Genomic DNA, 55,659 nt, shown 5'->3' with positions numbered 1-55,659 from the left:
CCGATCGAATTGGAAGCGGACGACGCCGGACGAGGGATCATGCACTTGCTTCCATGATCCGAGATTGTTGTAGGAATTGTGGAGTCGCGTCATGACGGATCGTGGAGTGATCTAGTGAGGAGACTCCAGCAGGAGATACTCGCCGTCATCGCTGGTTCCTTGATCGACTTCGGTCCAGCCTATGTCGCGATAGAAGGCAAGGGCAGGGAGGTTGGCGGTGAGGCATTTGAGGCGGAAGGGGCCGGGGATGCGTTGTTGGAGATCGGTGAGGAGGATCAGGCCGATGCCTTGGCGGAGGTGATCGGGACAGACGAAGAGATGATGGATGAAGTTCTCGGCTTCCCAGAGGGAGATGAAGCCGAGGAGGGTGCCGTCTTCGTATTCGGCGAGGTGGATGAGTTCGCCTTCGGTATCGCGAGTGAAGTCATCGAGTTGGAAGTCTTCGGGATTGCGCCAGGTGAATGCGGCGCGGCGCGAGCGGAGGTAGAGGTCGGCGAGCGCGGCTTGGTCGGCGGGGAGCGCGGCGCGAAGGTTCAAGAGCGGGGGACGTGGGTATTCGCCGTGAAATCCGTATCGTGACTCAAAGCCGATCTTCGACCGAATAAGGGCGGTGGCGTTGATGTTTTGAGCTTCTTGCCCGGCGTTGAGGCGATGGAGGGAGCAGAAGAGTTTCTGGTCTTCGATGCGACGGATGGAAACCAAGCCCGGTTCTCCCATGTCGCTGTCGGTGGTGGCTTCGTAGATGAGATGGGCGGGAAGGTGCATGTTCTCGTCGAAAGGCTCGGCGAGGGACAAGTCAACGATGGCTTCTTCGAGCCAGTGGCCTTCGGGCTCATCGAATTGATAGAGGATGGTTCCGAAGTGGTAGATGCCGACGCCTTTGATGCAGACGCGCTTTCCGGCGTGGCGCGACATTTCCGGTGGGGTCATCGGATGTGCTCCGAAGCGTTCCTGAAGGTCGTCAAGCACGGCGGCGCTGGCGAGGAGCGCATACTCACCGGCGAAGAATGCGGGATGGTCGTCGGGCATGGAGTGTGATGGGCGATGTTGCCAATCTGATTCACACGGTGTCACCGCCGCGCCTACGATTCTTTGACGACTTGGCCGAAGCCGATGTCATAGCCGTCGAGGTCCTGGATGCCGAATTCGCGGCAGCCGTAGGGTTGGTCGCAGGGGCCGTAGTCGATCTTGGCGCCGTTTTTGACGAACTCGGCGTGGAGGGCATTGGCGTCATCGACCCAGAAGTAGGCGTTCCACATGTTGTGGGCGACGGTCCAGTGGGGGATGATGTGGGCGGGGTCCTCGGCTTGATTCAGCATGAGGTAAATGCCATCGCGATGGAGGATGACGAAGCTGGCGGGCTCGCCCCAGAAGCGTTCGTAGTGGAAGCCCATGGTGTCGCGATAGTGATTCGCGGCGGCGACGACGTCGCGGACTAACAGGACGGGGGCGCTGGAGGTGAGCTTCGCAGGCATCGAAGTTTGCTAGTGTTCAGTTTCCAGTTTTCAGCAAAGACAGAAGACCAATCGACACGTTAAGAGCGCCAGCGCTTGGTGAGGTCGGAGTAGGCGTCGATGCGGCGGTCGCGGAAGAAGGGCCAGATGCGGCGGAAGTCTTCGACGGCGGTGAAGTCGAGGTCGTGGTAAAGGATTTCCTCCTGGGCGGTGGAGGCTTTGGCAACGAGTTCGCCGTAGGGATTGGCGACGAAGGAGCGGCCCCAGAATTCGGTGTCGGCTTCGGTGCCGGTGCGGTTGACGGCGGCGAGGTAGCAGCCATTGGCGACGGCGTGGCCGCGCTGGACGGTTTCCCAGGCGCAGTGCTGGGCCTCGCCGAGGGTGGGCTTTTCCGCGGGGAGCCAGCCGATGGCGGTGGGGTAGACGAGGAGCTGGGCACCGCCGAGGGCCATGAGGCGGGCGGCTTCGGGATACCACTGGTCCCAGCAGATGAGGACGCCGATCTTGCCGAACCTGGTGTCCCAGACGGGCCAGCCGGTGTCGCCGGGGGTGAAGTAGAATTTTTCCTCGAAGGCGGGGTCCTGGGGGATGTGGCTCTTGCGGTAGAGGCCCATCAGGGAGCCATCGGCATCGTGGATGGAGGCGGTATTGTGGTAGAGGCCGGGGCCGCGGTGCTCGAAGAGGGAGGAGATGAGGACGACGCCGCAGTCGCGGGCGATTTCGCCGAGGCGATCGGTGACGGGGCCGGGGAGTGGATCGGCGAGGTCGAAGAGGGCGGGGTCCTCGACGATGCAGAAGTAGGGGGTGAGGAAGAGCTCCTGGGTGACGACGATGTTCGCACCTTCCCGGGCGGCCTTGCGGATGAGGGCTTCGTGGTGATCGAAGGCTTCGGCTTTGGTGGAGAAGCCGCGGGACTGGAGCAGCGCGATGCGAGGCATGGCGGAAGGGAAAAGCAGGGGACGGCGGGGGGCAAGCGAGGAAGCGGTGGCGGCGTTTTCCCTGAGGGTGTAAGTTGAGATGAGTCGGACTCACGAAAGGGGACACCATGGTAGCCGAGCAAATCGAACGGCGCGGGGTGAAGGATCCGCGGGTGCTGGAGGTGATGCGGATGGTGCCGCGTCACGAATTCGTGCCGGAGGAGGAGAGGCACGAGGCCTATGACGATCGTCCGCTGCCGATCGGGCACGGGCAGACGATTTCGCAGCCGTACATCGTGGCGCTGATGACGGAGGCGCTGGGGCTGAAGGGGACGGAGAAGGTGCTCGAGGTGGGCACGGGGTCCGGCTACCAGGCGGCGGTGCTTTCCGGGCTGGCGAAGGAAGTGTTCACGATCGAGATCGTGGAGCCGCTCGGAGAACGGGCGGCGGAGGTGCTGAAGAGGCTGGGTTACACGAATGTCACCGCGCGGATGGGCGATGGGTATCGGGGATGGCGGGAAGAGGCGCCCTTCGATGCGATCATCGTGACGTGCGCGCCGGATGCGGTGCCGGAGCCGCTGGTGCATCAGCTCGCGGAGGGCGGGCGGATGATCATTCCGGTGGGGCCGGAGGGGAAGGCGCAGCAGCTGGTGCTGCTGAAGAGGCGGCATGGGAAGCTGCACCAGCAGGAGATCCTGCCGGTGCGATTCGTGCCGATGACGGGGGAGGTGAGGGAGCGGTGAGGCTCAGGCGGTGGGGTTCCGCTGTCGCTACGCGACAGGGATTGAGTGCGCTTTTCTTCCGTGGACTGAAAGTCCACGGCTACCGTCCGTGACCGCTACGCGGTCGATAGAGAGCGGCGGGCCAGCTGCCCGCGCTTCCAGCGAATCAGGCTTCGCCCTTGCGGCCGAAGAGCTTCTTGAAGAAAGCGCCGATGCCGACGACTGCGAAGATGATGAGCTTCTTGCCGGCCACCAGGATGGTTCCGAGCTTCGCGAGGAGGCCGGCTTTGGCGGCGATCTTCGCGGCGACGGCACCGCCGAGGACGAGTCCGGCGAGGGTGTAGTCGGATTTTTTGTCGGTCTTGGGATTGAAGTCGGCGTAAGTGTGGCCGTCGTTGAACTTGACCATCGAAACGATGGCCGGGGTGGCGGCTTCGATGTCGTTGACGCGGTTCATACCGGCGATGCCATTGAGCGAAAGAACGCCGCGGCGGCCGAGGACGCGCACATCGTAGTTCAGCGAGTCTTCGTCAGAGTCCGAAGTCTTAAAGCGCTTGGCCCAGTAGAGCACCTTGCTGTTTTTGTCGTAGCGCGGGGTCACGGCCCATCCGACGAGCTCCATGGAGCCATAGCCCGCGGCTACGCGAGCCTCGCTGGACTTCTTGCTGCCCTCCTTCAGTTGGGAAAGCAGGTCATCGTAGTTGATTTTGTCGGCATCCTCGTCGGAGACATAACCGTCTTCCTTAAAGGTAAGCACAATCGCCCACGAGTCATCCGAAGCGACTTCTTCACCCGCTGGAACGACCAGGCCGAGGATCCTGGTCGCGGAATCGGGAGGATTTCCCCACAGGTCCACGACGACCTTTTTCGCATCCGCGGGATTGAGGTAGCGGTAACCTTTCGGCAGGTCCAGATGTGCGGCACCGCCCGGAAGCTCGGCAGAGCCTTCCTGGTAGTGGAGGTCTTTAGTCAACTTCTGGACGTGTGCCTGATAGGCAGCCTCCTCTTGCTCGGGAGACGGATTATCCGCCTCCACCTTGGGAGTTTCCTGTGCGAAGATGAAGCTGGTGGAGAAGAGAAGTGGGACAAGGGCGGCAAATCGCATGCGGCACCCTGTTGTCTATTCACATGTCTTCACAAGCTCATTTGCCGCTGAGGCGGGAAATCGCGTCGGCCACCACGTCGGGTGTTTGCTTGGCTTCTATGGGGAGCCGTGACGAGTGGATTGTCTGGCCGCTGGAGTTCACCGAATTGACGGTTCCGGTGCGGAAGTCGATCACCACCTTTGGCCCGGGAAGGGAGGCGGCGTCGGCGGCGAAGGCGAAGGCTTCGAAGTTACCGGAAGATTTGATCGCGGCGGTGACGTCGGCATTCTCGCCGATGAAGGCGATGCGGACGGTGTCGCTGACGGAGGCCATCGTTTCACCGCGGAAGATTTCCGGCGTTGAGGGATCGGGAGCCGAAAGCATGGGAATCGCGACCCCGATGACGACGGCTGCTGCGGCGGCCAAGCCGAAGCTCGGCGAAGACAGCCAGTTGCGGAAGCGTTCGGTCAGTGGAATTCTGACCGGGGCGGACTCGGCCATCCGCGGGGCGAAGCGGGCGGCAAGATCGGCGGCGAGGCCGGAGGGCATGGCCGGGGCCAAGTCCTGCGGATGCAGCACCAGGCTGCGAGTGAGAAGGTCGCGGGCCGGAAGGAGGCGTTCTGGAAGAAGGTTGGGGTCCATGGCGTCTGGGGTTTCAATCGCAGGTTGATGGCCCGATTTTCAAAATATTAAATTTTCCCTGATTTTTTCCAGGGCTTCCTCCACGAGCTCGCCGATCACGCGGCGGCGGGTGGAGGCGGAGGCACCGGCCTTGATGCCAAGCTTGGCGCAGAAGGCGTCATTGGTGACGAGGTCCTGGACCGTGGAGGTCTGGGCGACGTAGAGGTGGTAGACGAGCTGCCACTCCAGCGAGCTGAGGGCCTCACGGCACTCGGCGTAGATTTTATCGAAGCTGAGCGTGGAGTCCGAGGCATCCTCGAACTGCATCGGGCGGTCGGTGTCGCCGGTGAGGGCGTCGAAGCTCTCGCCGGCATTCGGCTGGTTTTTGAGGGCGCTCTTGCGGCGGAACCAGTCGATGGCGCGGTATTGGACGATGCGGGAGTGAAGGGGAATGATCTCCTCGAAGACCGTGGGATCGAGGATAGGGGCGCGGCGGCTTTCCTCGCGCTCGCGGATGAGTTCCACGAGAGTATCGCTGAAGACGTCCTCGGCATCGGCTCCCTGAATGCCCTTGCGGCTGAGGGTGGCGAGGGCAAGCGGGCGGAGGATTTCCGGCAGGCGATTCCACTCGGGATCGCTGAAGCCGCGATCGGGGTGAGCGCGCTGGAGCCGATCCAGATCGAGATTCTGGGTGTAGCGGCGATCCTCCGGATCGTGGTGAAGCTGGGGATCCGCTTGTTTCCGGCGGATTCCGGCGACGATATCGCGGGTGGCCTCGGCGGTTTCCTGAATGACCCGGGCGGTGAATTCGGCCTCGGGCGGGAGTTCCTCGTAGTCGAGGCAGATATTGCGGAGGACCTGCTCGGCGATCTTGGAGGCCTGATCCTCTGGGACGAGGACGCCTTCCACCGGCCGGCGGGCGCGGTGCCAGCAGGCTTCCCAGCACTTTTCCAAGTGCCGTTGGGGGTGAACGGGGGACATCGGGGTGAAGCTGACAGTAGGAAAATCTAAAAAAGAAGGCTTTGCAAGCGTCTAAGTAGGGTTTAATTTCAAAATCATACGAGCGGTCGTCAGTCCCACCGAACGCATCGACATGAAACTCTCCCTATTCCCCCTTGCCGGGCTTGTACCGGCCCTCCTCATCGTATCTGCCCACGGCCAAGCGGTCGGGGTACCTGTTTTGTCCACGCCCGGTTCGGCGACGTGGCTAAGCGAGATCACGTCCACCGGCACCCGTCTGGTCTTCACGATCACCGGTGATACGGTGCTCGACTGGGGTCAGTTCAACCTCGGCTCGGGGAATGAACTGATCTTCGACTTCATCGGCGGCACCAGCGTGACGAACATGCTCAATGGCACGTCGACGAACAAGATTGCCGGCACCGTGACTTCCAACGGCGACGTCGGGTTCTTTTCTCCGAATGCAGATCTCAAGGTGACCGGCACGGTGACGGCGAACAACGTGACGCTGGCGACGATGAATGTGGACCCGCAGGCTTTCAACAGCGGTGGCACCTTCACGATGACCGCGGGCTCGGGCTCGACGCTGACCGTGAGCGGAACCGTCTCGGCGACGAATGGCAGCGTGGTGCTGGCCGGGCCGACTGTAAGGATTCCGGCTAGCGGACTGATCCAGGCGGCCGATGCGGTTCGCATCGGTGGTGGACGTGCGGTGACCGTGGAGACGAGCGGGTCTGGGCGCCATCTCAAGGTGGCCAGTGGCGAGGGCTTCGTGCTGCACATGGGAACGAGCAGTGCTCCCCGGATCGAGATTGCCGCTGGCAACGAGATCAATGTGGGTGGGCTGCTCAATACCGGCTCGTCTAACAACCGGATCTTTCTCGAAGTAGGAAAGGGCGGCCAGATCCTCCGTGAGGGAAGCGGCCTGATGGTGGGACGCACCAAGATCGACGGGAAGTATCTCAAGGATGGCTATGCCATCGATCCCGATACCGACGACATGCGTTCCGCAGTGAATACCTCGACGGTGAAGATGCCGGCGCTCAAGCGTCCGGACGGTTCGTCGGTGAGCACGGCACGCACGCTGGTGAACGATGCGCCGATGTCTGCAAGCGCGGACAGCGGGCGTGATCGCAAGCGCGCCAATGCGCAGGTGGCGAGCAACGACAACAAGGCGAAGCCGATTCTCAAGGCGACCTCGCTCTTCGGGATGCGCGGTGTGACCGTGGCCAGCAGCGAGAAGAAGAAGGAGAAGCGCTGAGGAGTCTTGGCGGATGATTCGCCGCGAGACCCGGGTGGGAGCGGCTTCGATTGAATGTTTGGAGTTGGCGTTAGGAAGCGGGCCGCCATAAGCCGGACCGCTCGGAGAGCGTTCCCTGCCGTAGTGGAGAGCGTTTCCTGCCTGTGTTAGATCTCCACGGTTTCGCCGAGGACGGCGACGTCGACCGCACCATCGTGCTGCGTGGTGAGTGCTTCGCGCAGTGAATTGGCGCGCTCGGGTTCGCCGTGGACGAGCCAGACGCGTTTCTTGGGGCCGGTCATGCGGTGGAACCAATCGAGCAGCTCCGAGTGATCGGCGTGGCCGGAGAAGGAGTCGATGGTTTCGATGGCGGCGCGGACCTTTACCGGCTTGCCGAAGATGTTCACTTGCGGACGGCCATCGCGGATGGCGCGGCCGAGGGTATTGTCGGCGCAGTAGCCGACGAAGAGGACGGTATTCCGCGGGTCATCGAGGCCGTTCTTGAGATGGTGGCGGATGCGGCCCGCCTCGCACATGCCGGAGGCGGAGATGATGATGCAGGGAGCGGTATTGGCGTCGTTGAGCTTCTTCGAGTCGTTCACCGAGCGGAGCAGGTGCAGGCCTTCGAAGATGAAGGGGTCGCGCTGTTCGAAGAGGAAGCGATAGACGGTTTCGTTGAAGCACTCGGGATGGATGCGGAAGATCTCGGTGGCATTCACGGCGAGCGGGCTGTCCACATAGACGGGGACTTGCCTGACTTTTCCGGAGTGGAAGAGCTGGTTGAGGATGTAGAGGAGCTGCTGGGTGCGTTCGACGGCGAAGGCCGGGATCATGACCTTGCCGCCTCTTTTCAAGGCGGCTTCGAGGATCTTGCCGAACTCATCGGTTGCCCCGGTGGGGAGTTCGTGTTCGCGGCCGCCGTAGGTGCTTTCCATCAGGACGAAGTCGACATCGCGAACGACGACCGGGTCACGGAGGATTTCATTGCCGCCGCGGCCGATGTCGCCGGAGAAGAGGAAGCGCTTCTTCTTTCCGCCGTCTTCCTTGTCGATGATCTCTAACAAGACTTGGGCGGCGCCGAGAATGTGGCCGGCGTCGTAGAAGGTTACGGTGACGCCTTCAGCGACGGGCATCGGGCGTTCGTAGCCGAGGGTTACGAACTGGCGCAGGCAGCGCTCGGCGTCCTCCTGCATGTAGAGCGGCTTCACGGGTGGCAGACCGTCCTTGGCGCGGTCCTTGTTCAGCCACTCGGTGTCCTGCTCTTGGATGTGGGCGCTGTCCGCGAGCATGACTTGGCAGAGGTCGCGGGTGGCGAAGGTGGTGTAGATGTTTCCGCTGAAGCCCTGCTTGCAGAGATTGGGGAGATTGCCGCTGTGGTCGATGTGGGCGTGGGAGAGGATGACGACGTCGATCTCCTTTGGATCGAAGTGGGGGAACTTGCAGTTCACGTCGTAGCTTTCCTCGCGATGGCCTTGGTAGAGGCCGCAATCGAGGAGGATGCGGGTGCCGTTGACTTCCAGCAGATGCTGCGAACCGGTGGTGGTGCCGGCGGCACCGCAGAACTTCAATTTCATGGGCTTGTTAGCAAACAAGCACGGGGAGCGGGGGAGGGAAACGGGAAATTGGTGCCAGAATGTAGCGGACGGCGAGAATGGGTTCCATCCTCTCCCAATGTGCCGGGCCTTCAGCCCTTCGGAGTCTCTGCAATTCAAAACCCAGCCCAATGGGCTGGGCTGAGGGATTGCGCCCCGTTGGGGCTGAAGAGAGGCTAGTCGTTGGGGGCGTCCTATTCGTTGGGGGCGTCCCTATGCATGTCGCTCGAGGTCGTTCGCCCGCCGATAGCTTCCTTGACTGGTGAACCGCACGCGGCGCGTGCGGACCACGTCGGCTTTGTCACACTAGCTTTGCTTTCACTGACTCGATCTCTTCGGTCAGGGCTTCCCAGCGGGAGATGGAGGCTTCGAGCTTCGTGGTGACTTGCTCGATGGTGTTGCTGACGAGGCGGAACTTGGCGGGGGAGGCGACGACTTCCGGCTTGGAGAGGTCCGCGGTGGCGTTGGCCTGTGCGGTTTCGAGGTCGGAGATGCGCTTTTCCAAGACGACGAGTTCTTCTTCGAGCGGCTTGAGCACCTGGTTGCGGAGCTGGCGTTGCTCGGCTTCGATGCGCTTCTGGTCCTTGCGGGAAAGCGTGGCGGGAGCCTGGCCGGCGGCGGGCTGTTTCGTTTCCGTCGTAGCGGCGCGAGTGGAGAGGCTCGGGCCGGACTTTTCGTCGGCGGTCTTCTCCAAGTAGTAGGTGATGTTGCCTTGGAAGAGGCGCGGGTCCTCGCCGGGGCGGAACTCGAGGGTCTTGTGAACCACGGGGTCCATGAAGGCGCGATTGTGGGAGACGATCATCACGGTGCCGGCATAGTCGGCGAGCGCGCGCTGGAGCACCTCCTGCGATTGCATGTCGAGGTGGTTCGTCGGTTCGTCGAGGATGAGGAAGTTGGCCGGAGCCACGAGCATGCGGGTAAGTGCGACGCGCGAGCGTTCACCACCGGAGAGCACGCCGACTTTCTTGAAGACATCGTCCCCGCGGAAGAGGAAGCAGCCTAACAGATTCCGGCAATATGGAGCGGACTCACGCGATGCGGCTTCCTCGACGGTTTCGAGGACCGTTTTGTTGGGATCGAGTTCGTCGGCGTGGTTTTGCGAGAAGAACGAAGTCGCCACGCGCATGCCGAAGGCGTGCTCGCCGCTGTCCGGTTGTTCCTGGCCGGTGATGATGCGGCAGAAGGTGGACTTGCCCGCGCCGTTTGGTCCGACGATGGCGATGCGTTCGCCGCGGTTCACTTCGAAGTCGAAGTTCTTGAAGACCTGCAGCGAGCCATAGGCCTTCGAAACCTTCTCAAGCTTCGCGGTGAGATTGCCGCTGTTTGGTGGCGGCGGGAACTTGAAGTTCATCACCGCGTCCTCGGCTTCCGGTGCGGGGATGCGCTCGATTTTTTCCAGCATCTTGATGCGGGACTGGACCAGTGTCGCCTTATTGGCGGAGGCGCGGAAGCGATCAATGAAGCGCTGGACCTCGGCGATTTCCCGCTGCTGTGCGGTGTATCGCTTGAGCTGGATCTCCTTACGAAGTACCGACTCGGTCTGATAGTAGGAGTAGTTGCCGGCATACTCCTCGCAACGGCCGTGGTGGAAGGCCAGCGTGCGGGTGCACAGCCCATCGAGCAGCGCCAAATCGTGGGAAATCAGGATGATCGCGCCAGGGTAGGCGTAGAGATACTGCTCGACCCAGCGCTGGGTGCCGATGTCGAGGTGGTTCGTCGGTTCGTCCAGCAGCAGGACTTCGGGCTCCTGGAGGAAGAGCTTGGCCATGGCGATACGCATCTGCCAGCCGCCGGAGAAGTGGCCGCAGTCGCGCTCGAAGTCGGACTTCGAGAAGCCCAGGCCTTGGAGAACGGACTCCACCTTGGGTTTCATGCGGGCGGGATCGACGGAATCCAGTCGCAGCTCCAACTCGCCGATTTCCTCGAGGAGTTCGCCGTAGGGAGACGAACGCGGGTCGAGCTTTTCCAACTCCGCGGAAAGGCGATCGATCTTCTCCTGCATGGCGATCGCCTCACCGAAGGCGCTCATGGTCTCATCCCAGAGCGAGATGCCCTTCACGTGGATGCCTTCCTGCGGGAGGTAGCCGACGCGGGTGCCGCGGGGGACGACGACCTTGCCGCCGGAGACTTCCACGATGCCGGCGATGGCTTTCATGAGCGTGGATTTGCCGGCGCCGTTGTGGCCGGCGAAGGCGATGCGCTCCCGTGGCAGGATCGAGAAGGTAAGATCCGAGAATAGGACGCGGGCGCCATATTCGACGCGGAGATTGTGGACGGAAAGCATGCGGCGGCGCGGAGACTTGCGGGACAGGGCGGCGGGGTCAAGGGAAGGGGTGTGAAGCTGTTCGACCGACCCGGGGCGAGATTTGGGATAGAAAACGGAATAAAAGTTCGTTAATTGGGGGCGTGCGACGATTTCTCCTGCTTCTGGCGCTGGTGCAAAGCGCACCAGCGGACGCGGACTATTGGGATTTGCCGCCGATCCGGTATTCGGACGCGAAGTCGGAGAATTCGCTGGCGAAGCTGGCGGCGGACTTGGAATCCGGGGCACGGCAGATGGAGGGGAGCTCGCCGCTGGAGCGGCTGAAATTCGTGCTGCGGGAGCTGAAGGTGCCGGAGGAGTCGCAGATTCTGGTTTTCTCGAAGACCAGCCATCAGATTGCGCTGATTCATCCGAAGAACCCGCGCGCGTTGTTTTTTTCGGAGAACGCCTATGTGGGCTACGTGCCGGGCGGAATCATCGAGGCGGTGGTGCAAGATCCGGATTTGGGCTCGGTGTTTTACACAATCGATGCGAATCCGACGGGCGGACTAAAGATCGAGCGGGATCTTTCCAACTGCATGTCCTGCCATGGAACCACGCGGACGGAAGGGGTGCCGGGGCTGCAGGTGAGGTCGGTGTTTCCGAATGTGGACGGGCACCCGCTGCTGGCGATGGGGACGAGCCATGTGAATCATGACACGCCACTCCAGGAGCGGTGGGGTGGCTACTACGTGACGGGGCGCAGTTCGCTGCCACATCTGGGAAACCGCACGTATGAGGAAGACGGGGATGCGACGCCGAAGACGAGTGATTTGGCGGATGTGTCAGGCCTGATCGACACCTCGAAGTATCCGCGGGCGACCAGCGACATCGTGGCGCTGATGGTGCTGGAGCACCAATGCCGGATGAACAACCTGATGACGGCGGCGGCGATGCAGTATCGCCGCGCTTACTTTCTCAGCCGGGCGCTGGATTCGCAGAATGATCCGGATGCGGGCAGTGCGGGCCGAGTCGCGGATGGATCGGCGGAGAAGATTGCGGAGTGCCTGTTCTTCAAGGACGAAGTCGATCCCGGTGAAGGGATCGAAGGAGGCGAGGCCTTCCAGAAGATGTTCGTGGGGCACTTTCCGCGGACGAAGGCCGGCGAATCGCTGGCGGACTTCCAGCTCTACGGGCGGATCTTCAAGAACCGGTGCTCCTACATGGTCTATTCGCAGGCCTTCCACGACCTGCCGCCGCGGGTGAAGTCGGCGGTGATCGCGCGGATGAAGGCGGTGCTGGCTGGCGACGATCCGGCGTTCGACTGGCTGAAGGAGTCGGAGCGCAAGCGGATCGCCGCCATTCTAACAGAAACCCTGCCGGAGTGGCAGGGCTGAAAGCCCTTCGAGTGGCTGTTTATTCGAAGGTCACCAGGATCACGACATCCTGAAGATCGAAACCAGCACTCGCGGTACTGGTTTGGCCGATCTCCATGAGGATGATCAGGTCGCGGTCACCGATTTTCACGGCTTTGGTGACGGTGTCGACGTAAGGCTTGAGGTAGCTTCCGATGGAGCTTCCGTCCAATGCCGGGACTGACGATGGAATGGGGTCGCCGTTTTTCAGGACGACCAGATTGGCGGTGCCGACCGCCGTGCTGTAGAGGGGCAGCCATGCGCCATCCCGCCAGCCACGTGCCGCGAAGTTGATGGAGCTTCCATTCAGCACGGTGGTATCGAGGACGGGCTTGGATGAATTCACCTGGTTCTGGGTGCCATAGTAGAGGCGGGTCCAGGTGGCACCATTGAGGCTCCACAGCACTTCGACCGGGAGGTAACTGTTTTTGAGGCCCTTCAGTTCGTCATCGATGCCGTTCGAAAGATCGATGGCTCCATTCGGGCCGCCGGAGCCTTGGCCGGGATTGGATGAGTCGACGCCGTCGGCATTATTGCCGTGGCCGTTGTTAGACTTGGCCTGCTGGAGGCAGGCACCGATCACGCGGACTTTCATCTTGAGGTCCTTCTTCGGCTTGATCACGTACGGCGGGACGACGTCAGCCAAGCCGATGATGGGGGCCGGGTAGTCAATGCCCCAAGAGAGCTGGGATTTCATGCCGATGCGTATCCAATTGCTGTCGACCGTGAGGGTGCCGTGAGGTGCCGCGGGATCGAGGATGGCAGTGTCTGTCGCAGAAGCGATGCAGGACACGGCAAGGGTGCTGGCGACCGCGCACCTACCAACGAGAAGCTGGGAGGACTTCATGTGGGGGGACTGGTTATGGGTTGGGAAACCGTGGTCAAAAAAAGACCACGCTGCCGGATGGCAGAACTGAGCCGTCTCGGCACCGGCCGGACAGTGGGAAGGACACCTTGGGGGGAGTAGGGGCTCCTTCGGCACCGCCGGCCGGCCCGATTACAGCGGGGGGATCGGGTGAAGAGGGTGAACAGACCTCTTTGAAATCAGATGATGGGATAACTTAGTACTCGGCCATGTGGGCGTTGATCTGGATGGTGCGATCAACGGAGAAGGTGACGTAGCTGAGGCGTTCGAGTCCGAACGGGGTTTGGCTCAGCATTTCGATGGTGTAGTCGCCATCGGTAGTGGCGAGGGAGTTGTAGTCGGTCACCGTGACGATGTTACCCTTGCTGTATTCGTAAGTGTTATTCCAGGTGGAGCCGGGAAGGATGGTGCCGGTGGTGCCCAGTTTCTGGGTGCCCTTGTAGATCTGGAGCCAGACGCTGGAGCCAGGATAGACATCGGTGTAGGTGGCCGTGAGGGATGGGAGGCTGAAGCGGATCTTTTGGCCGGAAGTGATTCCCTGGACGCCTCCGGAGGTGACCGGCCAGACCTGAACGAAGCCGCTGGCGATCTGGGTCTGGGTGAAGGTGCCGTCGCCCAACGCCTGGACCACGAAGTATTCTTCGCCCTTGAGCTTCGACGGGTCAGTGGACTTGAGACTGGTGACGGGGAAGGTCAGGGTGGAGACACCGTTGCTGGTGAGGTAGGCGCTCGAGAAAGGAGTGCCCGTGATGACGGAGGCAGGAGGAAGCGGGCTCTTTTGCTCAGTAACCGTGTAGGCCTTGGTGTATTGCTCCAAAAGTACCTTGGTAGAGGCCACGGGGAGATTCGTGCCGGCGAGCAGCCCGGAGACCTGATAGGTCACGGTGAACGGCTGGTCGGCGCGGGTGCGCGGGTATTTATCGAAAGGGTCCAGCGTCTTTACCGTGACGGTGGCTGCGGGCAGATAGGCTCCGACCAGCTTTTGATCGAGCATGTATTCCTTCGCGGTGGCCGTTTCGATGGTCCAGAGCTGGAACAGTGCGCCCTTGCTTTCCAGTGTTCCGGTGGAGGATGCCTGCCCCTGGGGAACGACTGGCATGTTCCATACCACGCCCGTCTCCTGCTGGGTCTGACGGATGAAGTTCGTGTATCCTTCGCCCACGGCGAATGCCTGGGAGCAGAGAAGAAGACTGGAAAGAAGGAGCGTTTTCATCGGGTGGATGCTACGGGATCAGAATTGGCGGGCGGCTGCGTGCGGACGGAAATCGGGCCGCCGAGGTGGACGGCGACGACGACCTTCTTCAACTTCTGCCAGGCCTCGAGGCGGCTGGGAGGAAGCGGTGTCTTGCCCGAGGCGTTGTCGATGTTGACTTCCTCGGTGAAGAGCCAGTTGCGGTTGACGGTGAGAAACTCGACCCAAGGGAGGAGGGTTCCGACGGGCTTGGCACCCACCCGCGTGGTGAAGGCGGGCGGGATGTGAAGCACGGCACCCTTCGGAACGAGGGTCCAATGCTGGCCGTCGTTGAGGATATCGGACTGCTTGATGATCGACTGCTCCTCCGGATGAACCACGGTTCCTGTTTCCGTCGATGCTGCCGGCTGCGGGATGGCAGCGAGCGGGGAGGGGGCCTTCTGGCGCGCGGCGATTTCCTCGGGCGTGATGCTTTCGGTCATCGTGGGAGCGGCCAAGGCGGCATTGGCAAGGGCGAGGAGGAGCAGGGTGGTTTTCATCCGGGGGGAGATGAGGTTGAGTTGGAGCAGGGGGTTATTCGAAGGTGACGAGGACGACGAGGTCCTGAAGGTCGAAGCCGGAGTTGGAGGTGTTGGTCTGACCGAGCTCCATGAGCAGGATCAGGTCGCGGTCGCCGATCTTCACCTTCTTGGTCACGGTATCCATGTAGGGCTTGAGGAAGCTTTCGATGGAGCTGCCGTTGAGCGCTGGCACGGTGGAGGGGACCGTGTCGTTGTTCTTCAGCATGACCAGGTTCTTGGTGGCTTGAGCGGTGTTGTAGAGCGGGAGCCAGGCACCGTCACGGTAGCCGCGGCCGCCGAAGTTGATGGTGTCGCCGGCCTTCACGGTGGTTTGCAGCACGGGGACGCTGGGTAGCACGTTGGTCTGGAGACCGTAGTAGATGCGTGTCCAGGTGGAGCTGTTCTTGCTCCACTGAACCTCGACCGGGAGGAACGAGAGGATGGATTCCTGGAAGGAGGCACCCAGGACGCGGACCTTCATCTTGAGGTCCTTTTTCGGCTTGATGATGTTCGGCGTGACGATGTCCACGACGCTCGTGATCGGCGCGGGGTAATCGATTTGCCAGGTGAGCTGGGACTTCATGCCGACACGGACGAGGTCGCGGTCGACAGTGAGAGTGCCTCGAGGGACGTCGAGATCGGCGGCGGCGGAGATGCCGGAAAGGCAGAAGCATGCAAGCATGCCAGCCATCAGGCACCTGCCGAGGGGCAGGGGGAACTTCATGTGGGGGGTGGGGGGTGTGACAGCGTCAGCACGGGGGGGTGCTGACGGGGCCAATGAAGCGCCCGTTTAGTCCGGAAATCAAGAGGTCCGGCTCCATCCTACGCGAAGACGTAAGGCTTCCGAGATTGTCCGAATTTCCCCCTGCAAAATCTGCAAACGTTGATTTATCAAGGTTTGCGGGCCTAACAGAAAGCCCCCGCGACCGGGCGCTAGGGCACCGGAAGCGGGGGCTGTGGATAGTTAGGAAAAGCTAACTAAGTTTTCAAACGGGTCTTACTTCTTGTCCAAAATGGAGTTCCAGTGCTCGACGTTGTCCTTCTGATTTTCGAACAGGGAGGCGGTGTCGTCGTGGATGGTGATGGACTTAATCTTGTCGCCCTGGCGGATGGCGTTCACCACGTCCTGGCCCTTGGTGACCTCGCCGAAGACGGCGTGCTTGCCATCGAGGTGCGGGGTGGGGAGGTGGGTGATGAAGAACTGGCTGCCGTTGGTGTTCGGGCCGGCATTGGCCATGGAGAAGAGGCCGGGCTTGTCATGCTTGAGCGAGCGGTCGATTTCGTCCGCGAACTTGTAGCCCGGGCCGCCGCGTCCGGTGCCGGTGGGGTCGCCGCCCTGGATCATGAAATTGGCGATCACCCGGTGGAAGGCCACGCCGTCGTAGTAGCCGCGCTTGGCGAGATTGAGGTAGTTGGCGGAGGTGATGGGCACCTTCGAGGCGAAGATGGTGCCGTCGATGTCGCCCTTGTCAGTGTGCAGCGTGATGCGGATGTCAGACATGGCCGCTAGCTTTCAAGAGCGGGCGACTTGAGACCAGAAGGAAATGTGGCTTGCGGGGCGGGGGAAGAAGAAGGGAGGGTCAGGGCATGCGGCATTGGCGCAGGCTTTTGATTGCGATCCTCCTGCTCGCGCTGATGTGGAAGGGGTGGAGATGGTATGGCTATTGGAGGGATGCCATCCGGCTGACGTTTCCCGATGGGTCGCCTGCGGAGTTTGCGCAGATTTCGATCTGGGTGGGTGGAGAGAGCCAGCCGATCAATCATCGGGGAGGCTGGCTGGCTGTCGGGAAATCCGTCTGGCCGCCGACCGCTGACAAGGGCGGCGTGTATCGCTTGAATCGCGTCCGGGCGGACGATCCGGCGGGCCTCTATATTGTGGCCAACGCCTGGAAGGATGGCCGCGAGCATGCGGCGTGGGTCAGGCTGGAGTCAGCGAAAGAGGCTTCGTGGCCGGTGCGGCTCACCTTGAACCCGATCCGCTGAGGTGTCTCAGCAGTCGTGGTGGAAGTACAGCGTGACGCAGAGGGCGACGCCCACCGACCAGGTCAACCATGCCCACGGCGTGAAATACGGGTAGATCATGAGCGCAAGGCCGATCACGACCGGCTTCCAACGCTCGAGGGATTTCCCGTAGCGCCATGCTCCAATGCCGATGGTACCGAAGACGAAACCGGCGAGGATATTGTAGCCTGAGAAGTAGCCCATCTGGGAGATATTTAGCATTTCCTGCCCTTCAGGGCAAGCGGGCCAGTAGGTCTGGCGGGGTCAATTTCGCCTCGCGGAGGCTGCGGATGGAAAGGGAGTCGTGGCGCTTGGCGAGGCGGACGCCGTTTTCGTCCACGACGAGGGCGTGGTGGAGGTAGACGGGCTCGGGAAATCCGAGCAGCGTCTGGAGGATGCGGTGGACGTGGGTGGACGGCAGCAGGTCCTCCCCGCGGGTGACGTGGGTGACTTGCTGGAAGGAATCGTCCACGACGACGGCGAGGTGGTAGGAGGTGCCGATGTCCTTGCGGGCGAGGACGACGTCGCCGAGGAGGGTGGGATCGACGGGGATGTGGCCGTGGCGGAGGTCGGTGAAGGAGAGGGGGCCGGTGATTTCGGCGGCTTTTCCGGCATCGAGCCGCCATGCGGGCTGCTGGCCGTCGGCGAGGCGGGTGTTCCGCTCGTCCTCGGAAAGCCGGCGGCAGGTGCCGGGGTAGAGTGCGCCCTCGGGGCCGTGCGGGGCGCTGATCATGCGGGCGACTTCATCCTCGATCTCCCGGCGGGTGCAGAAGCAGGGGTAGGCGACGCCGATGTGGCGGAGATCTTCGAGGGCGGCGGCGTAGGCGGTGGTGCGGTCGGATTGACGTAGCGCGGGACCGTCCCAATCGAGGCCCAGCCAGTGCAGGTCGGTTTCGATCGCATCGTAATACTCGGGCCTGACGCGGGTGTGGTCGATGTCTTCGAAGCGGAGCAGGAAGCGACCTTCGTCTTGTTTTGCCAGATCGCGGGCGACCTTTGCGGCGTAGGCGTGGCCGAGATGCGGCCAGCCGGTGGGGCTCGGGGCGAAACGGGTGACGGTCTGGGGCATCGGGTCGCGGTGGTGAGGGCAGGCTAGGGAGGAGGGGTGAAGGAGTCACCGAAGATCCTTCGCACTTTTTCCGATCCGGTGTTAGGGTGAGAAGACTCCCTCTTTCTCCCCATGCCGCGCACCCACATTCTCGCGCTCGACCAAGGAACGACCTCATCGCGCGCTGTCGTCTTCGACCATGCCGGAAAGCCGGTGGCGGTCGGGCAACGCGAATTTCCGCAGGAGTATCCACGGCCCGGGTGGGTGGAGCATGATCCGCTGGCGATCTGGGCGAGCCAGTGGTCGACGGCGGTCGAGGCGCTGGGGAAGGCTGACCTTTTGCCTGAGGATATCGCGGCGATCGGGATCACGAACCAGCGTGAGACGACCCTGGTGTGGGAGCGGGATACGGGGCGGCCGGTTTATCCGGCGATCGTGTGGCAAGACCGGCGCACTGCGGATGACTGCGCTCGGCTGAGGGCGGACAGTGTGGAGTCGCTCTTCACGGCGAAGACGGGGCTGCGGCTGGATCCGTATTTCTCAGGCACGAAGATCCGCTGGATCCTGGAGAACGTGGAAGGTGCGCGGGCGAAAGCAGAAGCGGGCAAGCTGATGTTCGGCACGGTGGATAGCTGGCTGCTGTGGCGGCTCAGTGGGCGCACGATTCATGCGACGGATGCGACCAATGCTTCACGGACGCTGCTGTATAATATCCACGAAGGGCGGTGGGATGATGAGCTTTTGGAAATCCTGGGCATCCCGCGCTCGATGCTGCCGGAGGTGAAGGATAGCAGCGGCGTCTTTGGAGAATCGATCGAAGGGATTCCGATCGCGGGGATTGCCGGGGATCAGCATGCGGCGCTTTTCGGGCAAGGGTGCTTCTCTCCGGGCATGGCGAAGAACACCTATGGGACGGGCTGCTTCATGCTGATGCATACCGGTGATGAGGCGGTAGTGTCGCGGAATAATCTGCTGACGACGGTGGCGTGGCAGATCGGTGGGAAGATCGAGTATGCGCTGGAGGGGTCAGTCTTTATTGGCGGGGCGCTGGTGCAGTGGCTGCGTGATGAACTGCAGCTGGTGCGATCGGCGGAGGAAGCGAATCAACTTGCGGAGAGTGTGCCGGATGCGGGCGGGATGTATTTGGTGCCGGCTTTCACGGGGCTGGGTGCTCCGCATTGGGATCCGTATGCGCGGGGGGCGGCGTTTGGGATGACGCGCGGGACGAACCGGGCGCATTTTTGCAGGGCGGCGCTGGAGGCGATCGCGTTCCAGAGCGCGGAGCTGGCGGCCTGTATGGTCAGGGATAGCAGCATCGAGCTGAAGGAGCTGAGGGTGGATGGGGGTGCGGTGAGGAGTGATCTGCTGATGCAGTTCCAGGCGGACTTGTTAGGCGTGGATGTTTTGCGGCCGAAGGACATTGAGAGCACGGCAGCGGGTGCGGCTTTCCTTGCGGGGCTTGGAACGGGTTTCTGGAAGAGCCGGGAGGAGATCCAGGGATGTCACGAGGTGGAGCGGGTGTTTTCGCCGGGGCGGCCATCGAGCGACATGGCACCGCTGATGGCGGGATGGAGGAAGGCTGTGGAACGGGCGAAAGAGTGGGAGAGCTGAAACCTGATGAACCGCTCCGATCACCTCGCTGCACTGGAGTCGGAGGACTTTGACCTTTGTATCGTGGGTGGTGGGGCGACGGGGCTGGGGGCTGCGGTGGATGCGGCGGCGCGGGGGCATCGGGTGGCCTTGGTGGAGCAGTCGGACTTTGCGAAGGGGACTTCGTCGCGCTCGACGAAGCTGGTGCACGGTGGGGTGCGCTACTTGAAGCAGGGGAATGTTTCGCTGGTGCTGGAGGCCTTGCGCGAGCGAGGGCGTCTGGCGAGGAATGCGCCGCATCTGGTGAAGGATCTGCCATTCGTGATCCCGACGTATCACTGGTGGGAAGGGCCGTTCTACGGGATCGGGATGAAGGTCTACGATGCGCTTGCGGGGAAGCTGGGCTTCGGGCCGAGCCATCATCTTTCGAGGGAGGAGACGCTTGCGCGCATCCCGACGATCGAGACAGAGGGGCTAACAGGTGGGGTGGTTTACCATGACGGGCAGTTCGATGATGCGAGGCTGGCGATTCATCTCGCGATGACGGCGGATGATCTCGGGGCGAAGCTGGCGAACTACGTGCGGTGCGTTTCGCTTGTGAAGGAGGGTGGTAGGATTTGTGGCATTGAGGCGCTGGATCTTGAGAGCGGGCGTTCCTTCAAGATCCGGGCACGGGCGGTGATCAATGCGACGGGGGTTTTTGTGGATGAACTGCGGCGTGCGGATGATCCGTCGTCGCCGGAGATTGTGGCGGTGAGCCAAGGCGTTCATTTGGTGCTGCCGAAGGATTTCCTGCCCGGCGACTCTGCGATCATGATTCCGAAGACGGCGGATGGCCGGGTGCTGTTCGCGGTGCCTTGGCATGATCGGGTGGTGCTTGGCACGACTGATACGCCGTTGGCTGAGAAGTCGCTGGAGCCGCGTGCGCTGCAGGAGGAGGTCGATTTCCTGATGACCCATGCGGCTCGCTACCTGAGCCGGGATCCGAAGCCGGAGGATGTGCTGAGTGTCTTTGCGGGGCTGCGGCCCTTGGTGAAGGCGGGTGGCGGGGGGAATACGGCCAGCTTGTCACGCGACCATACGATTCTCATCGGCGATAGCGGGCTGATCACGATCACCGGTGGGAAGTGGACGACCTATCGCAAGATGGGCGAGGATGTCATTGATCGTGCGGAGGAGGTGGCTGGCTTGGAGAAGGTGCCGTGCAGGACGATGGAATTGCCGGTGCATGGGGCCACGACGGAGGAAGTTTCCGAAGTTTGTCTGCGGCCCTACGGGAGCGATGCTGCTGCGATCCGAACCATGGGTGATGCGGGCCGCGTGTATCCCGCGCTTGATCTTCGCGTTGGCGAGGTGCGTTGGCATGCGCGGGCGGAAATGGCGCGCACGGTGGAAGATGTGCTCGCGCGGCGCAGTCGCGCGCTTTTGTTAGATGCCCGTGCCAGTATTGAGGCCTCGCCTGCGGTGGCGGCCATCCTCGCGGAGGAACTGGGGAACGATGCGGCTTGGCAAGTTTCGCAGTCAGCCCGGTTCAGCGAGTTGGCGAAGGGCTACCTGTTCGGGTGACAGGACTTGTCGTCACGATGCGTCGGACACCAGGTATGCCGCGTACAGGGCGACCGGATATCGAATGAAGGTATTGCCGCCGACGATGGCGCATTGATTGGCGAAGTCCGTGAAGCTGCCGTGGGAAACCAGTGTCTGCAGGGTCGCGAGAACGGGTTGGCCGGATTCGACCGACATGACCAGAATCGTGGTGATCGAGATATTGATCACGATGAGAATCATCGTGGCGATGATGGCGGAACCTGCCGGGTGATAGCCACTTCCGGCAAACCTTGCCCCGAGCCCGCAGGAGAGCCCCAGGAGAATCGTGATGCCTGAGACGAGAAGGCCGTATTGGGTGCTGACGAAATGCCAGAGAATCGATGCCGGTATTCCCAACAAGAGGGCGACAATGAAAGGGACGAGGAAGGGTGCGCGTTCGTTCGAGTCGGAAAGCATGCGGGTGTGGGGAAGCTTGTAAGGGTGGCTGGAGATAAATGGATGATGTTCTAGATGTCGATGAGATAGGTGGAGATTTTCGGCGGGTCATCCGGCTGCTGATGCGCTAGGTCTTGGCGGTGCTCCACGTCTGGGAAATCCTCGGCATCCTGGTCTTCTGTGTTTCCGGCGCGATTGCGGCGCGGGAGAAGGTGATGGATTGGTTCGGGATGTTCGTGGTCGGCTTGGTCACGGGGACCGGCGGGGGATTGCTGAGGAGTGTGCTGATCGGGGACGTGCCGCCGAGGGTGCTGACGGATCCATTGCCGTTCGTGCTGGCGATGGCGGCAGTGGTGATCGCGCTGTTAGGCTCGGCGTGGTGGAAGAAGATCCGGCGGGTGGTATCGACCATGGATGCCCTCGGGCTGGGACTGTTCACGGTGACGGGGATCCGGATCGCGCAGGGCAAGGGATTGCCGTGGTGGTCTTGTCTGGCGCTGGGGGTGATCACCGCGACCTTTGGCGGGTTGTTGCGGGATGTGCTGCGCAATGATGTGCCGCTGGTGTTGCGGAAGGAGATCTATGCGACGGCCAGTATCATCGGTGGGCTGGCGATGCTGGGGATGGATTGGCTGGGGTGGCCGGAGCGGGTGGTGCTTGCGGTGACGACGGTGATCGTGGTGACGATTCGGATGGTGGCGATCCGGTATGCGATTCACCAGTCGCAGGATGGGTGAGGTTCGTGCGCGCGGAAAGGCCGCCAGAGGTGCTGCCACCATCGGGGGGGAATGAGCGTTCACCACGTGTCGACGGAACGTCGACACCCCTTATCGTGGAACGACGCAGTCGTTCCGCTACGTGGGGAAACGCTTCGCGTTAGCCGGCGGTGCCGAAGAAGTGTTCGAGGGCTTCGACGCAGCCTTCGCTGTGGTCGAGGAGGCAGGCGTGGCCGCCTTGGGAGGTGACGTGCTTGCGGATTTCCGGCACCGCGTTCGAGGGGCAGGCGAACATGGCGGCGGCTTCGGGGCAGAGCATCTCGAAGTCGTTGTGGCTGTCGCCGATGGCGAAGGTCTGTGAGGGCGTCAGGCCGAAGTGGCGGGCGACTTCCATCAAACTACTACCTTTCTGGTACTTCTTGTGGCCGAAGCGGAGCCAGATGGAGTTGCGCTGCCAGCCGAGGAAGGGTTCGTCCGCGGCGAGCGCTTCGACGCGGCCGATGATCCAGGCCATTTCTTCCTCGGTGCGGGCGACGAGGCCGGCGGGGTCGCCGGGTTGCTCGATCCAGGTGGCACCGGTGTGTTCCTCGACCTCGTGGCGGATGGCGTCGATGATGTGGGCGACTTCCTGGAAGAACTGATGCTGCTCTTGCTCGCACTGGTTATTCCATGAATCGAGCGGCTGCCAGCGGCCGGACGGGGTGGGGAGCCAGATCTCGCGTTCGCGGGCGACGACCCAGTGGGGGACGAAGGGGAAGCGGCAGTCGGCGAGACCCTCGGCAACGTGGCCGATCGAACGGCCGGTATTGATGCCCCAGAGCGCGCCTTTTTCGCGGCGGAGGCGCTCGATGGTGGCGAAGAAGCGCGGGCTGACCGGGGGCTTGGCGGCGGGGTCGTGGAGGGTGCCGTCGAAGTCGAAGGAGAGGATGGCTCCGGGCTGGGCAGGCAGTTCGAGCGGCTTCACGGCCCGGGGACATAGCGGCCCGGGGGCCGGGGTCAAGCGGTCACTCGACCGGGATGGCGCGCTGCGGCTGTCTCTGTGGTTCCTCGATCACCTCGGCGGCGCGGGGTGGGGATTCTTCGATCGGCTTGGCCTTCGGCGGGGCTTCCTCGACGGGGCGGGCCTTGGGCGGCTCGGGCAGGGTATCGACATGCGGTGCCGGTTCTTCGATCGGTTTGGCGCGTGGCGGCTTGGGCGTTTTAGGCTCCTCCTCGACGGGCAGGGCACGCTGTGGCTTCACGAGCACGGGTGCGGGTGGTCCCTGCTCGGGCGGCTGTGGGCGCTGTGGTGCCGGTTGAGGGGCGTGCTGAGGCTCGGGCTGCTTGGGCGCGGCGACGGCGATCTGAGGCGGGGCTGGTTTCCGGCGCATGCGGATTTCGACGCGGCGGTTCGGGCCCTGTTCGTCGACGGTGCCTTGCTTGAGAATGGGGTGGGTCTTACCGAAGCCGCGGGTTTCGATTTTGTCACCGGGCAGGAACAGGGAGCCGGTCAAGTAGCTCTTCACGGCGGCGGCGCGGCGCTTGGACAGTTCCAAATTGTATTGGTCGGTGCCGTAGAGGTCGGAGTGGCCTTCGATCCAACAGTAGAGGCCGGGATTTTTCTCGATGATCATCGCCAGCTTCATCATGCCGACGCGGGCGCTCTCGCGGAGCTCGGCGCTGTTGTATTCGAAGAGCAGGTCGCTGGGGAGCATGGTCATCTTGCCGACGAGGACATCGGCGGGCAGGCCGACCATGTCATCGAGGGTGACCACGCCATCGAGTGTGCCGGCTTCGGCATTGCCGCCGGCACCCTTTTTCAGGAGATCCTCGGCGAAGCGGTCGAGCTGGCTATCGGCGGCGGCGGTGGCGCCGGGATCGACGATGATCTGGGAATCCGCGGCCAAGGGCATGGGCTCAGCGGTGCGGCCGAGCTCTGGAAGGGCGGTATCGATATCGAAGCCCTGGGCGGGATCGACCACGACGCCGGCGGGATCGCCTTCGAGAGCCGGATTGGTGAGACGGACGGCGAATTCCGGATCATTGATGTCCGGCTTCAGATCCATCTCGGTGTTTTCCGGAAGCTTGGCGAGGACGTCGATTTCCTCCAGCAGGGTGTGGGTGTCCGGCGGGGGAGGCGTGACCTCGTCGGGCGGATCCAGCGCGTGATCGGGGGGAAGGATTTCCACCTGCTCGACTTGGACGGGGCCGGTTTCGATCTCTGTGCTGGGGATGAATCCGAGGCCGATCTTGATATGGCCGAGCGCGAAAAACGCGGCGACGTGGAGGATGATGGCAATGAAGAACGCGACCCCGGCCCACCAGCCGAGGTTGTCCGGGCCTGGCAGGCGGATCGGTGCCGATTCGCGCGATTCGCGCCAGCTGTAGCCGTCGTCCACGGCGCGACTATACGCCGCGACGGGACCGTGACAATCACCTGCTTGCGATCGGTCTTGCCGCTTGGCACCGACTGTGCTGATTTAAACTGCCATGCCTGCCAAGAAAGCTGCAAAGAAAGCCGCCGCGAAGAAGGAAGCTCCCGAGAAGGAAGTCCCGGCCGTGGAGCCTCAAGCATCTGCTGCCCCGGAAGCGCCGCCTGCCAAGAAAGCGGCGAAGAAAGCTGCCAAGAAGGCCGTCGCGAAAAAGGAAGCTGCGCCCAAGGCCGAAAAAAGCGCGCCTGCTCCCAAGCCTGCAAAGGAGAAGGATGTCGCGAAGGCAGCCTATCTCAACTACATGAACCGGAAGGAGAAAGGCCTGCCGGGTGACCAGGACAGTGACTGGCATGCTGCGGTGGATTCCGAGTAATCTTGACCCGCTTTGGGCTTTTCCGAGCACGGGTGCGGGCTGACAGTCCGCGCCGTGAGTTGTTCCTCTCTCGGTATTGGTTTGGCGGGCCTCGGCACCGTCGGTTCGGGTGTCGTCCTCGCCTTGGAGCGCAACGCCGGCCTCATCTGTGACCGCACCGGCGGCCAGGTGAAGCTGGAGGTGGCCAAGGTGCTGGTGCGCGATCCGGCAAAGGTTCGTCCTGTCAACCTGCCTGCGGAGACGATTACCACTTCGTGGCGCGAATTGGTCGATGATCCGGCGGTGGATATCGTCGTGGAATTGATCGGTGGGACGACGGATGCGTTCGAGATTGTCGCTGCGGCCCTGCGTGCGGGGAAGCCGGTGGTGACGGGGAACAAGGCTTTGCTCGCGGAGCGGGGTGTGGAGCTGTTTGCCCTATCGAAGGAGTTCGATACGCCGATTCATTTTGAAGCGGCGGTGGCGGGCGGCATTCCGATCATCAAGACGGTGCAGGAGAGCTTCATCGGCAATCGCATCCACTCGATGACCGGTATCATCAACGGTACCTCGAACTACATCCTGGAGCGGATGACGACGGCGGGGTTGGAATTCTCGGCGGCTCTCTCAGAAGCGCAGGCGCTGGGGTATGCCGAGGCGGATCCGGCGCTCGATGTGAATGGCTGGGATGCGGCTCACAAGGCGATCCTGCTGGCGACGCTGGCTTATGGTTTTCCGATCGACCCGGCGAAGGTTCATGTCGCGGGCATCGAGCAGGTGCGGCCGATCGACATCGAGTTCGCGACGCGTCTTGGCTATGTGGTGAAGCTTTTGGCTGTGGTGCGTGAGCATCCGGATGGCGAGGTCGAGCTGCGGGTGCAGCCATCGTTCATCGCGAAGAGCCACATCCTTGCGAGCGTGCATGGTGTCTTCAACGCAGTGGCGGTGCATGGTGATGCCGCGGGTGAATCGCTTTTCTATGGACGTGGCGCGGGGCAGGATCCGACGGCTTCGTCGGTGGTGGCTGACCTGGTGGAAGCGGCGCGTTCGCTGCGTCAGGCGACGGGCCATCGTGGCTTCCTGCCTTATCGCGACAGTGGCACGTTGTTGCCGGTGGATGCGACGGAGACGGCTTACTATGTCCGCTTCGATGTGAACGACCGGCCGGGTGTGATTGCGGAAGTAGCGCGGGTGCTGGCGGATGCTGGCATCGGCATTTCCGGCACGCACTCGCCGGTGAAACCGGATCAGCCGGATGCTGAGTTCCTCGATATGGTGTTCCTGCTGCACACTTGCCCGTTTGGTCAGTTGCAGGCGACGCTGGCGAAGATCGAGGCGCTGGATTGTATCAATAGCGCGCCGGTGGTGTTCCGGATTGAGAAGCTCTAACGGGTTGTCTGCCGCGAGTTCTGGTTTCAGACCGTGATTCGATGAGGTCTGCCATAAGCCGGACCGCTCGGAGAGCGTTCCCTGCCTTTAAGAATGCACCTGCGACGAGTCCGAGGACTCGCCGCAGGCGCGGGGCCATGAAATCACTTGGCTACGGCAGCTGCTGTTTCTGGCAGTGAGAGGAGGTAGGCGCGGCGTTGGTCGGCGAAGGTTTTGAGGGCCATGCCGCCGTGGCCGAATCCGCGTGGGGCTTCTGCTTCGGCTTTCGCTTCTTCGGGTTTGTCCGAAGTCAGTTTCTCGAAGTCGGAGGTGGTGGAGGTCTTGCGGGTATCGGCGGCGACTTCCTTGCCGGCGAGTTCGCGATAGCTCGCGACGACGGGGCCGAGGTTCTTCCAATCGAGGTCCTTTTCCGCGAGGGTGTGGATGTTTTCCAAGTAGCGTTTGCGGAGGGCCGGGACGGCGAGGAGCTTCGAGCGGAGGGGCTTCTTTGCGTCGTCGAGGCCGGTGAGGGGATCGAGCTTTGCGCCGCCTTGTGCAGGGCTTGATTGCGGGCGAGGTGCTTCTTGAGGGCCACGTTCGGGTCGTTCGCCATCAGGAGTTCCTTGTGATGGTGGACCGCCATTGCCACCGAAACCACGACCGCCGCCGCGGGGACCACCCGGGCCGCCGAAACCGCCGGGACCTCCTTCGGCGGCGCGGAAGCATTCATTCATGTCGCCGGGGATGATGTGGAACTTGCCTTCCTTGTCGCGGTAGAGGCTGAAGTCGCTGGCGCGGGTCCAGTAGCCGTCGCTATTCATCAGGCCGCAGTCGAGGGCGAGGAACCAGAGGATGCTGTCGACATCGAGCTGAGGGGAGACGGCGGCTTCGAGTTGATCGGCGGGTGTTTCTGTTAGGGTCTTGCAGAGCTTGATGAGAGCCTGCCAGTCCTCGTCATCGCCGGACTTCATGTCGTAGCGCTTCTTGTACTCTTCGACGTTGTCGCCGATGTAGTCGAGTCCGCCTTGGCCATTCGGAGAGCCGCGGACTTTCCAGCGGGCGCCCTTGTCGGTGCGGAAGTTTTCCTGAATGAAGTCCTTGTTGAACTGCTGCTGGTTCACGTAGACGCCCCAGTTTTCGCCATTGATGACGACGCGGACGAGATTGGCCTTGGGTGCGGCGATGTATTGGCGGGCGATCTGTGAGTAGAGGACCGCGCTGAGGAAGCTGCCGTCGCCGTTGCTGTTGAGAAGATTGAGGGTCTTGTAGCCATCGAGTCGCTGCTTCTTCTCGGTGAGGTCGAGCGAGACATTGAGCGAGCGCTTCTTGCCGGCGGGGACCATCATGTAGCTGGACATGCCGCGGAAGTGGATGCCGACGCCGGGGTAGGTCTTGCCGTCGACGGTGAGGGTGGCAGGCACTTCGACATCGGTGCCGTGGAAGGCTTCGAGCTCGGCTTCCCAATCGGCGTTTTCGAAATCGAGGAAGACGGTTCGCAGGGTGTCGGCGGCGTAGAGGCCGCCGGATGCGGGCTTCACGTCGGCGGGCGAGACGTGCGCGCCGGGTGTGGCTGGGGTGTTGTCTTCCCGGGGTCCGAAGCCGCCGGGACCACCGGGGCGTCCTCCGCCAGGGAATCCACCGCCGCCGGGGCCGCGTTGCTGGCCGGGGTTTGCCTTGAGGAACTCGCGGGCGGCGGCGCGCTCGTCCTTGTCGAGGCGCTTGTTCTCGTCCTTGTCGAATTGGCCGAGGAGCTTGCGCTCCTCCTGCATCATGGGGCCGCCGCGACCGGGAAATCCACCGGGTGGGCCGTCAGGGGAGCCATCGGGTGGCTGCTGGGCGAAGATGGGAGAGAGGAGGGCGGCGGCGAGGGTAAGGTGGAGTTTCATGAGGCTTCGGAATCAGCCTCGGAGGAGAGAGACGGGGGATGAACACCGCGATTGGGGGAAGGTTTCGGGGAGAATGTGGGCACTCTCTCTGGGTGGTTATGAAGAGCCTGAGATCTCCGTCTGCTTCGATAACTGCTTCATCCCGCACTCGGAGAGTGCGGACCACAATAAAAAGCCCGGGACCTTGCGGTGCCGGGCTTTTTGTTAGAGGCGCTTCCTTGCGGACAAATCAATGCTCGCGGCAGAACTGCTCGAAGCGGGTGAGGCCTTCGTTGAGCACGTCCAGCGTGGTGCAGTAGCTCATGCGGATACCGTCGTCGTAGCCGAAGGCGATGCCGGGGACGGCGGCGACCTTGTAGCGGCTGAGCAGCTTGTCGGTGAGGTTCATCGACTTCAGGCCGAGCTGGCCGGTGTAGACGAAGAAGTAGAAGGCACCCTTCGGCTCCACGACGCGGACGTTGTGGATGGACTTGAGGCGCTGGAACATGAACTGGCGCTTCACGTCGTATTCGTCGCGAAGGTCGCTGATGAAGGTCTGGTCGCCTTGCAGGGCGGCGATGGCACCGTATTGCGCGAAGGTGGTCGCGTTGGAGACGGTGTGGTTCTGGATCTTGTCGATCGCGTCGGCGAGCGGCTTCGGAGCGGCGGTGTAGCCGAGGCGCCAGCCGGTCATCGAGTAAGCCTTCGAGAAGCCATTGACGGTGATGGTCAGGTCGTAGAGCTCCTGGCTGAGCGAGGCGATGGAGACGTGCTTGTTGTCGCCGTAGACGAGCTTTTCGTAGATCTCGTCGGAGAGGATTACGATGTCTTCCGACAGGGCGACCTCACCGATGTCGCGAAGTTCCTGCTCGGTGTAGACGGCGCCGGTCGGGTTCGAGGGCGAGTTGAGGATGACCATCTTGGTCGCCGGGGTCATGGCGGCCTCGAATTGCTCGGCGGTCATCTTCCAGCCGTTGGACTCCTGGGTCTCGACGAGGACCGGCTTGCCACCGGCGATCTTCACCATTTCCGGGTAGCTGACCCAGTAGGGAGTCGGGATGATGACTTCGTCGCCTTCTTCGACGACGGCGAGAATGGCATTGAAGCAGGCCATCTTGGCACCGGCGGTGACGCAGATCTGCTTCGGGTCGTAGGCGAGGTTGTTGTCGCCGATGAGCTTGGCAGCGAGCGCGTCGCGGAGCTCAGGGATACCAGCGGAAGCGGTATACTTGGTCTTGCCTGCCTGGATGGCGGCGATGGCGGCGGCCTTGATGTGCTCCGGGGTGTCGACCTCGGGTTCGCCACCGGCGAGGCCATAGACTTCCTCGCCGCGGGCGAGCATGGCCTTGGCCTGGTTGGTGACGGCCAGGGTGAGGGAAGGGGTAACCTCTTGGATTCGTGATGAAATGCTGTCCATGGAAGCGCGCGGATGGTGTTTCTCGCCCGATCGGGCGGAGCACGGTTTTTTCGCGCGGCCCCCGGTCGGAGCGGGCGGCTTTTCTGACTGCCACCCGGCCCCGGCGCAAGTGGAAATGGTCAAGGGTCAGCGGTCATTGGAGAACGGGGAAAGGCAGGCCATTGATGGCGCTGGCTTTCCCCGGTGACTGATGGCCAATGACTGACGGCTGCCAATGGCCGTTCAGGCGGTCAAATCGTTCATCCAGCCGCCGCGGGCGGTGACCCATTTGCCCTTCTTAATGACCTCGGGGAAGCCGAGGCCGTGGGCAGCGGCGGCGGTGAAGACGTCCCAGGCCTGGCTGGCCAGAATGCCGGAGAGGATGATGTCTCCGCCGGGCTTGAGGGTCTTGATGATGACCGGGAAGGCTTGGATGAGGACGGTGGAGAAGATGTTCGCGAGGACGACGTCGTATTTCTTGCGGGGCTTCCACTTCAGGATGTCGATTTCCTTGGTCTCGACGCCTTCGACGTGGTTGCGGGGGAAGTTCCGTTCGGCGACGGCGAGGGCGAAGGGGTCGTAGTCGCAGGCAAAGGTTTCGCCGGCGCCGAGTTTCTTGGCGGCGATGGCGAGCAGGCCGCTGCCGGTGCCGAGGTCGGCGCAGGACCAGCCGGGGGAGCGGGATCTGCCGATGTCGACGAGGATGCGGAGGCAGGTGGAGGTGGTGGCGTGGTCGCCGGTGCCGAAGGCCATCTCGGGCGGGATGCTGATGATGTCGCGGCCGGGGAATTCGTTGGCGAGGGCCTTCAGGTCCTTGGCGGCGGCGGCCTGGGTGACGATGAATTTGTCGCGGACCTTTAGCGGCGGCGGGAGTTCGGAGCCGGCGTTTTTCCAGTCGGAGGAGAGCTTGCGCACGGAGCCGCCGAATTGCTTGGTGATGGCATCGGCTTCGGACTTGGTGGCGCAGAAGACCTCCACGCGGACGGATTTGCCGCCCTTGATGATATGGAGCACGAAGTTGGGATTGCCGTGGAAGCGATCTTCCCAGGCATCGAGCCACTTGGAGGCGGAGAGTTTCGACCAGACGAACACGGACGCGTTCTAGGATGGATTGCGATGATCCGCAACCAACCATCGTGTCGAGGCGACCGATCAGGAACCGAAGTGCTCCGTGAGGTAGTCGGTGATGGTTTTTACCGATTCCTCAGGCAGCGGGGCGCCGAACTTGTCCCGCATCTTCAAGACGGTGGCTTCCCAGAACTTGCGAGGCATCTTCGGCTGGGTGGTGATGTATTCGGTGGAATGGCAGGCGAGGCAATAGGCGGCGAAGACGTCGGCGCCTGGGCCCGGCGGGTAGGCCGGTTTCTCGGGCGGGAGCTCGATTCGTTTTTCCGCAGCGACGAGGTAGCTGCCGACGACAGCGACGAGGGAGAAGATGGTCAGAAAGGGCTTCATCGGGATCAGGCGATTTCGACAGATACGGTTTCCACCACGTTGCGCATGTAGCCGGCGGGATTCCACAGCGGGTCCATCGGCTGGCTCTGGCCGGTGCGATTGACGGCGCGGACCCTCCAGTCGGCCCGGCCTTTCCCGGAGGGATTGATTTCGAGCGACCATTCGCGGAAGGAGAATTTTCCGAGATCCTCGCCCAACTTTGCGGTGCGCCATGAAGCACCGCCATCGGAAGAGAACTCGACGCTGGCAATGCCATCGCCGCCATCGAAGGCGATGCCGCGGACTGATGCCTGCTTGTTAGAGGGGACCACTTGCCCGGAAGAATGGCTGGTAATGAACGACCGCACATTCAGGCGGGAGATGGGGACTGTTTTTCCGGGCGGCGTGCCGGGCGGGATGCAGGCATTCGGTGTATCCGGAATACGGTAGGCGGTCTGCATCCAGAAGCCGTCGAAGGGTCGATCGAGCACGGTGATCGTTTGCAGGTGCTTCACCCAATAGGTGGCGTAGTAGCCGGGGACGACCAGGCGTATTGGATAGCCATTGAGCATGGGGAGGTCCTCGCCATTCATGCTGTGGGCCACGAGGACTTCACCGGCGAGGATCTTCTCCACATCCAATGCCTTCACGAAGTCCGGGGTGCCGGGCATTGCCGGGCCGTCCATCCCGTCGAAGGAGACTTGCTTGGATGCTGGGTCGAGTCCGGCTTTTTCCAGGATGTCTTTCAGGCGGACGCCTTTCCAACGGGCATTTCCCATGGCGCCATTGCCGAGTTGGCCGCCGCCGACGCGGGGTGTGAGGAAGCCGCGGCTATTGCCCGAGCACTGGGCGACGGCGACGGTTTCGACCTGCTCGAAGCCGGTTCGCAGGTCATCGAGGGAAAGGGACAGCGGGTTCTTTACCGTGCCGCCGATGCCCAGCCGGTATGTGGCTGGATCGATTTGCAGCGGGATATTCGAGAGGTGATAGCGGACGAAAAAGGCGTCGTTGGGTGTGATCACTCCTTCGCGGAATACTTCGAAAGGCGTCTCTAACTGTGGAGGGCGCGAGGTGAGAAGTATCATCGGGCGCTTTCCCGGATAAGTGGCCAAGGAGCGAGCGCCGTTGTCGAAAGGCATGGTGACGCCCGCATTTTCAGCGGCTTCGAGCCAGTTACTGCCGGCCAATGAGACGCCGGCGGCTGCGAGTTTTTGGATGAATGCGCGACGTGCGGTAGAGGAAGTAGCCATGAACGAGTGTTTGCGACCGTAGGTCGGGCGACCTTCGTGGCAAGAGGTCGGGTTGTAACGCTGGCCACGACGTTTGAAATCACGCGACGAAAGATGGCAGGCCTCCGCTGGGTATTGCCCGGAACGCATTTTTACCCATGCCCTCGATCCATCGTCGCAAATTCCTCCAACAGGCTGGCCTCGGTGCCGGCGGTGCCCTGCTCGGTTTCCCGGCCATCGTGCGCGGGCAGAATCTCAATAGCCGCATCAACATCGCGTGCATCGGCGTGGGTGGGAAAGGGGACAGCGATGTGAATGACGCGGCGAAGTGCGGCGGCACGATTGTGGGGCTGTGCGACGTGGACCGGCGGTTCCTCGACAAGAAGGGCGAGAAGTTTCCCGAGGCGAAGAAGTTCGCGGACTACCGCAAGATGCTGGCGGAGCTCGGCTCGTCGATCGACGCGGTGACGATTTCCGGCCCCGATCACATGCACGGTCCGGCGGCGATGCTGGCGATGGGGATGGGCAAGCACATCTACTGCCAGAAGCCGCTGACGCAGACGGTCTTCGAGGCGCGGGAGCTGAAGCGGATCGCGGCGGAGAAGAAGCTGGCGACGCAGATGGGCAACCAGGGCAGTGCCGGTGACGGGCTGCGCCGGGCGGTGGAGGTGATCCAAGCCGGGGTGATCGGTGCGCCGCAGGAACTGCACGTGTGGAGCAACCGGCCGATCTGGCCGCAGGGGATCGAGCGGCCGAAGAACACGAGCCCGGTGCCGGATTATCTCGATTGGAACCTGTGGCTTGGGACGGCGGCGGAGCGGCCGTACGTGGAGAAGACCTATCATGACTTTGCCTGGCGTGGCTGGACGGACTTCGGTACCGGTGCGCTGGGCGACATGGCCTGCCACACGGTGAACATGCCATTCCGCGCGCTGAAGCTCGGCTATCCGACGGTGGTGGAGTGCGAGATGGCCTCGCGGATTTACTCGGAGACTTACCCGCTGACCTCGCGGATTCGCTTTGAATTCCCCGAACGCGAGGGTCTGCCGCCGCTGAAGTTCTGGTGGTATGACGGTGCGCCGGACAAGGAGTTCAAGCCGCTGCGTCCGTATCCTAACATCGTGAAGGATGTGGTGGCGATGAAGGGCAGCCTGCCGGCGAGCGGGTGCCTGATCATCGGTGACAAGGGCATTCTCTTTTCGCCGGATGACTATGGCTCGCAGTTCTTCATCCAGCTCAAGGATGAGAAGACCTTCACGAAGGGCGATGACCATGAGGCGGTGAAGGCGGTGCCGCAGAGCATCCCGCGGTCGCCGGGGCACAACCAGGAGTGGTTCGACATGATGAAGAACGGCACGCCGGCTTACTCAAACTTCGATATCGCCGGCTATCTGACGGAGATCATCTTGCTCGGGTGCATCGCGCTGCGGGTGGGTGAGGGCGTGAAGATGGAATGGGATGGTCCCGGGATGCAGTCGCCGAATTGTCCGCAAGCCGCGCAATTCGTGAAGCGCAACGACCGCACGGGGTGGTAGGGTGGCGTTGCCCGCCGCAGATCCCCATGAGGCAGTTTCTGATTCCGCTACTCGCTGTATTGATTCCGGTGCCTGCCACTGCGCAGGTGCCGGACGCCGATGCCTATCGTCGGTATGCCTTGAATCGCCCGGGTGATGCCGCGCGGGGCAAGGCGCTTTTCAACGAGCCGCGGATGCTTTGCTCGCAGTGTCACTCGGTCGACGGGAGTGCGAGCAAGGCGGGGCCGGATTTGTTTGCGGTGGGGGATGCATTCGGGCGGCGCGACTTGATCGAGTCCGTGCTCAAGCCTTCTGCCACGATTGCGCCGGGATATGGCACCGTGGTGGTGCAGACGAAGGCAGGTGCCATGATCCAAGGGACGCTCAAGCAGAAGAGCGAGGCTGGGGTGCAGGTGATGGGAGTGGATGGAAAGCTGGTTTCCATCGCTGCTGCGGACATCAAGGAGCAGTCGGGATCGGCGGCTTCGCTGATGCCGGAGGGGCTGTGTGCGCAGCTGACGCCCGGTGAGTTCACGGATCTCATCGACTATCTGGTCTCGCTGAAGCAGCCCGAGGCCACGCTGGCGAGTGACCGGGGAATGCCACTGGAGATACCCGAGCTGGCGAAGCCGGTGGTGGTGCGGCCTTTTCTTGCGAAGGAGTTCAAATTGCCGCGAGTTCGCGCGGAGAGTGGTCTCACATCGATGAGATCGATTCCCGGTGCGGCGGGCTCGTTCCTGCTGCTGCATCAGGGCGGGACGATTTGGCGGGTGGCGGATGGCGAAGAGAGTGCGGTCTTCGGCAATCTAACAGACGTGGTCTTCAGCGAGCGCGGGCCGAACGGGTTGCTGGACGTGGCGTTCCATCCGAAGTTCCGGGAGAACCGGAAGTATTACCTTTTCTATCAGGTTCTGGAGGAAGGTGTGGTCACGACGCGGATCGTTGAGAAGCGCTTTGATCCCGATTTCAAGGGAGACTCGGGCGAGCCGCCGCGGCTGCTCTTGAAGATTGCGAGTGTGGCGGAAGACCACAGTGGCGGGTGTCTGGATTTTGGGCCGGACGGGTTCCTGTATGTGGTGATGGGAGACACGGGGCCGCACAACGATCCCAACGGGCATGCTCAGAACCTAGGGATGCTGTTAGGGAAGGTGATGCGGATCGATGTGGATCGTGAGGAGGGCGGTCGGGCGTATGCGATTCCGCCTGACAATCCATTTGTGGGGCAGGCTGGGGTTCGACCGGAGATCTGGTCATATGGGTTCCGGAATCCGTGGCGCTTCAGCTTTGATCGTTCGACGAAAGAGCTGTGGGTTGCAGATGTGGGGCAGGACCGGTTGGAGGAGGTGGATATCGTTCGCCGCGGGGAGAACCATGGATGGAATGTGTTCGAAGGGTTCGAGCCGTTCTCCAATCAGTATCGCAAGGAGGGCCGGACCTTCACGAGGCCGGTGTTTGCCTATCGGCGGAAGTATGGGAACTCGATCACCGGAGGTTTCGTTTATCGCGGCGAGGAGAACCCGTCTTTCCAAGGCGTGTATGTGTTCGCTGACTATACCTCGAAGATCATTTTCGGGATCACCCTGGAGAACGGTGTCTTGAAGACTGCACGCCAGATCGGGGCGGCGCCGCAGCGGGTCGTTTCCTTCTGTGAGGATGAAGCGGGCGAGCTGTACGTGGTGTGCTATGAGGGGGCTGTTTGTAAGATCGACTTCTCCGGCGCGCGTTTTGAATGAAGTGAATCAACCCATCCGGCCATGAAGTCGTTTCTGTTTTCCTTCTGTGGGGCGCTTGCGCTTTTCGCTTCACCGCTTTCTGCCGCCGAGCATGCGGAGGCTATGATGCGGGCGACCTTCAAGCTCTTCAACAAGGACTCCACGGCGACGTGTTTCCTGATGAGGGATGGCGCTGATGTGTATGTGGTCAGCGCTGCGCATACCTTTGAGAAGGCAAGCGGTGAGACATCGATCCTGGTGCTGCGTGAGGCGGACAAGGAGGGGGCGTGGAAGCGGCAGGACAAGACGATCACGATTCGTGAGGGTGAGCGTGCGCTGTGGACGAAGCATCCCAAGGAGGATCTCGCGGTGATGCGGGTGGTGCTTGAGTTGCCGGAGGGTGCGACCTTGCCGCTGGACGCGCTGAAGGCGGATGGATTTCCGCGTTTCGGAGATCCGGTGATGCTGCTGACCTATCCGGCGCGGGTTGAGGCGAATGGGGCGGGCTTTCCGCTGGCTCGCAAGGCGGTGGTGGCGAGCTTCCCTGCCGAGCCGATGGAGAAGCATCCGGAGTTCATCATCGATGCGACGGCGTGGGATGGTGACAGCGGCGGGCCGGTTTTCATCGATGCGGGGAAGGGGAAGCCGCAGATCGTGGGTCTGGTGACGGCGCGGATCAATCATGTGGAGAACATCACGAGCGAGCGCGAGACGCGGAAGATCGAGACGCCGATGGGGCTGAGCAAAGCGCTGGCTGCGCCGGTTATCCTTGAGACGATTCGATTGGCAAAGAGCACGGTGGAGGTGCCTGCGTCGGATCGGTGAGATCCCCGTCAGAATCGCTTGAGGAGTGTGGACCTGCCGTCCACGCCGTGTAGACGAAACGCCGACACCCCCTTAATCAGGAGGATTGCAAGAAGTCGGCGACTACCATGCGGTGGTCGCTCCGGCGGGTGGTGAAGGCGGCGCAGCGGAGGGCCTTGAACTGAGGGGTGTAGTGGATCTGGTCGATCCGGAGGATGGGGATGCGACGCTGGAAGGTGTCCCCCCAGCCGACGCCGGCCTCAATGAAAGCATCGCGGAAATCGGCGCGCAACAGATCCTGGATGGGGTCGCCGGGCGGGGAGTTGAAGTCGCCGCCGAAGATGGTCGGTTTCTGGGGGGGCGTGTCGGCGAGGATGGTCAGTGCGATGTTCAGTTCCTTGCGGCGCTGCATGCGGTTGATGGTGTGCGTGCGCCAACAGTCGCGCTGCCACAGGCGCAGGTCGGTGGCGGCGCTCTGAAGGTGGACGTTGACCACCTCGATGTCGGTGTTATCCGGCTTGCGGATGGTTACCTGTTGGAGCCGGTAGCCGCCTTCGGTGGGATTGACTTCGCGGGTGATTTTCCAGCGGGTGACGACGCCATTGGTCGCGTAGATCCGGTAGTCGCCGCGTCCCTGAAAAAGTGTGTCGGCGATGTGCCGCACCTGGTGGGGGTGGACTTCCTGCAGCAGGACGATATCGGGATCCCACTGGCGGAGATCGGTGGATGGATCACCGCCGAGCCCGGTGTTTCCGCCGTAGAGGAAGTAGTTGCAGTTGAGCGTGACGACGCGCATCAGCGGTCGTCCATTGGCGGTGCCCGGAGCTCCCGGTATGGGCGGGGACTTGCCGATGTTCGAGATCACCTTGGCTTCATCGGCATCGAGCAGAATCGTCATCGCCCAGATGCCGGTGATGATGAGCGACAGCGGCGCGCGGAGGAACCAGAAGGCGACGGTGGAGCAGAGCAGGCCGATGCCGCCCCAGATCCAGATCGGCATGACGGTAAAGGCGGCCAGTCTGTCCGGGTGCTCGGCGAAGGCGTAAACCGTCACCATGTGCAGCAGCAGCGAGCAGCCGATCAGCGTCCATCCGGCGCGGCGTCGCAAGCGGGACGATTTCATCAAGGGGAGGGGAAAAGGCAGGCGGGGCCCGTTAGAACGGCAGCCCCATGCCGCCGGTTAGCTTTTTCATTTCGGTAGCAGCAACTTCCTTGCCTTTATTGACGGCTTCTTGAACTCCCTTGAGGACGAGGTCCTGGAGGAAATCGACGTCCTCGGGATCGACGACGGACTTGTCGATCTTGATGGAAACCACGTCACCGGCGCAGGTGGCGACGACGGTGACCTTGCCGCCGCCGACGGTGGCATCGACGGTGCGCTTGGCGAGTTCTTCCTGCGCAGCGGCCATGCCGGCCTGCATCTGCTGCGCTTGCTTCATGAGTTTCTGGATGTTCATGGAGATTGTAGATTGTGGATGGGAGATTGTAGATCGTGGATCGTGGATGAAAAGGCCGTGGCGTTTCCGTGGCGCTTCACTTTTTGATCGTAGCGGCGAACATTTCGAGGGCGGTCTGGATGAGCGGGTCCTTGTAGAACTCTTCCATGGGGTCGACCTTCGGCGCTGCCGGTTCGGCAGGGGCGTCCGGCTCGGGCTTCCAGGGCGGGGCGTCGGTGAGGACGGGCGCGGGATTTGGATCGAAGGAGGAGCCTTCCTCTGCCTGCTCGATCATGTCGTCGAAGGAAGAGAAGGAGCCGCCCGATTTCGCGCGGGGTTCTTCCGGTGGTGCCGGTGGGTTGAGTTCGATGACTTCCTCGACCTTTGCTTCCGGTTCCGGTTGTGGCGCCGGGGCCGGGATGACGACGGGTTCCGGCGCTGCCGTGGGAGCTGGAGCTGGCGTGGCTGACGCTACCGCGGTGGGAGCGGCAATTGTCACCGGAGAGGTGAGCTGGTCGGAAGCGCCGGCGAGGACCTTGATGACGTCGGAGAGGCGGACTTCGCCCAAGGTCTGGGCGGCCTTGATCATGCCGATCTCGAGGTGCAGGCGCTTGTTCGACGCCCACTTCATGCGGCCTTCGGTTTCGGCGAAGACGTCGATGACGGAGAGCAGGCGCTCGGGCGGATAGGCTTCGGCGGCGGCCCGGAGGGCGTTCCACGTTTCGGTGGGGATGCCATCGCCGCCGGTGGTGGAGTCGAGCTTGGCGACGAGCAAGGCGCGGACGCAGCCGATCAATTCGCCGAGAAGCTGGGAGAGTTCGCGGCCGGCTTCGGCCTCGCGCTGGACGGTGGTGAGGGCGGCGGGCGTGTCGCGGGCGAGGAGGCGGCCGATGACCTCGGCGACGGTTTCGCGGGAGGTGAAGCCGAAGACATCGAGGACGTTCGCCTCGGTGATGGTCTCGCCGCAGAAGGCGACGAGCTGGTCGAGCATCGACTGGGCGTCGCGCATGCCGCCGTCGGCGCCCTTGCCGATGGCCCAGGCGGCGGACTCGTGGAGATTCACGCCTTCTTCCTTCGCGATGTGCAGGAGGTGCTTGGCGATGATGTCGGTCGGAATCGGGCGGAGATCGAAGCGCTGGCAGCGGGAGAGGATGGTCGGCAGGACCTTGTGCGCCTCGGTGGTGGCGAAGATGAACTTCACGTGCTCCGGCGGCTCTTCGAGCGTCTTCAGCAGCGCATTGAACGCTGCGGTGGAGAGCATGTGAACTTCGTCGATGTAGTAGATCTTGAACTGGCCGCGGGCGGGGGCGAAGCGGACGGATTCGCGGATGTTGCGGACGTCGTCGACGGAGTTGTTCGAGGCACCGTCGATTTCGAGGACGTCGAGCGAGCGGCCTTCGGCGATTTCGACGCAGACGTCTTCATCGGGATCGAAGTCGGCCTTGGGGCCGTCCGTGCAATTCAGCGCCTTCGCGAGGATGCGGGCGGTGGTGGTCTTGCCGGTGCCGCGGGGGCCGACGAACAAGTAGGCGTGCGCCAGTCGCTTCTGGGCGATGGCATTTCTCAACGTCCGTACGACATGATCCTGGCCGAGGACGTCGTCGAAGGTTTTCGGGCGGTATTTCCGGGCGAAGACCTGATAGCTCACGCGGCGGAGGGTGAGGAGGGATTGGGGGTTTGTCAGCACCGGGTTTTGAGGGAATCTGTTTCCGGGCTTTCGGGGTGGGGAAAGGTGCTGATATTCAAGGGGCGGTGCTTTCTGGTGGCAGGGAGGCCTGTGGCAATCTATTCTCCTGCCATGCAAGCACACCGTGCTGAAGCCACTGTGTCAGAGGACGGCGTTCTCACGCTGCGCGACATCCCGTTTCGCCGGGGCGAGTCCGTCGAGGTTATCGTCCTCCCGTTTCCGGCTCCGGCGGCGTCTGGTTCCCGCTACCCGCTTCGTGGCACCCCGGTTACGCTCATCTCACCCACCGAACCCGTGGCGGATGCTGACTGGGAGGCTGTCGGATGATCGTCCTCGATACGCACATTTGGGTTTGGTGGGTCCACGGCGATGCGTCTCTTCCCGCTTCCGTCCGCACGCTGCTCGATGCCTCCGAGCAGACCGGTATCGGCGTTAGTGCGATTTCGTGCTGGGAAGTCGGCAAGCTCGTTGAGCGGGGCAGGCTCATTTTGCCTTGCCCCGTGCTCGACTGGCTTCAGCAGGCGCTTGCGTATCCGGGCGTTCGCCTCATCGAGCTCTCACCTCGCATCTGCGTCGAGTCCACGCAGCTTCCCGGCGAGTTTCACCGCGATCCTGCCGACCAGATTATCGTCGCCACCGCTCGCGTTCTTGATGCGCCACTCGTGACTATGGACGGTAAGATTTCGCAGTATGCGCACGTGAAACTCGCTCCGACAAACGCCTGACCATACGCTGCAGCGGACCTAGCCATCGCGCTGTGGCTACAATCGTGGCGTTTCGCATTCCGGGGCTTTGAACTTGGGCTGCCAGCCATTTCTATCCGTCTCCAGCAATGAATCCTATTCGCGTCCAAGCCGATTTCAACGGGCTCTTCGGCGACGTATTGTGCCTCACACACACCGAGACCTGCAAGGATGGGGCCGGTGCAGAGGTTCGCCTTGAGGCAGGTATGGTTGTCACTGCATTCGACGAGGATGCTGACGACAACGGCAACCGAGACGACCTTGTTGCCACAGGCACCGTTGTGCCGTCACCGGATTGGCTCACTTGTCGCGGCTCGCGATGGGCGCTCAACATCAACCAGGATGGCGTGAGGCATGAATCTGAAATCCGTAACGCCTAACCATGCCTACAGCGGACTTGGCCATCGCGCGCTGGCTGCAATCGTGGCATGCCGGAGCTAGGTCGTTGGGCTTGAGCTATTACTCGTCTCTCGCGAGGAGCAATCATGAGTAGCCCAGACAAATCACCGGCGACTTCCGGCTTCGATGGGTTCGTCCATATCGCTTGTAGCGCATCCCTGCTCGGCTCCATGGGAGCGAGCTTCCTCATCATTCCCGGTGTAAGGAGCGGCCTTTACGGGGGCACGGCGCTTATGGTTGGCTTCATCTTCGTTTGCCAAGTGGCGGTGCTGCTGTTTGCCGTTGGGGTGCCGGTTTTGGTGATGGCCATTCGCCGGCGGCTCAAGCTGTCGCGTGAGGCGGTTTGGCTGCTTGCACTTGCGGTTGCCGGTGTCGCTGCTGAAGCTTTGGTTCTTTGGCTGGTCCCGGTGACAGGGGGTAGCTGAGGAGATATCGGCCACGAGCCGCGCGCGGGGAGGAGCGGCTCTACGGGCTTTTTTGCTTGCACGCGAATCGTTGTGAGTGATTATTTAACCAAATGGTTAAATATGAATCCGAGCACTTGGACCGGACGTTTGCGGCGCTGGCGGATCCGACGCGGCGGCGGATGCTGGAGCAGCTTTCGCGGGGCGGGCTGTGTGTGACGGATTTGGCGAAGCCGCATGAGATGTCGCTGCCGGCGGTGTCGAAGCATCTGGGGGTGCTGGAGAAGGCGGGGTTGATCGAGCGGGAGAGGAACGGGCGGGTGCATGCGCTGCGGTTGCAGGCGGCGCCAATGAAGGAGGCGCAGGCGTGGATCGAGAGCTACCGGCGCTACTGGGAGGAGAGCTTCGACCGTCTCGATGAATATCTGAACCAACTGAAGAAGAACGATGAAAAGCATGATCGAAACGAGTGATCCGGGCGCGGACCGGGAAGTCCTTATCAGTCGCACTTTCCATGTGCCGCGCGAGCTGGTGTGGAAGGCGTGGACGGAGCTGGAGCACCTGAGGCATTGGCATGCCCCGGAGGGGTGCGAGATCGAGTTCAAGCGCTTCGATTTCCGCGAGGGCGGGGAGTTTCTGTCCTGCATCAGCAATCCTTCTTTTGGCGAGTGCTGGTGCCTGGGGACCTACCTTGAAATCGTGGTGCCGGAGCGGATCGTGTACACGATGGCGATGGCGGATGCGGATGGGAATCTGGTGTCATCCGCGGCGGCGGGGCATGTGTCCGAGTGGCCGGATGAGACAACGGTGACCTTGACTCTTGCGGAGGCGGATGGAGGGACTTTGCTGACCTTGCGTCAGAGCGTTTCCGAAGAGCTTGCAAAGCGCACGGGGGCATATCCGAGCTGGCTGAGCATGCTGGATCGGCTGGCAAGTAGAGTGGGAAGCTGAGGACGACTTCGGCGGAGGGGAAGCGGGCCTCGAGTCGGGCATTTTGCCGGTTAGAAACGACGGGTGAGGTGATGCTTGTCCGGGTCTTGGGACAGCAGGTAGTTTTGATTCGGTCAAAAGACCGTTTTCCACTTCGGTCCCCCCCGGATTCAGAAGTTTTCCCCTCCTATGAAAACCCTGTCTTTTGCGTGCCTGCGCACGCTGTCCTCGGTGAGCCGTGGTCTCGCCGCTTGCCTTGCATTGGTGGCTTCCGCCAAGGGAAGCACTCATGTCTGGATCGGTCCGGTCAATGGCCTGTGGAGCAATCCTGCCTGCTGGAGTGGCGGCATTCCGACCACCGGTGAAAGCGGTGGCACGCTGGTGGTGTTCGGCACTTCGGGAGTATCGATCTGCAACTATCCGGTGACGGTGGATCAGATCGCCTTCAATGGTGGTGGCAACGTGATCGTCAACGGTGGTTCCACTCTCTCCGTCAGTGGTACTGCGGCGACTGAGAACATCTGGAGCATGGCAGGCGACAATGCCATTACGGCGCCGATCCAGTACGTCGGGACTTCCACGATTTATGTTCGAGCGGACGGCGGCACGCTGACGCTGGCGGGCGCGCTAAGTGGCACTACCGCGAACCGCAAGCGCGGGAACGGAACGCTGACCCTTTCGGCGGCAGCGAACACGAACACCGGCCAGACCAGCGTGTCCGAGGGAATCCTGTTACTCGATTCATCGGGCGTGAACACCTGCATCCTCGGGGATCTCGTGGTGGCCGATGGCGGTGGGACCGCGGCATCGGTGGTGCTTGATCAGTCGCTGGAGATCAAGGACACCTCGAACATCACGGTGAATGCCGGTGGCGTCTTCGACTTGAAGAGCTTCAACGATGGCTTCGGCAACCTGACGGTGAGCGGGGGATCGGTGACCTTCACTACTGCCAGCGTGAATGTTGGAGGAGTGCTTAGCATGACGGGCGGATCCATCAGCGGGACGACGGGCTCGCTGACCTTGCAGGGTGATGTGACGGCGACTTCCTCGGCGACTGCGACCGCGACGATTTCCTCGCTGATCGCGCTGCCTGCGACGCGGACCTTCACGGTGAATGATGGCGCCCAGGCCACTGACCTGACGCTGAGCAATGTGATCTCGGGGGCAGGTGCTGGCTTCATCAAGAACGGCACGGGCACGCTTTTGCTCTCGACGAGCACGAACAATACCTACGGTGGAACCACCACGGTGAACCAAGGTACGGTGACTTTGAACGGCGGTGCTTCCGTGGTGATTCCGGGGGCACTGGTGATTGGCAGTGGTAGCGGGGCGGCGGGCAGTGCCGTCGTGCGGCTGGGGCAGGGTTCGGAGATCAACAATGCGTCCAACGTGACCGTGAAGTCGGACGGGCTTTTCGATCTGGCCAGTTTTTCCGACGTCGTTGCTGCGGTGGATATCGATCGCGGCTCGATCACGAGCAGCTCCGGCTTTCTGACGGCGGGTCCGCTAACCATGAACGGAGGCAGCATCATTTCTTCCAGCACGGGTGGCCTGGGCCTGACGGGTGATGTGACGGCAACCTCGACGGCGACCAGCACGGCGACGGTCCAGGGAAACGTGATCCTCGGTGGCACGCGGACCTTCACGGTGAATGCCGGAGGGATGCTGCCTAATTTCCGGATGAACGGTGTGGTCAGTGGCTCTCCCGCCGCCAGCGGCCTAACCAAAGCCGGAACTGGCACGATGATGCTGATGGGCGCTTCCGGCAATACCTTCACCGGGACCACCACGGTGACGCAGGGAACGCTGCAGCTCCTGCAGACCGGAGGCTATACCATCAACGGTCCGCTGGTCATCGGCAACGCGGTCGATCCGGCAGGATCAGCGGTGGTCCAAGAGCAGATCCAAAATGACCTGCTCAGCTCGATTTCCGTGACCATCAATAAATCGGGGGTGCTGGATATGAACGGCTACGTCGACACCATCGATGCATTGAGCGGTGAGGGGAGCGTGTTATTGACCGGTAGCCAACTCACGGTGGGATCTGCCAACAGCACCTCGACGTTTTCAGGAACGATCGTTGGCGGCGGGACCGGCAAATTCGCCAAGGCTGGAAGCGGGACGCTGACCTTGAGCGGGAAGCTTACCTCCGGCCTCGACACCGTGACCGTGAATGACGGAACCCTGGTCCAGAAGTTCGGCGCGGGATCGGCGACGGTGGCCAAAGTGCAGGTCGGGGACGGAGTGGGGGCGGCGGGCAGTGCGATTCTCGATCTATCGGCGGCTGATCAACTTGCGCCGCTGAGCTTGATCGATGTGAAGCTGGACGGTGTGCTGAAGACCAATGGTTTCAATACCGGGGCTAGCACGGTGACGATCGACCGCGGGGTGATCAATGTGCCCGGCGCGACCTTTACCACGGGCAATATCACGATGACCGGTGGCTCGATCACGGGGGCGGGAAGCATGGTTCTGAATGGTGATATCGTGGCTTCCTCGGCGGCGACCGGTGGGGCTTCGATTGCTCCAGCGATCGCGCTGAGTGGCACGCGGCAGATGACTGTCAATTCCGGTGGGGCAGTTCCGAACCTGCTGCTTTCCGGTGTGCTATCGAGTGCGCCTTCGACGCAGGGCGGTATCACCAAGAAAGGTCCCGGGACGATGCAGATGGCAGGCGGGAACAATACTTATTTCGGAACCACCACGGTGGACCAAGGAGTGCTGGAGATGAATAAGAATGTCGTTCTAGCAGTTCCCGGGCCTTTGGTGATTGGCAACGATGTCGATCCGGCGGGATCGGCAGTCGTGAGGTGCTTGATCAACTTCGGCGTGGGCGGCGGGGCCCCGGTGACGGTCAAGGCATCGGGTAAATTTGATCTTAGCGGGTTCACCGAACGCGCCGCTTCGATTTCGGGTACCGGTGCGATTACCGGCACTGCCAGCAACCTGACACTTTTCACGGGAGACGCGACCTACGATGGACTGATCTCCGGTGGCACTGCGGTGACGAAGTCTGGGACGGGCACGCAGATTTTCACGAAGAACAATACTTACACGGGCGGGACTTACATCAATGCGGGCAAGCTCTGCATCAACGGGACGCAGTCGGGCATCGTGAATGTGGGAGCGGCGGGGACCGTCGGCGGTATCGGAACGTCGGGTAATCTCGATGCGAGTGTGGCAGGGGCGCGTGTTGCCCCGGGTGCGGGGACGGGCACGAGTCCGGGGATCTTACATGTGACCGGCAATGCCAACCTGAGTAATGGGACGCTGCTGGTGCGGCTCAATGATGCCACGGCCCAGAAGATCGACCAACTGAAGGTCACGGGTGATCTCAACCTCACTGGAGCTACCCTGCAGACGACCTTGCTGGGACAGGTGGTGCCGACCACGCAGGTCATCGCCAGCTTCGGCGGAACATTGACGGGCACCTTTGCCAATCTTCCGCCGGGCTACACCATCAACTATGCGTACAACGATGGCCTCTCGACGAAGAACATCGCCATCACCGTGACGAATCCGTGGCAAGCCTGGCTGGCGGGCTATGGGCTGAATCCTGCCACCACGGGCCTGCCCGATGCGGATCCGGACAAGGATGGTATTTCCAATGGGATCGAGTTCGTGCTGGGGTCCGATCCGACGGTTCCGAGCGGCTTTGCGAATCTGCCGAGCGGGAGCATTTCCGGAGCGAACTACGTGTTCGTGTTCCGGCGGGTCGCTGCGGCGGCTTCTTACAATCCGGTGGTGCAAATCTCGACGACGCTGGGCGGTGCTTCGTGGACGGATTTGGTTTCCGGAGTCAGTGTGGAGCCGAATTTCTATGGGCCGGGGATTGACCGGATCGTGGCTACGATTTCCCGGACGGGGAAGCCGAGGCTGTATTGCAGGATGAAGATTGATGGGTTGTGAGGTTGGCTTCGCTCCATTTGTGGGGCATGAATCCGTGAGCCTTTGCATGAAGCGGTTTTTTCCATGGTTCGTAGTCGGCGTCGTTGTCGTGGGAGCCGGTTGGTGGCATTTCAAAGGGGCCGACATGCTCGAAAGGCGGCGGTTTTATCGTTTTGATCCGGGGCTTTGGGCGAAATCAAACGCGGAGAAACGCTATTACATGGCCCGATACCTGATGGATCACTACGAGTTGATCGGCCTCACTCGCAAGGAGGTGATCGCCAAGCTTGGAGACAGCGGCGAAGAGAGCCGTATGCTCTACGATCTCGGTCCTGAACGAGGTAGCATGTTCAAGGTCGATAACGACTGGTTGGAAATTTCCCTTCCCGCGGGGAAGGTGGCGTCCGGATTCATTCGGATTAGCAGCGTCAGCAAGGGAGGAAGCCGGGAGATCGCCAACTTCGTCTAACAGAGTCAGCAACCAAGAGACATGCTTCATTCCATCGCCTCCCTACTGAATATCGCGGCAAGCAAGGCGAGGAGTGTGGAGAAGACCCTTGAAGCGGGGCGGAAGAACATCGAGCGAGCGCCGAAGGAGTGTCGTGAGATGCTTGTCGCGCAGCGGATGGAGGGGTGTTTCCTGCTACCGTTCATGGGCAGCAAACTGGAAAGGCGGAGCGGGCTTTCGAAGTTCATTCTCGGTTTCAGCAAGCGGCACCAGTGCTGGTTTGGCTATGGTGGCAATGGAGTGCTGTTGTTTGTGGAGGCGGACAACTATCTGTTCGTTCATCCGGCCTCGATTGATCGGGTCCGGAGCAATTGGAAGAACGGGTCGGAGATCCTGTTGTGGATGCATACGCCTGCGACTGACAAGATCCGGCTGAAGTTTGGCGAGGATTCATCCGCGCTTAAATTCTGCGGGTATTTGCAGACCCTTTGGAGGAGATAGGAGGCGAGGGGGCGCTTTCTCATCGACAGTTGCAGCGGCTATCGCGTGCAATGTTAGGAGCGCCATGGAGAATCGAGATCAAGAAGCGGCCGTCGCCCTTTTGAAGGTGTTCGCGATGCTGAAGTTCACGCCTGGGGAGGTCATGAAGATGGGGAGTCTTGAGCCTCTGGTGGAGATGTTCGGCGTGGAAAGGGAAGAGGTTCCGGGTGGGCTTCGATGCCTTTCGGAGCAGGGTCTGGTAGTCAAAGAGGGACATTTCAATTGGTGTTTGACCGAACTCGGCTGCGAAAAGATGCGTGAGGCGAGTGCCTGACGATGTGCGGCATGGCAGTCCAAGGCGTTGTTGGATGCTGGGTCGTGTGGACTGGTGGATCCGTGACCTGATCGTGAACGAATGATCTATGATGATTCCAGAATCGAGCTCTGCAGGAGGGATGATGAACTGGTAATCCGGGAGCGGGATACCTGGCTGGCGCTTTGGCGCCTCCTGGGACTGTTGCCGATGGGGATCGGTGGCTTGGTCCTTTACGTGATGATCATCAACCACAGTCCCCAGTTGGTGGGGGCTCTTCCTCAGCGAGCGATTGGCTTCGTGGTGCTGAGTTTTTTTGGGTGCGCGTTGGGTGTGCTTCCGTTTTGGGCGGGGTTCCACATGGTGTTTGTCCGTCGAGGCTTTACCCTGAGCTTGTCGCGGAGCCGGATCCAAAGCCACGTCTTCTTGTTAGGATATGGGCCGGTATGGACGCGGAATTATCCATTGGAGCTTTTCGACCGCGTGCGGCTCGCACACCGCAAGGTTGGTGCTTTTGGAGGCAGTTGGGCTCTTGTGGTCTCGTGTGCCGGACCTTCGAAGACCCTGGATCTGTTTCTGTTTCGTGATCAGGCCAAGGCGGAGGCTTATGCCGAGGAGATTGGCGCTTTCCTGATGTTGCCGATCGAACCGAAGCGTCCCGTAAGGTGAGCGTGCGAGGGTTCGCGGATTCGAGAGGAGGTAGGAATTCCGGCCGGTTGTGTAGTGGTCGCGCAGACGGGTTCTTGTTTCAGTGAGATCCTGATTTGCCGTTCCTGCTGTGATTGATGGTATCGAATTTATCGTTGAAGGGGTTTTCGAACTCGTCTCTCTCGTCTGGGATGCGGCATCAGAGGTTCGCGAGAGCAGCATCGTGGGTGAGTCGGAGATGGACCGGCAGTCGCGGCGTTTATTGGCGTGGATTTGTGGGGGCGTCGTCTCGCTCGTGGTGTTGGGCGTCGTTTTGTGGCAGTGGCTGATGGGTGGCGGGTGAAATCGCGTTGTTTTGCGAAGCCGGATGAGGAGGATTTGCCCGTGATCCCGACGGCCGAAGAAAAGAAGTCCCGCTATGCCGCTGCCCGCGAACGACTGCATGCGCTGTGGGCGGGGGAGCCGGATGCGATTGCGCGGATGGCGGGGGCGGCTTGTGTGTTGCACGAGGCGATGCCGCATGCGTTTTGGACGGGGTTTTACCGGGTTGTGGGCGGGCAGCTGGTGATCGGGCCTTATCAGGGGACGCCGGGGTGTTCGCGGATCGGGTGGGGGAAGGGCGTCTGTGGGGCGGCTTGGGCGACGGGCGAGACGCAGGTGGTGCTGGATGTGCATGAATTTCCGGGGCACATTGCCTGCGACGGGCGGGCGGAGAGTGAGATCGTAGTGCCGGTGAGGGATGGGCGGGGAGAGGTGATTGCGGTGTTTGATGTGGATTCGACGGAGAGGGCGGCGTTTGACGAGGTGGACCGGGTGGAGTTGGAGGGGATTTTTGCGGGGTGGGGAGAGGCTTGAATCGGCTTGGCTTCGCGGCGGATGGCTTTTGAAGCGGTCAGGTCGGCCTGATATTGGTAACGACAGGTCTGTGAGGGTGTCGCGATTTCGGCCCTTTCCTGTGGAGAAGGGTGGGGGAGGTTATGTGGCATCCGAAATCATGTTTGATTCAACCTCCATGCTCTTCCGTCGTGTCACTGTGGGAAGCCTTGCGCTGGTGCCGATGCTGGCGGGCGCGGTGGATTGGAGTGGGGCGACCGGACCTTTTGGCACTGGCTCAAATTGGAACGGTGGTGCGGTGCCGAATGGGAACTCCGCGAACATTACGAATGGCGGGACGGCGGCGATCACGGGTGGGAATGCGTTTACGGTGACTTCGCTATTCCTGGGAAGTTTCTCGGGAGTTGGTTCGATCACGCAGGATGGCGGGACGATCACGGCGACCTCGCAGGTTTCGATCGGGGGGACGAATACGAATGGCGGGACGGGGACGGGTAGCTACACGATGAGTGGCGGGGCGCTCACGAGCAGTGGTGGTGGGGAATTTTGGGTTGGGTCGCGCGGAGGGACGGGGACGCTGAGCTTGAGTGGAACGGCGGTGGTCACGAGCAGCAGTACGACGAACATCGGGCGCGACGCTGGTGGCACGGGGACTTTGACGATTGCAGGCAACGCCGAACTGAAGACGACGGGCAATGACATCAATGTGGGGGTGGCGAGCGGGAACGTGAACTCGTCCATCACGGTCCGGGATTCCGGCAAGCTGACCTCCGGGAAGGAGATCGCGGTGGGTTTGATAGGGACCAACTCGACGCAAGGGAATCTGATCGTGGAGGACTCGGCTGCGGTCAGCACGGTGAACAGCCTTGTGGTGGGCAAACAGGGCGTGAAGGGCGTGATGACCGTGTCTGACGATGCCACGGTGAATTCGGGGACCTATTTGATCGTGGGCACGGATAGCGGCAGTTCCAACGGGGCGCTGACGATTTCCGGCAATGCCACGGTGAATGCCGCGCGCTTGATCTGGCTAGGCAATACCAGCTCCACCGGTGCGATCACTCTGAATGGCGGGAAGCTGAGTGCGCATGCTTACAATGGTGAAGATGCCGGTGCGGGCATTTCTTTCCGCGGGACCAGCATGATGACGCTGAACGGTGGCATGCTGGAGACCCCGGGCTTCAATCGCACCGGGGGTACGTCCTCGGTGGTGATCAATGGCGGTGTGATCAAGGTGAATGGCATCAGTGCAGGTAGCTTCTTCAATAACTTCGCGACAGGGGCGGTGACGCTTGGGGCGGCCGGGGCGAGCTTTGATACGAATGGCTATGACATCTCGGTAGCGCCAGGGATTTCCGGTGGTGGTGGGTTGGTGAAGTCCGGTGCGGGGAAGATCGCGCTGAACGGGGCGAATACCTATGCAGGGGCGACGCAGGTGTCTGCGGGAAGCATTGGCGGAACGGGATCGATCACGGGGAGCTTGAATGTCGCGGCGGGCGCGATCGTTGCGCCGGGGGTGACGGTTGGCACTTTCACGGCGGGGCCTACGGTGATCGCGGGCACGTATGCGTGTGAGATTTCCGGGGGAAGCTGTGACCGGCTTGATGTGAATGGGACGCTGAATGTGAGCGGTGCGAATCTGGTGATCACCGAGCTCGAGGCTGCGAGTGTTTCGCCGCTGTTCATCGCGTCGTATACGGGGGCGCAACCGGTGCCGTTTGCTTCGGTGAGTGGGGTGCCTTCAGGGTATAGCCTGGACTATAATTATCTGGGGACGAATCGCATCGCGTTGGTGCAGGCGGGTGGGTCGGCGTTCGGTGCTTGGATGGAGGGCTTCTTTCCTTCGGAGGATGATCCGCTCATCGTGGGGCCTGCGGCAGATCCCGATGGTGATGGTCAGCCGAATGCGCTGGAGTTTGCGCTGGGTGGACGGCCTGACGATGGTGCGGGGACGGCGAAGGTTTATGTGGTTGAGTCGGGGGAAGCCGCGCCGGTGGTGTTGACGTTGGCGGTGCGGGCCGGGACGCCGGAGTTTGCGGGGAGTCCGTCGCCGATCGCTTCCCGTCAGGGGTTCCTTTACATGGTGCAAGGTACGACTGATCTAACGGATTTCACGGCTGCGGTAGAGCCGGTGGAGACCGTTGCCACCGGACTTCCTCCGGTACCTGAGGGTTACGAGTATCGGAGCTTCCGGCTGGCCGGGGGAACGGTGCCTGCCAAGGGGTTCCTGCGGGTGGCAGTGACTGCGTATACGGGGGAGAATCTCGCGGTGGGGAATTTCGATGGTACCGATTATGGGACTTGGACTCTAACAGGAACGGCTTTCAACCAAGGCCCGGCGAATGGGCCGTTGATCACGCAACTGGAGATTCAAAACGCGGATGGCGGTGTGGCGAGCAGCGAGATTCAAGGGGATGGGCTGATTGGGACGCTGACCTCGGATGAGTTCCTGATCCAACGGCGTTACATTTCCTTCAGCATTGCGGGTGGCGACTACGAGCACCATGCCTGCCTGAATCTGCTGGTGGATGGGAAGGTCGTGAAGAGTGCGACCGGGCGTTACAGCGATGTGATGGGCGCCGCTTCATGGGACGTGAGGAAATGGTTCGGACAGAACGCGAAGGTACAGATTGTGGATGAGGCGCAGGGCGGATGGGGGCATGTGAATGTAGGTCGCATCCTGCAGACAGATACGCCTGCAGCCTTGCCGGTGGAGAAGGGGGTGCTTTATCAGGAGACGTTGCGGCCGCAGTTCCACTTCACGGCGCGGCAGTGGGTGATGGACCGGCTCAATCCCGGTCAGCGCCAGGAAGGATGGCTGAACGATCTCAACGGCATGCTTTACTATGAGGGCGAGTATCACCTGTTCGCCCAGCGCTGGAACAAGTGCTGGATCCATGCGGTGAGCACGGACCTGGTTCACTGGACGGAGCTGGAGCCCGCGTTTTGGGAGGAGCACCTTGATAGCGGCGTGCAATCCGGGTCGTGCGTGATCGACTATGGGAATACCTCGGGGCTTGCCACCGATCCGGCGCATCCGGCGATGGTCGCGATCTGGTCGCGCAACGACAACAAGAGCCACTGCATTTCCTACAGTCTCGACAAGGGGCGCACGTGGACTCACTACGCGGGCAATCCGGTGCTCGTCTTCCCCGAGCGGGACCCGAAGATCTTTTGGCATGCGCCGTCTAACAAGTGGGTGATGGTGATGTACGGCAGCGGCAAGTATCACATCTTCACGTCACCGAACCTGCTGAACTGGACGAACGAAAATCATCTGATTGCCAATGGGTTCGAGTGCCCGGATTTCTTCGAGGTGCCGCTGGCGGGGAATCCATCGGTCAAGAAGTGGGCGCTGGTGCATGCGGACGGCCGCTACTCGTTGGGGACCTTCGATGGCACGCAGTTCACTGAGGAGACGCCGCGGGTGCTGTGCGATACAGGCGGCAACAATTTCTACGCAACGCAGAGCTTCAACAACGTCGAGACGGGCGATGGGCGGCGGATTCAAATGGCCTGGATGCGCGATTCGACTTTTCCGGGGATGCCTTTCAGCCAGCAGGTTTCCTTTCCGTGTGAGATGACGCTGCACCAGACGCCGGCCGGGCTGCGATTGTTCCGTCAGCCGGTGGCGGAGATTTCACAGTTGGAGCTGCCGGGGCAGAGTTGGAGCAACCTGAATGTGACCGCAGGGCAGCAGGTGCCGCTGGCGGCGAGCGGGGATCTTTTCCGGATCCGGGCGCAGGTGAGTATTCCGGTGGGGGCGACGCTGAGTTTCAATCTGCGCGGGTTTCCGGTGACGGTGACTTCGACCTCGCTGAATGCGGGGACCGGGGCGACGGCGGTGCAGGGTGTGATCAGTAGTGTGGAGCTGCTGGTGGACCGGGCTTCGGTGGAGTCTTATGTGAATGCGGGGGAAATTTCCTGCACGCGTTACTTCCAGCCGTCGCAGGCGGGGCTTTCGATGTCGGCGAGCGGGGGTGCGGTGACGGTGCAGTCGCTGAGCGTGGTGCCGCTGAAGTCGATGTGGGAAGGGCAGGTGGGCGGGGAATAGGGAGGTGGGACTTTGTTGTTCCTGTTCGCTGGTCCTGTGCCAGCGACAGGAATGTCGCTGCTCCTTATTGGTAGGTCGGGCGGATTTCTCCGTATTGGGTGGAGATTGCCATGGATTTCCGCGTTTTTTCCCTGCTGCTGCTCGCCCTTGTTTCACCTGTGCCGAGGCTGTGGGCTGACGGGGCGGCGGATAATCTGGCTGAGAATGTCAGGCCGATTCCGCCGCCGGGGGTGGCGATTCCCGAGGACCAGCGAGTTACTCTAACGGCTGAGACCGCGCGCCTAGGTGCGGCGATCGAGGAGGCCCGGGCGCGGTTGGCTGGCAAGCCAGCGCTGGCTTACCTGCCTGACGTGCAGATCTTCCACAAGGCGGTCGATTGGGCGCTGCGTTACGATGAATTTTACGAGGCGAAGCAGACGGAGTGGGCCTCGGAGCAACTGAAGATGGGCTTCTCCCGTCTGGAGGCGCTGGGCCAAGGGAAGACGCCGTGGTTGGAGCAGACCGGGCTGGTGCCTCGTGGTTATGTCTCGAAGATCGATGGGAGCGTGCAGCCATTTGGGTTGGTGGTGCCGTCGTCCTTCGATGCGAAGCTGCCCCACCGCTGGCGGCTGGACAGCTGGTTCCATGGTCGTGGTGAGAAGCTGAGCGAGCTGGATTTCATCCACCAGCGGCTGACGCAAGCGGGTGAGTTCACGCCGCTGGATACGATCGTGCTGCACCCTTATGGGCGCTATTGCAATGGGCAGCGGTTTGCGGGTGAGACGGATTTCTTCGAAGCGATGGAGGTGGTGAAGCGGGACTATCGGATCGATGAGGACCGAGTCATCGTGCGCGGGTTCTCGCTGGGTGGCGCGGCGTGCTGGCACATCGCGACGCATCATGCGTGGGAGTGGTGTGCGGCGAATCCCGGCGCGGGCTTCAGTGAGACGGAGGAGTTCCTGAACAATTTCCAAGGTGAGAAGCTACAGCCGCGTCCGTGGGAGCGGGAGCTGTGGAACCTCTACGATTCCACCGTGGTTGCGCGGAATTTGGTGAATTGCCCGACGGTCGCCTATAGCGGGGAGATCGATAAGCAGAAGCAAGCGGCCGATGCCGTGGCGCGGGTGGTGGGTGCGAACGGCAGCGGCATCTTCTTGCGCCACGTGATCGGTCCGAAGACGGCGCACAGCTACGAGAAGGGCGCGAAGGCGATTGTGGCGGATGCGATCGATACGATCGCGGAGGGCGGTCGCAGGCGGGTGCCACGCGAGGTGTATTGGGAGACATACTCGCTGAAGACGAACCGCGATGCGTGGATCGAGATCGATGCGCTTGGCGAGCATTGGAAGCCGTCCTCGATCCGTGGCTCCTTCTCGAAGGCGGGCTTTCTGATCGACGTGAAGAACGTCAGCGCGTTCGCGCTGCGCTTCGATCCCGGCACCTTTCCCGAGGAAATCGGCCGCTCCTTCGGTGTCGGTGTGCGGGATGCTGCAGGCGGTCCTGATGCGAAGTATGAGGGTGCCACGGAGGGTGAGGTTTCGATTCCTTCGGACCGATCGCTGCACCTGAGGTTCATCCGCCAAACCGACGGCAAATGGCGCATCGCCCCTGAAAAGACCGAGGGCTTGTGCAAGAAGCACAATCTCCAAGGCCCGATCGATGACGCCTTCATGGACTCCTTCATCTTCGTGCGCCCGACTGGCAAGGCGGCGAATGAGAGGGCTGGTGCCTGGGCTGCGGCGGAGCTAGAGCGGGCGATTCGCGAGTGGCGGAAGCAATTCCGCGGTGAGGTCCGGATCAAGGACGACACTGCGGTGACTGAGGAGGACATCCGCTCTGCCAATCTGATCCTGTGGGGCGATCCTTCCTCGAATGCTGTGATGGCGAAGGTGGGGCCGCAGCTTCCGGTCAAGTGGGGCGGCGGTGCGATCCAGGCCGGGGAGAAGAGCTTTCCCGCTGCGGACCACGCGCTGGTTTGCATCTATCCGAATCCGCTGAACCCGGAGCGCTACGTGGTGGTGAACAGCGGCTTCACCTACCGGGAATATGACTACCTGAACAACGCCCGGCAGACGCCGAAACTGCCGGACTGGGCGGTCATTGATCTGAATACGCCGCCGAACAGCCGATACCCGGGAGCGATACCGGCGGCGGGGTTCTTTGGGGAGAAATGGGAGATGAAGGGGGGATTTTGAATCCCGCAGGCGGGGCGAGAGGCCTCCCGCGGGTAGAAATTTGCCCGTTTTTCGGTTCCCAAATGTTGATTCCACCGGATCTGCTCCCGCCGCTGCCGGGGGCTCTGGCCCAAATCTTTCATCGGGCTGGCCAGATCCTTCGGGGTGGTTTATAGACCGCGCACATGCCGACCGAATTCAACCCCTCGGGCCTCCTGGAAAACGGGGGACTGATGATATGGCTTCAGGCAGCGCTGGCGTTTTTCGGTGCTGTTTTCGTGGTGGAGCGGCTGTTTTTCTTCCATCGGGCCCGCATCAATGTGGGCGATTTGCTCGTCGGGCTGTCCAATCACGTCCGCCGGAAGGCTTATGCGGAGGCGATGCATGAGGCGGCGCGTGCTCCGGGACCGGTGGCCCGCGTGGCTCATGCGGTGCTGTTGAGGCACTCGATGGAGCGTCCGGACCTGCGGGATATCGCACAAGAGGCTGGGCAGCTTGAGGTTCCGCGGATTGAGAAGAACTTGCGCGGGATTCTCGGGGTGGCTCTTTTGGCCCCTCTGACCGGTATGTTGGGCACGGTGCTGGGGCTGTGGAAAACCTTTCAGCAGATCAGTTCACATGGCGGCTATGCCAGTCCATCCGAACTGACCACGGGCATGGTCACCGCGTTGGTAACTACGATCGTGGGCCTGACGATCGCGATCCCGGCGTATCTGTTTTACCTGTATTTCCTCGGCCGGACGAAACGGCTTTTCCACCGGATCGAACGCACGGGTATCGAGATGGTGAACATGATCTGCGACGCCCGGATTGATACTGGCATCGTCTCGATGCGGGATGAGCTGGAAGCCCGCCGGCGCGAAGAGCGGAAGAAATGATGAAGCTGGAATCGACGCTGCCGGAGCGGCCGGGGTTCCTTTTCGTGGTGCCTGCGTTCAATCTGTTCGCGCTGCTGCT

At 61.9% G+C, this 55,659-nt stretch carries 56 protein-coding genes (2 of these 56 running past the window's edge); 29 read left to right on the top strand and 27 right to left on the bottom strand.

Going from position 1 to position 55,659, the window contains the following annotated elements:
- The 4 genes in view from WKV53_RS24990 to WKV53_RS24975 are tightly spaced (at most 59 nt apart) and all read right to left on the bottom strand, a layout consistent with a single transcriptional unit that may run on beyond the window.
- Window positions 1-93, bottom strand: the start of a protein-coding gene (locus tag WKV53_RS24990; RefSeq protein WP_341407561.1) for a hypothetical protein. 453 nt of this gene lie to the left of the window's left edge; only the first 93 of its 546 coding nucleotides appear in the window; its start codon is at window positions 91-93; the stop codon falls past the left edge of the window.
- 18 nt (window positions 94-111) lie between these two features.
- Window positions 112-1,029, bottom strand: a complete 918-nt coding sequence (locus WKV53_RS24985; RefSeq protein ID WP_341407560.1) for a GNAT family N-acetyltransferase — start codon at window positions 1,027-1,029, stop codon at window positions 112-114.
- A 53-nt stretch (window positions 1,030-1,082) separates the two neighbouring features.
- The gene (locus tag WKV53_RS24980) at window positions 1,083-1,475 is read right to left on the bottom strand and encodes a VOC family protein (protein ID WP_341407559.1); all 393 of its coding nucleotides are present in this window, start codon (window positions 1,473-1,475) and stop codon (window positions 1,083-1,085) included.
- A gap of 59 nt (window positions 1,476-1,534) precedes the next feature.
- Window positions 1,535-2,392: a carbon-nitrogen hydrolase gene (locus tag WKV53_RS24975; RefSeq protein WP_341407558.1), complete on the bottom strand. Its 858-nt coding sequence runs from the start codon at window positions 2,390-2,392 to the stop codon at window positions 1,535-1,537.
- 107 nt (window positions 2,393-2,499) lie between these two features.
- On the opposite strand from WKV53_RS24975, the gene WKV53_RS24970 reads away from it, so the two are divergent.
- On the top strand, window positions 2,500-3,114 hold the full coding sequence (locus WKV53_RS24970; protein WP_341407557.1) for a protein-L-isoaspartate(D-aspartate) O-methyltransferase: 615 nt from the start codon (window positions 2,500-2,502) through the stop codon (window positions 3,112-3,114).
- Window positions 3,115-3,259: 145 nt separating this feature from the next.
- Here the strand turns inward: WKV53_RS24970 and WKV53_RS24965 are convergent, their stop codons facing one another.
- From WKV53_RS24965 to WKV53_RS24955, 3 genes are read right to left on the bottom strand one after another with little or no spacing between them, the layout of a single operon-like run.
- Complete coding sequence (locus WKV53_RS24965) at window positions 3,260-4,198, bottom strand: DUF2167 domain-containing protein (protein ID WP_341407556.1); 939 nt, start codon at window positions 4,196-4,198, stop codon at window positions 3,260-3,262.
- A 37-nt stretch (window positions 4,199-4,235) separates the two neighbouring features.
- On the bottom strand, window positions 4,236-4,820 hold the full coding sequence (locus WKV53_RS24960) for a hypothetical protein (protein ID WP_341407555.1): 585 nt from the start codon (window positions 4,818-4,820) through the stop codon (window positions 4,236-4,238).
- A 39-nt stretch (window positions 4,821-4,859) separates the two neighbouring features.
- Window positions 4,860-5,780 carry a sigma-70 RNA polymerase sigma factor region 4 domain-containing protein gene (locus WKV53_RS24955; RefSeq protein ID WP_341407554.1) on the bottom strand — a complete coding sequence of 307 codons (921 nt, stop codon included), beginning with the start codon at window positions 5,778-5,780 and terminating at the stop codon, window positions 4,860-4,862.
- Window positions 5,781-5,892: 112 nt separating this feature from the next.
- Here WKV53_RS24955 and WKV53_RS24950 point away from each other — a divergent pair, with 112 nt between their 5' ends.
- Window positions 5,893-7,020, top strand: coding sequence for a hypothetical protein (locus WKV53_RS24950; protein WP_341407553.1), 1,128 nt, complete (start codon window positions 5,893-5,895; stop codon window positions 7,018-7,020).
- Window positions 7,021-7,166: 146 nt separating this feature from the next.
- Here the strand turns inward: WKV53_RS24950 and WKV53_RS24945 are convergent, their stop codons facing one another.
- Both WKV53_RS24945 and WKV53_RS24940 read right to left on the bottom strand, forming a co-directional pair.
- Window positions 7,167-8,573 carry an MBL fold metallo-hydrolase RNA specificity domain-containing protein gene (locus tag WKV53_RS24945; RefSeq protein ID WP_341407552.1) on the bottom strand — a complete coding sequence of 469 codons (1,407 nt, stop codon included), beginning with the start codon at window positions 8,571-8,573 and terminating at the stop codon, window positions 7,167-7,169.
- Window positions 8,574-8,892: 319 nt separating this feature from the next.
- A complete protein-coding gene (locus WKV53_RS24940; RefSeq protein ID WP_341407551.1) occupies window positions 8,893-10,875 on the bottom strand; it encodes an ABC-F family ATP-binding cassette domain-containing protein in 1,983 nt (660 codons plus the stop codon).
- Window positions 10,876-10,997: 122 nt separating this feature from the next.
- On the opposite strand from WKV53_RS24940, the gene WKV53_RS24935 reads away from it, so the two are divergent.
- Window positions 10,998-12,230, top strand: coding sequence for a hypothetical protein (locus WKV53_RS24935; RefSeq protein WP_341407550.1), 1,233 nt, complete (start codon window positions 10,998-11,000; stop codon window positions 12,228-12,230).
- Window positions 12,231-12,249: 19 nt separating this feature from the next.
- Here WKV53_RS24935 and WKV53_RS24930 read toward each other — a convergent pair whose 3' ends face one another.
- From WKV53_RS24930 to WKV53_RS24910, 5 genes are all read right to left on the bottom strand, one after another.
- Entirely contained in the window at window positions 12,250-13,095 is an 846-nt protein-coding gene (locus WKV53_RS24930; protein WP_341407549.1) for a hypothetical protein, read from the bottom strand.
- Between the two features lie 214 nt (window positions 13,096-13,309).
- Window positions 13,310-14,326 (bottom strand): hypothetical protein, encoded by a 1,017-nt coding sequence (locus WKV53_RS24925; protein ID WP_341407548.1) that lies wholly within the window; start codon window positions 14,324-14,326, stop codon window positions 13,310-13,312.
- Window positions 14,323-14,844, bottom strand: a complete 522-nt coding sequence (locus tag WKV53_RS24920) for a hypothetical protein (RefSeq protein ID WP_341407547.1) — start codon at window positions 14,842-14,844, stop codon at window positions 14,323-14,325. Before WKV53_RS24920 ends, WKV53_RS24925 begins: the two co-directional genes overlap by 4 nt.
- 34 nt (window positions 14,845-14,878) lie before the next feature.
- Window positions 14,879-15,589, bottom strand: a complete 711-nt coding sequence (locus WKV53_RS24915) for a hypothetical protein (RefSeq protein WP_341407546.1) — start codon at window positions 15,587-15,589, stop codon at window positions 14,879-14,881.
- A 273-nt stretch (window positions 15,590-15,862) separates the two neighbouring features.
- Window positions 15,863-16,366 (bottom strand): peptidylprolyl isomerase, encoded by a 504-nt coding sequence (locus tag WKV53_RS24910; protein WP_341407545.1) that lies wholly within the window; start codon window positions 16,364-16,366, stop codon window positions 15,863-15,865.
- 107 nt (window positions 16,367-16,473) lie between these two features.
- On the opposite strand from WKV53_RS24910, the gene WKV53_RS24905 reads away from it, so the two are divergent.
- On the top strand, window positions 16,474-16,848 hold the full coding sequence (locus tag WKV53_RS24905; protein ID WP_341407544.1) for a hypothetical protein: 375 nt from the start codon (window positions 16,474-16,476) through the stop codon (window positions 16,846-16,848).
- Between the two features lie 6 nt (window positions 16,849-16,854).
- Here WKV53_RS24905 and WKV53_RS24900 read toward each other — a convergent pair whose 3' ends face one another.
- Together WKV53_RS24900 and gluQRS are read right to left on the bottom strand one after the other, a co-directional pair.
- On the bottom strand, window positions 16,855-17,088 hold the full coding sequence (locus WKV53_RS24900; RefSeq protein ID WP_341407543.1) for a hypothetical protein: 234 nt from the start codon (window positions 17,086-17,088) through the stop codon (window positions 16,855-16,857).
- A gap of 10 nt (window positions 17,089-17,098) precedes the next feature.
- Window positions 17,099-17,935 carry a tRNA glutamyl-Q(34) synthetase GluQRS gene (gene gluQRS, locus WKV53_RS24895; protein WP_341407542.1) on the bottom strand — a complete coding sequence of 279 codons (837 nt, stop codon included), beginning with the start codon at window positions 17,933-17,935 and terminating at the stop codon, window positions 17,099-17,101.
- Window positions 17,936-18,046: 111 nt separating this feature from the next.
- Between gluQRS and glpK the strand changes: the two genes are divergently transcribed.
- Window positions 18,047-19,525: a glycerol kinase GlpK gene (gene glpK, locus WKV53_RS24890; RefSeq protein WP_341407541.1), complete on the top strand. Its 1,479-nt coding sequence runs from the start codon at window positions 18,047-18,049 to the stop codon at window positions 19,523-19,525.
- Between the two features lie 6 nt (window positions 19,526-19,531).
- Window positions 19,532-21,070, top strand: a complete 1,539-nt coding sequence (locus tag WKV53_RS24885; RefSeq protein WP_341407540.1) for a glycerol-3-phosphate dehydrogenase/oxidase — start codon at window positions 19,532-19,534, stop codon at window positions 21,068-21,070.
- Window positions 21,071-21,082: 12 nt separating this feature from the next.
- Here the strand turns inward: WKV53_RS24885 and WKV53_RS24880 are convergent, their stop codons facing one another.
- Window positions 21,083-21,508 carry a hypothetical protein gene (locus WKV53_RS24880; RefSeq protein ID WP_341407539.1) on the bottom strand — a complete coding sequence of 142 codons (426 nt, stop codon included), beginning with the start codon at window positions 21,506-21,508 and terminating at the stop codon, window positions 21,083-21,085.
- Window positions 21,509-21,627: 119 nt separating this feature from the next.
- On the opposite strand from WKV53_RS24880, the gene WKV53_RS24875 reads away from it, so the two are divergent.
- On the top strand, window positions 21,628-22,224 hold the full coding sequence (locus WKV53_RS24875; protein ID WP_341407584.1) for a trimeric intracellular cation channel family protein: 597 nt from the start codon (window positions 21,628-21,630) through the stop codon (window positions 22,222-22,224).
- A gap of 139 nt (window positions 22,225-22,363) precedes the next feature.
- Here the strand turns inward: WKV53_RS24875 and WKV53_RS24870 are convergent, their stop codons facing one another.
- Both WKV53_RS24870 and WKV53_RS24865 read right to left on the bottom strand, forming a co-directional pair.
- Window positions 22,364-23,167, bottom strand: coding sequence for an HAD family hydrolase (locus WKV53_RS24870; RefSeq protein ID WP_341407538.1), 804 nt, complete (start codon window positions 23,165-23,167; stop codon window positions 22,364-22,366).
- Between the two features lie 40 nt (window positions 23,168-23,207).
- The gene (locus WKV53_RS24865; RefSeq protein WP_341407537.1) at window positions 23,208-24,581 is read right to left on the bottom strand and encodes an OmpA family protein; all 1,374 of its coding nucleotides are present in this window, start codon (window positions 24,579-24,581) and stop codon (window positions 23,208-23,210) included.
- 91 nt (window positions 24,582-24,672) lie between these two features.
- Between WKV53_RS24865 and WKV53_RS24860 the strand changes: the two genes are divergently transcribed.
- Both WKV53_RS24860 and WKV53_RS24855 read left to right on the top strand, forming a co-directional pair.
- On the top strand, window positions 24,673-24,987 hold the full coding sequence (locus WKV53_RS24860) for a hypothetical protein (RefSeq protein ID WP_341407536.1): 315 nt from the start codon (window positions 24,673-24,675) through the stop codon (window positions 24,985-24,987).
- Between the two features lie 54 nt (window positions 24,988-25,041).
- A complete protein-coding gene (locus WKV53_RS24855) occupies window positions 25,042-26,355 on the top strand; it encodes a homoserine dehydrogenase (protein ID WP_341407535.1) in 1,314 nt (437 codons plus the stop codon).
- A gap of 143 nt (window positions 26,356-26,498) precedes the next feature.
- Here WKV53_RS24855 and WKV53_RS24850 read toward each other — a convergent pair whose 3' ends face one another.
- The 5 genes from WKV53_RS24850 to sorA form a co-directional block, all read right to left on the bottom strand.
- Window positions 26,499-28,220, bottom strand: coding sequence for a CotH kinase family protein (locus WKV53_RS24850; protein ID WP_341407534.1), 1,722 nt, complete (start codon window positions 28,218-28,220; stop codon window positions 26,499-26,501).
- Window positions 28,221-28,449: 229 nt separating this feature from the next.
- Window positions 28,450-29,616, bottom strand: coding sequence for a pyridoxal phosphate-dependent aminotransferase (locus WKV53_RS24845; RefSeq protein WP_341407533.1), 1,167 nt, complete (start codon window positions 29,614-29,616; stop codon window positions 28,450-28,452).
- 222 nt (window positions 29,617-29,838) lie between these two features.
- Entirely contained in the window at window positions 29,839-30,687 is an 849-nt protein-coding gene (locus WKV53_RS24840; protein WP_341407532.1) for a 50S ribosomal protein L11 methyltransferase, read from the bottom strand.
- 60 nt (window positions 30,688-30,747) lie between these two features.
- A complete protein-coding gene (gene sorB, locus WKV53_RS24835) occupies window positions 30,748-31,050 on the bottom strand; it encodes a SorB family sulfite dehydrogenase c-type cytochrome subunit (protein ID WP_341407531.1) in 303 nt (100 codons plus the stop codon).
- Between the two features lie 5 nt (window positions 31,051-31,055).
- The gene (sorA, locus tag WKV53_RS24830; protein WP_341407530.1) at window positions 31,056-32,279 is read right to left on the bottom strand and encodes a SorA family sulfite dehydrogenase catalytic subunit; all 1,224 of its coding nucleotides are present in this window, start codon (window positions 32,277-32,279) and stop codon (window positions 31,056-31,058) included.
- 137 nt (window positions 32,280-32,416) lie between these two features.
- Here sorA and WKV53_RS24825 point away from each other — a divergent pair, with 137 nt between their 5' ends.
- The 3 genes from WKV53_RS24825 to WKV53_RS24815 all read left to right on the top strand — a co-directional run bounded on the left by WKV53_RS24825 (window position 32,417) and on the right by WKV53_RS24815 (window position 36,309).
- The gene (locus WKV53_RS24825; RefSeq protein WP_341407529.1) at window positions 32,417-33,793 is read left to right on the top strand and encodes a Gfo/Idh/MocA family protein; all 1,377 of its coding nucleotides are present in this window, start codon (window positions 32,417-32,419) and stop codon (window positions 33,791-33,793) included.
- Window positions 33,794-33,861: 68 nt separating this feature from the next.
- A complete protein-coding gene (locus WKV53_RS24820) occupies window positions 33,862-35,505 on the top strand; it encodes a PQQ-dependent sugar dehydrogenase (RefSeq protein ID WP_341407528.1) in 1,644 nt (547 codons plus the stop codon).
- Window positions 35,506-35,526: 21 nt separating this feature from the next.
- Window positions 35,527-36,309 carry a S1 family peptidase gene (locus WKV53_RS24815; protein WP_341407527.1) on the top strand — a complete coding sequence of 261 codons (783 nt, stop codon included), beginning with the start codon at window positions 35,527-35,529 and terminating at the stop codon, window positions 36,307-36,309.
- Between the two features lie 76 nt (window positions 36,310-36,385).
- On the opposite strand, the gene WKV53_RS24810 is transcribed toward WKV53_RS24815, so the two are convergent.
- The 3 genes from WKV53_RS24810 to dnaX form a co-directional block, all read right to left on the bottom strand.
- Window positions 36,386-37,411 (bottom strand): endonuclease/exonuclease/phosphatase family protein, encoded by a 1,026-nt coding sequence (locus tag WKV53_RS24810; RefSeq protein ID WP_341407526.1) that lies wholly within the window; start codon window positions 37,409-37,411, stop codon window positions 36,386-36,388.
- Window positions 37,412-37,442: 31 nt separating this feature from the next.
- Window positions 37,443-37,745, bottom strand: coding sequence for a YbaB/EbfC family nucleoid-associated protein (locus WKV53_RS24805; protein WP_341407525.1), 303 nt, complete (start codon window positions 37,743-37,745; stop codon window positions 37,443-37,445).
- Between the two features lie 76 nt (window positions 37,746-37,821).
- Entirely contained in the window at window positions 37,822-39,411 is a 1,590-nt protein-coding gene (gene dnaX / locus WKV53_RS24800) for a DNA polymerase III subunit gamma/tau (protein ID WP_341407524.1), read from the bottom strand.
- A gap of 111 nt (window positions 39,412-39,522) precedes the next feature.
- On the opposite strand from dnaX, the gene WKV53_RS24795 reads away from it, so the two are divergent.
- The 17 genes from WKV53_RS24795 to WKV53_RS24715 all read left to right on the top strand — a co-directional run.
- Window positions 39,523-39,738, top strand: coding sequence for a hypothetical protein (locus tag WKV53_RS24795; RefSeq protein ID WP_341407523.1), 216 nt, complete (start codon window positions 39,523-39,525; stop codon window positions 39,736-39,738).
- Complete coding sequence (locus tag WKV53_RS24790) at window positions 39,735-40,136, top strand: type II toxin-antitoxin system VapC family toxin (RefSeq protein ID WP_341407522.1); 402 nt, start codon at window positions 39,735-39,737, stop codon at window positions 40,134-40,136. The genes WKV53_RS24795 and WKV53_RS24790 overlap by 4 nt, the downstream gene beginning before the upstream one ends.
- A gap of 107 nt (window positions 40,137-40,243) precedes the next feature.
- Entirely contained in the window at window positions 40,244-40,534 is a 291-nt protein-coding gene (locus tag WKV53_RS24785) for a hypothetical protein (protein ID WP_341407521.1), read from the top strand.
- Between the two features lie 189 nt (window positions 40,535-40,723).
- On the top strand, window positions 40,724-40,978 hold the full coding sequence (locus tag WKV53_RS24780) for a hypothetical protein (RefSeq protein WP_341407520.1): 255 nt from the start codon (window positions 40,724-40,726) through the stop codon (window positions 40,976-40,978).
- 92 nt (window positions 40,979-41,070) lie between these two features.
- Complete coding sequence (locus WKV53_RS24775) at window positions 41,071-41,430, top strand: ArsR/SmtB family transcription factor (RefSeq protein WP_341407519.1); 360 nt, start codon at window positions 41,071-41,073, stop codon at window positions 41,428-41,430.
- Entirely contained in the window at window positions 41,405-41,908 is a 504-nt protein-coding gene (locus WKV53_RS24770) for an SRPBCC family protein (protein ID WP_341407518.1), read from the top strand. The genes WKV53_RS24775 and WKV53_RS24770 overlap by 26 nt, the downstream gene beginning before the upstream one ends.
- Window positions 41,909-42,076: 168 nt before the next feature.
- Complete coding sequence (locus WKV53_RS24765) at window positions 42,077-45,796, top strand: beta strand repeat-containing protein (protein ID WP_341407517.1); 3,720 nt, start codon at window positions 42,077-42,079, stop codon at window positions 45,794-45,796.
- Between the two features lie 199 nt (window positions 45,797-45,995).
- Window positions 45,996-46,244, top strand: a complete 249-nt coding sequence (locus WKV53_RS24760; protein WP_341407516.1) for a hypothetical protein — start codon at window positions 45,996-45,998, stop codon at window positions 46,242-46,244.
- Between the two features lie 21 nt (window positions 46,245-46,265).
- Entirely contained in the window at window positions 46,266-46,724 is a 459-nt protein-coding gene (locus WKV53_RS24755; RefSeq protein WP_341407515.1) for a hypothetical protein, read from the top strand.
- Window positions 46,725-46,839: 115 nt separating this feature from the next.
- The gene (locus tag WKV53_RS24750; RefSeq protein ID WP_341407514.1) at window positions 46,840-47,037 is read left to right on the top strand and encodes a hypothetical protein; all 198 of its coding nucleotides are present in this window, start codon (window positions 46,840-46,842) and stop codon (window positions 47,035-47,037) included.
- Between the two features lie 81 nt (window positions 47,038-47,118).
- Window positions 47,119-47,685, top strand: a complete 567-nt coding sequence (locus WKV53_RS24745; RefSeq protein WP_341407513.1) for a hypothetical protein — start codon at window positions 47,119-47,121, stop codon at window positions 47,683-47,685.
- A gap of 109 nt (window positions 47,686-47,794) precedes the next feature.
- A complete protein-coding gene (locus tag WKV53_RS24740; RefSeq protein ID WP_341407512.1) occupies window positions 47,795-48,007 on the top strand; it encodes a hypothetical protein in 213 nt (70 codons plus the stop codon).
- Window positions 48,004-48,519 carry a free L-methionine (R)-S-oxide reductase MsrC gene (locus WKV53_RS24735; protein ID WP_341407511.1) on the top strand — a complete coding sequence of 172 codons (516 nt, stop codon included), beginning with the start codon at window positions 48,004-48,006 and terminating at the stop codon, window positions 48,517-48,519. Before WKV53_RS24740 ends, WKV53_RS24735 begins: the two co-directional genes overlap by 4 nt.
- A 157-nt stretch (window positions 48,520-48,676) precedes the next feature.
- Window positions 48,677-52,549, top strand: coding sequence for an autotransporter-associated beta strand repeat-containing protein (locus WKV53_RS24730; protein ID WP_341407510.1), 3,873 nt, complete (start codon window positions 48,677-48,679; stop codon window positions 52,547-52,549).
- A 110-nt stretch (window positions 52,550-52,659) separates the two neighbouring features.
- Window positions 52,660-54,723 (top strand): prolyl oligopeptidase family serine peptidase, encoded by a 2,064-nt coding sequence (locus WKV53_RS24725; RefSeq protein WP_341407509.1) that lies wholly within the window; start codon window positions 52,660-52,662, stop codon window positions 54,721-54,723.
- A gap of 164 nt (window positions 54,724-54,887) precedes the next feature.
- The gene (locus WKV53_RS24720; RefSeq protein ID WP_341407508.1) at window positions 54,888-55,580 is read left to right on the top strand and encodes a MotA/TolQ/ExbB proton channel family protein; all 693 of its coding nucleotides are present in this window, start codon (window positions 54,888-54,890) and stop codon (window positions 55,578-55,580) included.
- On the top strand, window positions 55,577-55,659 hold the beginning of the coding sequence (locus tag WKV53_RS24715; protein ID WP_341407507.1) for an ExbD/TolR family protein. Its footprint extends 346 nt past the window's final position; the window shows 83 of its 429 coding nt (coding positions 1-83); it begins with the start codon at window positions 55,577-55,579; its stop codon lies beyond the right edge, outside the window. Before WKV53_RS24720 ends, WKV53_RS24715 begins: the two co-directional genes overlap by 4 nt.

It is taken from the genome of Luteolibacter sp. Y139, from assembly GCF_038066715.1.
Lineage (GTDB): Bacteria > Verrucomicrobiota > Verrucomicrobiia > Verrucomicrobiales > Akkermansiaceae > Haloferula > Haloferula soli.
This window is presented reverse-complemented; position numbering and strand designations above follow the sequence as displayed.

Coding starts and splice junctions, on each gene's coding strand:
- WKV53_RS24725 (WP_341407509.1), top strand. CDS start 52,660: ATGGATTTCCGCGTTTTTTCCCTGCTGCTGCTCGCCCTTGTTTCACCT.
- WKV53_RS24975 (WP_341407558.1), bottom strand. CDS start 2,392: ATGCCTCGCATCGCGCTGCTCCAGTCCCGCGGCTTCTCCACCAAAGCC.
- WKV53_RS24730 (WP_341407510.1), top strand. CDS start 48,677: ATGCTCTTCCGTCGTGTCACTGTGGGAAGCCTTGCGCTGGTGCCGATG.
- WKV53_RS24850 (WP_341407534.1), bottom strand. CDS start 28,220: ATGAAACTCCACCTTACCCTCGCCGCCGCCCTCCTCTCTCCCATCTTC.
- WKV53_RS24925 (WP_341407548.1), bottom strand. CDS start 14,326: ATGAAAACGCTCCTTCTTTCCAGTCTTCTTCTCTGCTCCCAGGCATTC.
- WKV53_RS24970 (WP_341407557.1), top strand. CDS start 2,500: ATGGTAGCCGAGCAAATCGAACGGCGCGGGGTGAAGGATCCGCGGGTG.
- WKV53_RS24790 (WP_341407522.1), top strand. CDS start 39,735: ATGATCGTCCTCGATACGCACATTTGGGTTTGGTGGGTCCACGGCGAT.
- WKV53_RS24805 (WP_341407525.1), bottom strand. CDS start 37,745: ATGAACATCCAGAAACTCATGAAGCAAGCGCAGCAGATGCAGGCCGGC.
- WKV53_RS24765 (WP_341407517.1), top strand. CDS start 42,077: ATGAAAACCCTGTCTTTTGCGTGCCTGCGCACGCTGTCCTCGGTGAGC.
- WKV53_RS24950 (WP_341407553.1), top strand. CDS start 5,893: ATGAAACTCTCCCTATTCCCCCTTGCCGGGCTTGTACCGGCCCTCCTC.
- WKV53_RS24920 (WP_341407547.1), bottom strand. CDS start 14,844: ATGAAAACCACCCTGCTCCTCCTCGCCCTTGCCAATGCCGCCTTGGCC.
- WKV53_RS24880 (WP_341407539.1), bottom strand. CDS start 21,508: ATGCTTTCCGACTCGAACGAACGCGCACCCTTCCTCGTCCCTTTCATT.
- WKV53_RS24980 (WP_341407559.1), bottom strand. CDS start 1,475: ATGCCTGCGAAGCTCACCTCCAGCGCCCCCGTCCTGTTAGTCCGCGAC.
- WKV53_RS24940 (WP_341407551.1), bottom strand. CDS start 10,875: ATGCTTTCCGTCCACAATCTCCGCGTCGAATATGGCGCCCGCGTCCTA.
- WKV53_RS24755 (WP_341407515.1), top strand. CDS start 46,266: ATGCTTCATTCCATCGCCTCCCTACTGAATATCGCGGCAAGCAAGGCG.
- WKV53_RS24720 (WP_341407508.1), top strand. CDS start 54,888: ATGCCGACCGAATTCAACCCCTCGGGCCTCCTGGAAAACGGGGGACTG.
- WKV53_RS24770 (WP_341407518.1), top strand. CDS start 41,405: ATGAAAAGCATGATCGAAACGAGTGATCCGGGCGCGGACCGGGAAGTC.
- WKV53_RS24760 (WP_341407516.1), top strand. CDS start 45,996: ATGGCCCGATACCTGATGGATCACTACGAGTTGATCGGCCTCACTCGC.
- WKV53_RS24785 (WP_341407521.1), top strand. CDS start 40,244: ATGAATCCTATTCGCGTCCAAGCCGATTTCAACGGGCTCTTCGGCGAC.
- sorA (WP_341407530.1), bottom strand. CDS start 32,279: ATGGCTACTTCCTCTACCGCACGTCGCGCATTCATCCAAAAACTCGCA.
- WKV53_RS24775 (WP_341407519.1), top strand. CDS start 41,071: ATGGTTAAATATGAATCCGAGCACTTGGACCGGACGTTTGCGGCGCTG.
- WKV53_RS24795 (WP_341407523.1), top strand. CDS start 39,523: ATGCAAGCACACCGTGCTGAAGCCACTGTGTCAGAGGACGGCGTTCTC.
- WKV53_RS24815 (WP_341407527.1), top strand. CDS start 35,527: ATGAAGTCGTTTCTGTTTTCCTTCTGTGGGGCGCTTGCGCTTTTCGCT.
- WKV53_RS24780 (WP_341407520.1), top strand. CDS start 40,724: ATGGGAGCGAGCTTCCTCATCATTCCCGGTGTAAGGAGCGGCCTTTAC.
- WKV53_RS24810 (WP_341407526.1), bottom strand. CDS start 37,411: ATGAAATCGTCCCGCTTGCGACGCCGCGCCGGATGGACGCTGATCGGC.
- WKV53_RS24965 (WP_341407556.1), bottom strand. CDS start 4,198: ATGCGATTTGCCGCCCTTGTCCCACTTCTCTTCTCCACCAGCTTCATC.
- sorB (WP_341407531.1), bottom strand. CDS start 31,050: ATGAAGCCCTTTCTGACCATCTTCTCCCTCGTCGCTGTCGTCGGCAGC.
- WKV53_RS24945 (WP_341407552.1), bottom strand. CDS start 8,573: ATGAAATTGAAGTTCTGCGGTGCCGCCGGCACCACCACCGGTTCGCAG.
- WKV53_RS24930 (WP_341407549.1), bottom strand. CDS start 13,095: ATGAAGTCCTCCCAGCTTCTCGTTGGTAGGTGCGCGGTCGCCAGCACC.
- glpK (WP_341407541.1), top strand. CDS start 18,047: ATGCCGCGCACCCACATTCTCGCGCTCGACCAAGGAACGACCTCATCG.
- WKV53_RS24885 (WP_341407540.1), top strand. CDS start 19,532: ATGAACCGCTCCGATCACCTCGCTGCACTGGAGTCGGAGGACTTTGAC.
- WKV53_RS24960 (WP_341407555.1), bottom strand. CDS start 4,820: ATGGACCCCAACCTTCTTCCAGAACGCCTCCTTCCGGCCCGCGACCTT.
- WKV53_RS24915 (WP_341407546.1), bottom strand. CDS start 15,589: ATGAAGTTCCCCCTGCCCCTCGGCAGGTGCCTGATGGCTGGCATGCTT.
- WKV53_RS24955 (WP_341407554.1), bottom strand. CDS start 5,780: ATGTCCCCCGTTCACCCCCAACGGCACTTGGAAAAGTGCTGGGAAGCC.
- WKV53_RS24845 (WP_341407533.1), bottom strand. CDS start 29,616: ATGGACAGCATTTCATCACGAATCCAAGAGGTTACCCCTTCCCTCACC.
- gluQRS (WP_341407542.1), bottom strand. CDS start 17,935: ATGCCCCAGACCGTCACCCGTTTCGCCCCGAGCCCCACCGGCTGGCCG.
- WKV53_RS24910 (WP_341407545.1), bottom strand. CDS start 16,366: ATGTCTGACATCCGCATCACGCTGCACACTGACAAGGGCGACATCGAC.
- WKV53_RS24860 (WP_341407536.1), top strand. CDS start 24,673: ATGCCTGCCAAGAAAGCTGCAAAGAAAGCCGCCGCGAAGAAGGAAGCT.
- WKV53_RS24750 (WP_341407514.1), top strand. CDS start 46,840: ATGCTGAAGTTCACGCCTGGGGAGGTCATGAAGATGGGGAGTCTTGAG.
- WKV53_RS24985 (WP_341407560.1), bottom strand. CDS start 1,029: ATGCCCGACGACCATCCCGCATTCTTCGCCGGTGAGTATGCGCTCCTC.
- WKV53_RS24825 (WP_341407529.1), top strand. CDS start 32,417: ATGCCCTCGATCCATCGTCGCAAATTCCTCCAACAGGCTGGCCTCGGT.
- WKV53_RS24900 (WP_341407543.1), bottom strand. CDS start 17,088: ATGCTAAATATCTCCCAGATGGGCTACTTCTCAGGCTACAATATCCTC.
- WKV53_RS24745 (WP_341407513.1), top strand. CDS start 47,119: ATGATCTATGATGATTCCAGAATCGAGCTCTGCAGGAGGGATGATGAA.